The sequence below is a fragment of the Micrococcus sp. H39-S4 genome (assembly GCF_027158145.1).
GTDB lineage: Bacteria > Actinomycetota > Actinomycetes > Actinomycetales > Micrococcaceae > Micrococcus > Micrococcus luteus.
The window spans coordinates 116,705-173,466 of the sequence record NZ_JAPVLT010000005.1; the positions used below are offsets into that span (position 1 = coordinate 116,705).

General features: G+C 73.7%; 50 protein-coding genes and 1 pseudogene (1 of these 51 cut by a window edge). 35 read left to right on the plus strand and 16 right to left on the minus strand.

Annotated features, from left to right (window positions below):
• Positions 1–133 precede the first annotated feature (133 nt).
• Positions 134–896 (plus strand): annotated as a pseudogene (locus O3T09_RS06785) (transposase); the annotation flags it as partial.
• A gap of 369 nt (positions 897–1,265) precedes the next feature.
• Positions 1,266–2,416, plus strand: a protein-coding gene (locus tag O3T09_RS06790) for an IS3 family transposase (RefSeq protein ID WP_269295453.1) whose coding sequence is annotated in 2 segments (ribosomal slippage) — positions 1,266–1,536 and positions 1,536–2,416 — 1,152 coding nt in all. Because the reading frame shifts where the segments join, the coding sequence is not laid out codon by codon here.
• Positions 2,417–2,483: 67 nt separating this feature from the next.
• Here the strand turns inward: O3T09_RS06790 and O3T09_RS06795 are convergent.
• From O3T09_RS06795 to O3T09_RS06810, 4 genes are all read right to left on the minus strand, one after another.
• Entirely contained in the window at positions 2,484–3,107 is a 624-nt protein-coding gene (locus tag O3T09_RS06795; RefSeq protein WP_144819003.1) for a CueP family metal-binding protein, read from the minus strand.
• A 182-nt stretch (positions 3,108–3,289) separates the two neighbouring features.
• Complete coding sequence (locus O3T09_RS06800) at positions 3,290–3,625, minus strand: metal-sensitive transcriptional regulator (RefSeq protein ID WP_020621614.1); 336 nt, start codon at positions 3,623–3,625, stop codon at positions 3,290–3,292.
• Positions 3,626–3,636: 11 nt separating this feature from the next.
• The gene (locus O3T09_RS06805; protein ID WP_036382829.1) at positions 3,637–5,772 is read right to left on the minus strand and encodes a heavy metal translocating P-type ATPase; all 2,136 of its coding nucleotides are present in this window, start codon (positions 5,770–5,772) and stop codon (positions 3,637–3,639) included.
• A gap of 89 nt (positions 5,773–5,861) precedes the next feature.
• The gene (locus O3T09_RS06810; RefSeq protein ID WP_020627858.1) at positions 5,862–6,449 is read right to left on the minus strand and encodes a YdhK family protein; all 588 of its coding nucleotides are present in this window, start codon (positions 6,447–6,449) and stop codon (positions 5,862–5,864) included.
• 501 nt (positions 6,450–6,950) lie between these two features.
• Here O3T09_RS06810 and dxs point away from each other — a divergent pair.
• Genes dxs through O3T09_RS06830 form a run of 4 tightly spaced genes read left to right on the plus strand, consistent with a single transcriptional unit; the run spans position 6,951 to position 10,788 of the window.
• Entirely contained in the window at positions 6,951–8,966 is a 2,016-nt protein-coding gene (gene dxs, locus O3T09_RS06815; RefSeq protein ID WP_020627857.1) for a 1-deoxy-D-xylulose-5-phosphate synthase, read from the plus strand.
• Positions 8,963–9,481, plus strand: coding sequence for a hypothetical protein (locus O3T09_RS06820; RefSeq protein ID WP_036317662.1), 519 nt, complete (start codon positions 8,963–8,965; stop codon positions 9,479–9,481). Before dxs ends, O3T09_RS06820 begins: the two co-directional genes overlap by 4 nt.
• Positions 9,482–9,484: 3 nt before the next feature.
• On the plus strand, positions 9,485–10,459 hold the full coding sequence (locus O3T09_RS06825) for an aldo/keto reductase (RefSeq protein WP_036317666.1): 975 nt from the start codon (positions 9,485–9,487) through the stop codon (positions 10,457–10,459).
• Positions 10,459–10,788: a PLD nuclease N-terminal domain-containing protein gene (locus O3T09_RS06830; protein WP_020627854.1), complete on the plus strand. Its 330-nt coding sequence runs from the start codon at positions 10,459–10,461 to the stop codon at positions 10,786–10,788. The genes O3T09_RS06825 and O3T09_RS06830 overlap by 1 nt, the downstream gene beginning before the upstream one ends.
• A gap of 7 nt (positions 10,789–10,795) precedes the next feature.
• Here O3T09_RS06830 and O3T09_RS06835 read toward each other — a convergent pair whose 3' ends face one another.
• Positions 10,796–11,308 (minus strand): Rieske (2Fe-2S) protein, encoded by a 513-nt coding sequence (locus tag O3T09_RS06835; protein ID WP_020627853.1) that lies wholly within the window; start codon positions 11,306–11,308, stop codon positions 10,796–10,798.
• A 94-nt stretch (positions 11,309–11,402) separates the two neighbouring features.
• On the opposite strand from O3T09_RS06835, the gene O3T09_RS06840 reads away from it, so the two are divergent.
• Positions 11,403–12,059: a hypothetical protein gene (locus O3T09_RS06840; protein WP_036382836.1), complete on the plus strand. Its 657-nt coding sequence runs from the start codon at positions 11,403–11,405 to the stop codon at positions 12,057–12,059.
• Between the two features lie 41 nt (positions 12,060–12,100).
• Here the strand turns inward: O3T09_RS06840 and O3T09_RS06845 are convergent, their stop codons facing one another.
• The 4 genes from O3T09_RS06845 to msrB all read right to left on the minus strand — a co-directional run bounded on the left by O3T09_RS06845 (position 12,101) and on the right by msrB (position 16,876).
• Positions 12,101–14,272, minus strand: coding sequence for a 3-hydroxyacyl-CoA dehydrogenase NAD-binding domain-containing protein (locus O3T09_RS06845; protein ID WP_186299591.1), 2,172 nt, complete (start codon positions 14,270–14,272; stop codon positions 12,101–12,103).
• 76 nt (positions 14,273–14,348) lie between these two features.
• Positions 14,349–15,599 (minus strand): ribonuclease D, encoded by a 1,251-nt coding sequence (locus tag O3T09_RS06850; RefSeq protein ID WP_144819009.1) that lies wholly within the window; start codon positions 15,597–15,599, stop codon positions 14,349–14,351.
• A 71-nt stretch (positions 15,600–15,670) separates the two neighbouring features.
• Entirely contained in the window at positions 15,671–16,285 is a 615-nt protein-coding gene (locus tag O3T09_RS06855; protein ID WP_098471753.1) for a DUF3000 domain-containing protein, read from the minus strand.
• Between the two features lie 75 nt (positions 16,286–16,360).
• Entirely contained in the window at positions 16,361–16,876 is a 516-nt protein-coding gene (gene msrB, locus O3T09_RS06860; RefSeq protein WP_144819011.1) for a peptide-methionine (R)-S-oxide reductase MsrB, read from the minus strand.
• An 87-nt stretch (positions 16,877–16,963) separates the two neighbouring features.
• Here msrB and O3T09_RS06865 point away from each other — a divergent pair, with 87 nt between their 5' ends.
• Positions 16,964–18,364 carry an alpha/beta hydrolase family protein gene (locus tag O3T09_RS06865; RefSeq protein ID WP_144819013.1) on the plus strand — a complete coding sequence of 467 codons (1,401 nt, stop codon included), beginning with the start codon at positions 16,964–16,966 and terminating at the stop codon, positions 18,362–18,364.
• Between the two features lie 6 nt (positions 18,365–18,370).
• On the opposite strand, the gene O3T09_RS06870 is transcribed toward O3T09_RS06865, so the two are convergent.
• A complete protein-coding gene (locus O3T09_RS06870) occupies positions 18,371–20,464 on the minus strand; it encodes a M3 family metallopeptidase (RefSeq protein ID WP_049147643.1) in 2,094 nt (697 codons plus the stop codon).
• A gap of 99 nt (positions 20,465–20,563) precedes the next feature.
• Here O3T09_RS06870 and O3T09_RS06875 point away from each other — a divergent pair, with 99 nt between their 5' ends.
• The 8 genes from O3T09_RS06875 (at position 20,564) to O3T09_RS06910 (ending at position 29,579) form a co-directional block, all read left to right on the plus strand.
• Positions 20,564–21,325: a YebC/PmpR family DNA-binding transcriptional regulator gene (locus O3T09_RS06875; protein WP_049147641.1), complete on the plus strand. Its 762-nt coding sequence runs from the start codon at positions 20,564–20,566 to the stop codon at positions 21,323–21,325.
• Positions 21,326–21,372: 47 nt separating this feature from the next.
• Positions 21,373–22,008 carry a crossover junction endodeoxyribonuclease RuvC gene (ruvC, locus tag O3T09_RS06880; RefSeq protein WP_036317938.1) on the plus strand — a complete coding sequence of 212 codons (636 nt, stop codon included), beginning with the start codon at positions 21,373–21,375 and terminating at the stop codon, positions 22,006–22,008.
• A gap of 80 nt (positions 22,009–22,088) precedes the next feature.
• Positions 22,089–22,733 (plus strand): Holliday junction branch migration protein RuvA, encoded by a 645-nt coding sequence (gene ruvA, locus O3T09_RS06885; RefSeq protein WP_049147639.1) that lies wholly within the window; start codon positions 22,089–22,091, stop codon positions 22,731–22,733.
• Complete coding sequence (ruvB, locus tag O3T09_RS06890; protein WP_144819690.1) at positions 22,730–23,752, plus strand: Holliday junction branch migration DNA helicase RuvB; 1,023 nt, start codon at positions 22,730–22,732, stop codon at positions 23,750–23,752. The genes ruvA and ruvB overlap by 4 nt, the downstream gene beginning before the upstream one ends.
• 60 nt (positions 23,753–23,812) lie before the next feature.
• Positions 23,813–24,250, plus strand: a complete 438-nt coding sequence (gene yajC / locus O3T09_RS06895; RefSeq protein ID WP_049147635.1) for a preprotein translocase subunit YajC — start codon at positions 23,813–23,815, stop codon at positions 24,248–24,250.
• 70 nt (positions 24,251–24,320) lie between these two features.
• Complete coding sequence (secD, locus tag O3T09_RS06900) at positions 24,321–26,126, plus strand: protein translocase subunit SecD (protein ID WP_230297435.1); 1,806 nt, start codon at positions 24,321–24,323, stop codon at positions 26,124–26,126.
• Positions 26,123–27,163, plus strand: coding sequence for a protein translocase subunit SecF (gene secF / locus O3T09_RS06905; protein WP_036317952.1), 1,041 nt, complete (start codon positions 26,123–26,125; stop codon positions 27,161–27,163). Before secD ends, secF begins: the two co-directional genes overlap by 4 nt.
• Positions 27,164–27,299: 136 nt before the next feature.
• Positions 27,300–29,579: a RelA/SpoT family protein gene (locus O3T09_RS06910; RefSeq protein WP_136939972.1), complete on the plus strand. Its 2,280-nt coding sequence runs from the start codon at positions 27,300–27,302 to the stop codon at positions 29,577–29,579.
• A gap of 11 nt (positions 29,580–29,590) precedes the next feature.
• Here the strand turns inward: O3T09_RS06910 and O3T09_RS06915 are convergent, their stop codons facing one another.
• Complete coding sequence (locus O3T09_RS06915; RefSeq protein WP_036380977.1) at positions 29,591–30,208, minus strand: hypothetical protein; 618 nt, start codon at positions 30,206–30,208, stop codon at positions 29,591–29,593.
• Positions 30,209–30,293: 85 nt separating this feature from the next.
• Positions 30,294–31,832, minus strand: coding sequence for a DUF349 domain-containing protein (locus O3T09_RS06920; RefSeq protein ID WP_036380974.1), 1,539 nt, complete (start codon positions 31,830–31,832; stop codon positions 30,294–30,296).
• A 174-nt stretch (positions 31,833–32,006) separates the two neighbouring features.
• On the opposite strand from O3T09_RS06920, the gene hisS reads away from it, so the two are divergent.
• Positions 32,007–33,383, plus strand: coding sequence for a histidine--tRNA ligase (gene hisS, locus O3T09_RS06925; protein WP_036313678.1), 1,377 nt, complete (start codon positions 32,007–32,009; stop codon positions 33,381–33,383).
• 60 nt (positions 33,384–33,443) lie between these two features.
• Here the strand turns inward: hisS and O3T09_RS06930 are convergent, their stop codons facing one another.
• The gene (locus tag O3T09_RS06930; protein ID WP_136939974.1) at positions 33,444–34,745 is read right to left on the minus strand and encodes an APC family permease; all 1,302 of its coding nucleotides are present in this window, start codon (positions 34,743–34,745) and stop codon (positions 33,444–33,446) included.
• Positions 34,746–34,890: 145 nt separating this feature from the next.
• Here O3T09_RS06930 and aspS point away from each other — a divergent pair, with 145 nt between their 5' ends.
• Complete coding sequence (aspS, locus tag O3T09_RS06935; RefSeq protein WP_136939975.1) at positions 34,891–36,705, plus strand: aspartate--tRNA ligase; 1,815 nt, start codon at positions 34,891–34,893, stop codon at positions 36,703–36,705.
• Positions 36,706–36,728: 23 nt separating this feature from the next.
• On the opposite strand, the gene dtd is transcribed toward aspS, so the two are convergent.
• From dtd to O3T09_RS06950, 3 genes are all read right to left on the minus strand, one after another.
• Complete coding sequence (gene dtd, locus O3T09_RS06940) at positions 36,729–37,181, minus strand: D-aminoacyl-tRNA deacylase (protein ID WP_036313682.1); 453 nt, start codon at positions 37,179–37,181, stop codon at positions 36,729–36,731.
• A gap of 44 nt (positions 37,182–37,225) precedes the next feature.
• A complete protein-coding gene (locus O3T09_RS06945) occupies positions 37,226–38,965 on the minus strand; it encodes a choice-of-anchor I family protein (RefSeq protein ID WP_020621557.1) in 1,740 nt (579 codons plus the stop codon).
• Between the two features lie 139 nt (positions 38,966–39,104).
• Complete coding sequence (locus O3T09_RS06950; RefSeq protein ID WP_020621558.1) at positions 39,105–39,695, minus strand: DUF1697 domain-containing protein; 591 nt, start codon at positions 39,693–39,695, stop codon at positions 39,105–39,107.
• A gap of 52 nt (positions 39,696–39,747) precedes the next feature.
• Here O3T09_RS06950 and O3T09_RS06955 point away from each other — a divergent pair, with 52 nt between their 5' ends.
• From O3T09_RS06955 to O3T09_RS07035, 17 genes are all read left to right on the plus strand, one after another.
• Positions 39,748–41,145 carry a replication-associated recombination protein A gene (locus O3T09_RS06955; protein WP_020621559.1) on the plus strand — a complete coding sequence of 466 codons (1,398 nt, stop codon included), beginning with the start codon at positions 39,748–39,750 and terminating at the stop codon, positions 41,143–41,145.
• Between the two features lie 172 nt (positions 41,146–41,317).
• A complete protein-coding gene (locus O3T09_RS06960; protein ID WP_020621560.1) occupies positions 41,318–41,881 on the plus strand; it encodes a general stress protein in 564 nt (187 codons plus the stop codon).
• A 284-nt stretch (positions 41,882–42,165) separates the two neighbouring features.
• Positions 42,166–42,792: a 30S ribosomal protein S4 gene (gene rpsD, locus O3T09_RS06965; RefSeq protein WP_036313685.1), complete on the plus strand. Its 627-nt coding sequence runs from the start codon at positions 42,166–42,168 to the stop codon at positions 42,790–42,792.
• Positions 42,793–42,963: 171 nt separating this feature from the next.
• Positions 42,964–43,353, plus strand: coding sequence for a hypothetical protein (locus tag O3T09_RS06970; protein WP_020621562.1), 390 nt, complete (start codon positions 42,964–42,966; stop codon positions 43,351–43,353).
• On the plus strand, positions 43,350–46,061 hold the full coding sequence (gene alaS, locus O3T09_RS06975) for an alanine--tRNA ligase (RefSeq protein ID WP_036313688.1): 2,712 nt from the start codon (positions 43,350–43,352) through the stop codon (positions 46,059–46,061). The genes O3T09_RS06970 and alaS overlap by 4 nt, the downstream gene beginning before the upstream one ends.
• Positions 46,062–46,068: 7 nt before the next feature.
• Positions 46,069–46,590: a Holliday junction resolvase RuvX gene (ruvX, locus tag O3T09_RS06980; protein ID WP_051995205.1), complete on the plus strand. Its 522-nt coding sequence runs from the start codon at positions 46,069–46,071 to the stop codon at positions 46,588–46,590.
• A complete protein-coding gene (locus tag O3T09_RS06985; RefSeq protein ID WP_136939976.1) occupies positions 46,587–47,855 on the plus strand; it encodes an endolytic transglycosylase MltG in 1,269 nt (422 codons plus the stop codon). The genes ruvX and O3T09_RS06985 overlap by 4 nt, the downstream gene beginning before the upstream one ends.
• Positions 47,855–48,778: a shikimate dehydrogenase family protein gene (locus tag O3T09_RS06990; RefSeq protein ID WP_036313793.1), complete on the plus strand. Its 924-nt coding sequence runs from the start codon at positions 47,855–47,857 to the stop codon at positions 48,776–48,778. The genes O3T09_RS06985 and O3T09_RS06990 overlap by 1 nt, the downstream gene beginning before the upstream one ends.
• A 79-nt stretch (positions 48,779–48,857) precedes the next feature.
• Complete coding sequence (gene aroC, locus O3T09_RS06995) at positions 48,858–50,093, plus strand: chorismate synthase (protein WP_036313697.1); 1,236 nt, start codon at positions 48,858–48,860, stop codon at positions 50,091–50,093.
• An 89-nt stretch (positions 50,094–50,182) separates the two neighbouring features.
• Positions 50,183–50,794 carry a shikimate kinase gene (locus tag O3T09_RS07000; RefSeq protein WP_235187725.1) on the plus strand — a complete coding sequence of 204 codons (612 nt, stop codon included), beginning with the start codon at positions 50,183–50,185 and terminating at the stop codon, positions 50,792–50,794.
• On the plus strand, positions 50,791–51,960 hold the full coding sequence (aroB, locus tag O3T09_RS07005; protein ID WP_036313703.1) for a 3-dehydroquinate synthase: 1,170 nt from the start codon (positions 50,791–50,793) through the stop codon (positions 51,958–51,960). The genes O3T09_RS07000 and aroB overlap by 4 nt, the downstream gene beginning before the upstream one ends.
• 118 nt (positions 51,961–52,078) lie before the next feature.
• A complete protein-coding gene (gene efp, locus O3T09_RS07010) occupies positions 52,079–52,642 on the plus strand; it encodes an elongation factor P (RefSeq protein ID WP_002857030.1) in 564 nt (187 codons plus the stop codon).
• Complete coding sequence (gene nusB, locus O3T09_RS07015; protein ID WP_136939977.1) at positions 52,635–53,087, plus strand: transcription antitermination factor NusB; 453 nt, start codon at positions 52,635–52,637, stop codon at positions 53,085–53,087. Before efp ends, nusB begins: the two co-directional genes overlap by 8 nt.
• 169 nt (positions 53,088–53,256) lie before the next feature.
• Positions 53,257–53,865 (plus strand): bifunctional pyr operon transcriptional regulator/uracil phosphoribosyltransferase PyrR, encoded by a 609-nt coding sequence (gene pyrR / locus O3T09_RS07020; protein WP_087114165.1) that lies wholly within the window; start codon positions 53,257–53,259, stop codon positions 53,863–53,865.
• Between the two features lie 3 nt (positions 53,866–53,868).
• Positions 53,869–54,852, plus strand: a complete 984-nt coding sequence (locus O3T09_RS07025; RefSeq protein ID WP_036380943.1) for an aspartate carbamoyltransferase catalytic subunit — start codon at positions 53,869–53,871, stop codon at positions 54,850–54,852.
• Positions 54,849–56,228: a dihydroorotase gene (locus O3T09_RS07030; RefSeq protein WP_101966028.1), complete on the plus strand. Its 1,380-nt coding sequence runs from the start codon at positions 54,849–54,851 to the stop codon at positions 56,226–56,228. The genes O3T09_RS07025 and O3T09_RS07030 overlap by 4 nt, the downstream gene beginning before the upstream one ends.
• Positions 56,225–56,762, plus strand: partial view of a PH-like domain-containing protein gene (locus O3T09_RS07035; protein WP_036380937.1) — the 5' portion only. 89 nt of this gene lie beyond the right edge of the window; 538 of the gene's 627 nt are visible here — the first part of the coding sequence; the start codon lies at positions 56,225–56,227; its stop codon lies beyond the right edge, outside the window. The genes O3T09_RS07030 and O3T09_RS07035 overlap by 4 nt, the downstream gene beginning before the upstream one ends.

The following is a 56,762-nucleotide window of genomic DNA, read 5'->3' on the forward strand; positions in this document are numbered from 1 at the left end:
CGTGGGGGGGGGGGGGGGGGGGGCCGCCGTCGTCGTGGCCGCTGGGGCCGACCCCGGTGCACGACCGCTCTTCATCCCCCAGTTCAGAGTCCGGCTCACCCTCGGGCCAGACGGGCCTAGGGCGTGTCTGACAATGAATCCAGGGTCGGCTGGCGCCCTCGAAGACACGTCCCGGTTCCAGATGCTCCCCGCCTGCACGGGCCGGCAGGGGCGGCCGTTCGCCGATGACCGCACGAGGGTCGAAGCCATCATCCACCGGGACAGGTGCTTCGATCCCGTGGCGGGACCTGCCCGAGGTCTCCGGGCCCTGGCTGAGTAGTGTGGACCTGGCACGGCCGCATGGCCGAAGAGGGCACCTGGGACACGGTGCTGGCAACACGGACCACCTGCAGCGGATGCCGAAATCCTGATCGATTGGTCGGTCTCGGTCGACTCCACGATCGCCCGCGCCCATCAGCACGCGAGGAACACCACCCGGCTCAGAGGGGCTGGATCGAACGACAAGGAATCCGCGTGAAGAGCCCGCCGATCACGGCCTCGGGCGCTCACGGAGCGGGCTGAGCACGAAGACCCATCAGCTGGTCGACGGTGCTGGGCGAGAGGGCGTACTCATCGCGGGCGATCGGCACCCATCTGCGCGCCGGTGGCATCAAGGCCGTCCTCCCCAACCGGCTGACCAGCAGGGCCACCGCAGACGCCGCGGCTCGGCCGGCGGCCGACCCGTGGGCCTGGACTCGGAGGCTTACACGGGCCGGAACGTGATCGAGCGCCAGGACGCGCACCTGAAGCAATGGCCGGGCCTGGCGAGCAGGTACGACGAGTACGCGATCGTGTACTGGGCTGCCGTGGTCCTGAATGCTGTGCTCGCGTGGTCGACGGCATTGTCGGACACGCCCGAGTGGCGTGTTCGAACTGATCGACGATCCAGGTCAAGTGCTCGAGAAGCTCGGCGAGGCTCAGCACCGGCAGGTATGAGCGTGAGGACCTGGACAGAGAGGATCCCCCGAAATGCACATCGTGAAACAGAGTGAGCGATGTAGTGCTCTTCAGTTGGCACTGGTTGATATTGGTCGACGAGGCTTCAGCCCGGTCTGGTGATGCCCTGCGATGACTCTGAAGCCGGCTCTCGGGCGAATCCTCACATCGGGACGCCGAGACCCTGTGGGAGTCCAAGGATGGGACTGGGCTGACCCCGTTTCGTAGGTCCAGTCGTTATGAGAGTCGTCCTGTTGCCCGCGGTCGCGGGCAGGGAGACTGGTCAGATCATGACGAACAGCAGGAAGCGTCACACCCCCGAGCAGGTCGTCCGTAAGCTCGGGCAGGCCGACAGGATGCTCGCCGATGGTCAGGACGTCGCGGCGGTGTGCCGGGAGCTCGGGGTGTCCGAGCAGACGTACTACCGGTGGCGGAACCAGTACGGCGGCCTCAAGGCCGACGACGCAAAGCGCCTGAAGGAGCTGGAGAAGCAGAACGCGACCCTGAAGCGTCTGCTCGCGGAAGCGGAGCTGGAGAAGGCCGCGCTCAAGGAGCTGGCTGAGGGAAACTTCTAAGCCCGGACAGGCGCCGCGCCGCCGTCGATCACCTCAAGCGCAAGTTGCGGGTGAGCGAACGGATGGCGTGCCGTCTGGTCGGGCTGAGCCGCTCCGCGTACCGGCGACCGCTCAAGGGCGACACGGTCGCGGACCCGGATCGGGCGCTCAGGGAGTGGCTGCGCGCCTGGGCGAAGGACCATCCCCGCTACGGGTATCGGCGGGCGTATCACGACGCCCGCGCCGAGGGGCCGGTGGTGAACCACAAGAAGATCCAACGCCTGTGGCGTGACGAAGGGCTCCGGGTCCCGCAGCGGCGTCGACGCAAGCGCGTCGGGTCCTCGACCGTCGACGCGCCGACGGCGGACGCGCCGAACGTGGTGTGGGCGGTGGACTTCCAGTTCGACGCCGACGAGCACGGACGACCGATCAAGATCTGCTCGATCGTCGACGAACACACCCGGGAGTGCATCGGCGGGCTCGTGGAGCGCTCGATTACCGCCGACCGACTCACCGCCCACCTCGAGGACCTCGTCGCCGCCCGGGGCGCCCCGGCGGTGCTCAGGTCGGACAACGGGCCGGAGTTCATCAGCGAGACGATGGCCGACTGGGCCGGCACCCGCACCGGCCTGTCCTACATCCCTCCGGGCTCGCCGTGGCGCAACGGGTACGTCGAGTCGTTCAACAGCCGGATCCGCGACGAGTGCCTCAACATCAACAGCTTCTACTCGCTGCTGCACGCACAGGTCATCATCGGCGACTGGAAGGACGAGTACAACCACCACCGCCGGCACTCCTCGCTCGGCTACCTAACCCCAGCCGAGTACGCTCGGCAGTGCACCCATCAAATGGAAACCGACGACTCACAGAACGTCCGGACCGAATGAAGGGGGCGGCTCAGGACGTCTCGACGCCTGATCTGTCGGCGCTGCAGAGGAGCATGAGACCTGGGCCTTAAACCAGCTGAAGACCGGTCAAGCAGGTGGGGTCGTCGGGGCGGGTCGAGATGGCCTTTTTCGCGGTGCGGCCTTCAGCTGAGACAGTGAGAGTAGCGTCAATTCCACGCGGCAGCCAGACCCCGACGAATCCGTTGTCGTACGTCGTCAGCGTTTCATCGAGGAGGGTCTCCCCGGACGTCGCCTCGACCACGGTGACGTGGACGTCAGTATTGGCGAGTTCGCCGGTGCAGGTCGTGAGGCTGTGGAAGTAGCATTCGTGAGTCTGGCTGCGATACGGGGCGATAGAGACGTAGAACTCGTCTTCTGGCATCGGCACGGTGGTCTGATTGTTCTGATCGTCGGTCAGTACAAGCTGGTCGGGTTCAATCGACGCGATGAATTCAGACGAGCGATCTGTCACCTTCGTTGAGTCGAGGCGCGTGATGATCTCGCGAGCATTCAATCCGTCTAGATTGTGCTCGACCACCAGTGAGTGATCGGATCCTGCATCAGCGGACGGTCCCGCATCAGCACAGCCGCTGAGCAGGAGGACGGCGCTGGTCGCCAGACCGGTCAAGGCCGCGCAGATCCTCAGGCGGCTCCTGGAGGACTGGATCGGAGCAACAATGGCAAGTGGCATGCCCAACTCTTTTCTCAGGTGAACGTGTTCATGTCGTCAGGTTAGACAGAAGGCATCCCGAGTTCGCCGGTGCCAAGGGCGCGACGAGGTGCAAAGCACGCCTGCCCGGAGACATCAAGAGCCTTGTCCTGATCTGGGGTCCACCGGTCCGAAGCACCCTGTGTTGACGAAATCGGATGGTGTCAGGAGCGCACGAGGCGATTGATGGCGTCGGTGGCCTCCTGGATCTTGGTGATGGCCGCGTCTTCATCGCCTTTCTTGGCGGCGTCGAGCACGCAGTGCTTGAGGTGGTCATCGAGCAGACCGGTCGCCACTCCTTGCAGGGCGCGGGTGAGGGCCGAGACCTGGGTGAGGATGTCGATGCAGTACTTTTCGTCGTCGATCATCTTCGTGATGCCGCGGGCTTGGCCTTCGATGCGCTTCATGCGGTTGCGGTAACGGTCCTTGTCACTGATGTAGCCGTGCCGATGGGCTCCGGTGTCGGCACCGGTCTCATCGGCTGCAGTTTCAGTGGTCACGAGTGCGTCCTTCACTTCTGGTGCTCCAGGACGGAGCGGGTGCTGGCATCTGGGGCGAGGTCGATGCGACGCAGCAGCTGGGCGTTGAGCGCGACGACGACGGTGGAGATCGACATCAGGATCGCACCTACTGACATCGGCATGACGAAGCCGACGGGTGCGAGCACGCCAGCCGCGAGCGGCACAGAGAGCAAGTTGTACCCTGCAGCCCACCACAGGTTTTGCCTCATTTTACGGTATGCGGCACGGGAGAGCTGGATCACCGAGAGCACGCTACGCGGGTCGGAGCTGGCGAGGATGACACCTGCAGAGGCGATGGCGACGTCGGTGCCGGCCCCGATGGCGATGCCGACGTCGGCCTGGGCCAGGGCAGGGGCGTCGTTGACGCCGTCGCCGACCATGGCGACCTTCTTGCCCTCCTTCTGCAGCTGGTCGACCTTGGCGGATTTGTCCTCGGGGCGGACGCCGGCGAAGACCCGGTCGATGCCGAGCTCTCTTCCCACCTCGTTCGCCACGGCTTCCGCGTCGCCGGTGATCATGACGACCTCGACGCCGAGCTGATGGAGCGCATCGACGGCGTCGCGGGACTCTGGGCGAACCTCGTCGGCGAGCTTGAGACCGCCGATGACCTTGCCGTCGCGGAGGACGTGCAGGATGATCGCACCCTCTGCCCGCCATTCGTCGGCGACACCGATCTCGTCCTGGCCGGTCTCCTCGAGCAGACGGGGTCCGCCGACGCGGATCTCATGGTCGGCCACCGTCGCGGTGACGCCGACCGCCGGGGAGGAGGTGAACCCGCTGGCCGGTTCGACGGCGAGGCCCTTCTCCTTGGCGGCGGTGACGATGGACCGGGCGAGGGGGTGCTCACTGTCGGCCTCGGCGGAGGCGGCCAGGGCGAGAAGCTGTTCGGCATTCAGGCCGCCGGTCGGCTCCACGCCGGTGACGGTGGGCTCGCCCTTGGTCAGGGTGCCGGTCTTGTCGAAGAGCACCGCGTCGACCTGGCGCATGGACTCCAGGGCGAGGCGGTCCTTGATCAGGACGCCGCCGCGGGCGGCGCGCTCGGTGGCGATGGACACGACCAGAGGGATCGCCAGACCCAGCGCATGGGGGCAGGCGATGACGAGGACAGTGATGGTGCGAACGACCGCGTCGTCGGGGAGCCCGAAGAGCGTCCAGACGACGGCGGTGATCAGCGCAGCTCCGAGGGCGAACCAGAACAGCAGGGCCGCAGCCCGGTCGGCGATGCGCTGGGCACGGGAAGATGAGCCCTGCGCCTCGGCGACGAGCCTGTTGATGCCCGCCAGAGCCGTGTCGTCGCCGGTGGCGGTGATCTCTACGCGCAGGCCGGAGTCGGTGGCCACGGTGCCGGCGGTGACGTTCTCGCCCTCGCCGCGGGCGACGGGGTGTGATTCGCCGGTGATCATGGACTCGTCCATGTCGGCGCGGCCGTCGACGATGGTGCCGTCGGCGGGGACGCTGCCGCCAGGCCGGACGATGACGACGTCGCCGACGCGCAGCTCTGCCGGGTCGACCTTGACGACGTCGTCTCCCTCTATACGCTCAGCCTCGTCAGGGAGCAGCGCGGCGAGGGAGTCCAACGCCGAGGTGGTCTGGGCCAGTGAGCGCATCTCGATCCAGTGGCCCAGCAGCATGATGACGATCAGCAGCGCCAACTCCCACCAGAACTCGAGCTCGGGGTGGACGAGACCGACAGTGGCGGCCCAGGAGGCGAGGAACGCTACGGTGATGCCGAGCGCGATGAGCAGCATCATCCCCGGCTGGCGGCTTTTCAGCTCGCTGACAGCACCGGTGAGGAACGGGGTGCCGCCCCAGGCGTACATGACGGAGCCGAGGACTGCGGCGACCCAGCCCGCCCAGCTGGGGACCGAGTAGCCCAGGAGCATGGCGAACATGGGGGAGAACGCGACCACCGGGATGGCGATGATCAGATTGATCCAGAACAGCCGCCGGAACTGGCCGACGTGGTCGCCGTGGCCCGCGTGACCACCGCCGTGATGACCGTGCCCGGCGTGGTCACCGTGTTCCATGGTGTGGTCTTCGTTCTCGGCGCGCGAGTCGTCACGGTGGCCGGACTCGGTGGTCGCGACGCCGGCGTGGTCATGGTGATGCGTGGTCGGGTCCGTCATGCTCTTCGCTTCCCCTCGTCATTCCCCGATCTTTCCTTCGATCGGGTCGTATTTCGCCGCGGACCTTCAGCGCGCCCGCGGCGATCGGCTCAGGAGGCCGGCTTGAGCTCGCTCTCGACGACCCACTTGTGGTTGGTCATCGTCATGCCGTCGGACTCGTAATCGACCATGTAGACGGTCTCCTCGGTGGAGGAGGCGATGGTCGCCTTCGCGCCCTTCATGCCTTCCATGTGTTCGGCCTCGAGAGTGACCTCGGTGCCGTCGGCCAGACGTTCATCTCCGGCGTCCTTGATCTCCTGCTGGACGACCCACTTGTGATCCTTGACCGGCTCCCCGCCTGCGGACGGCGTGAAGTCCACCGCATAGGTGTACGTGTCGTACGCGCCGGCGATCATCGCGTTCGCACCGTCCATGCCCTCCATGTGGTCGGCGGTGAGCGTGACCTCGGTGCCGACCGGGTATGTGGGCGACGCAGCCGTCTCGATGCCCTCGGGGGCGGGGCCGCCGTCCATCGGATGCTCCATCCCGCCGCTGTCAGAGCTGCTGCCGTGGCCCTCGTGCTGGCTGGTCGTCGAGGGGGTCCCTTGGTCCTGGTCGCCGCCGGTGCTGCAGCCGGTGAACACGAGCGCTCCTCCGAGCACTCCTGCGGCGACGGTGGTCTTGAGGTGCTTGCGCATGAAGTCTCCTGTTCGTTCTGGTCCAGTCAACGCTATACCCCTCCCGGGTATCAAGTCGATGTCGATCGGCGGGCGTGGAATCGCCCGGCCAAGATCCAGTCGACCCGGGGTGGCAGCGCTGAGGCTGCGATGGAGAACATCGGCTCGGCGGCCCTGGTCGCAGATGGAATCGAGGCCCGAACGGACGGGCTCACCTCGCTCGCCGTCGTGACGGGATCGGCTGCGTCGTCTCGTGAACATCACCGTGGTGAGAAGACGATCCCAGTACCGCCGATCACCCAAGAGAAATTGGTCTTGTACGGTTGCATCGTCGGGCGTCCCATCGAGACAGGGATCCTGAGAGCCGACGGAAGCTGTGCAACTATCGCCAGGCAGAGCGAAGCATGTCTCAGTACGTGCTCCGTCAGATCGCCGCGAAGGCCTGATCCACGGGGCCCGCCCGCGCGGGCCGCCGCCCGCGTCCCGCCCGGGCGCGGACCCGCGGAGTAGGCTGGTCGCACCATGGAACATCTGCCCCCCACGAGCCCCGGCGCCCCGCTGCTGCCGCAGATCGCCCGCCCGGCGGACCTGTCGGCCCTCACGGAGGACCAGTTGACCGCGCTGGCGGCGGAGATCCGCGCCTACCTGATCGCCCACGTCTCCAAGACGGGTGGCCATCTCGGACCGAACCTGGGCGTCGTCGAGCTGACGCTGGCCGTGCACCGCGTGTTCGAGTCGCCGAAGGATGCGGTCATCTTCGACACGGGCCACCAGTCGTACGTGCACAAGCTGCTCACGGGGCGCCAGGACTTCACGACGCTCCGCCAGGAGGGGGGCCTGTCCGGCTACGGCGACCGCACCGAGTCCGAGCACGACGTGGTGGAGTCCTCGCATGCCTCCAGCTCGCTCTCCTGGGCGGACGGCATCGCGCGGGCCTGGGCGCAGACCGGGCAGGGGGACCGCACCGTGGTGGCCGTGATCGGCGACGGCGCGCTCACGGGGGGCATGGCCTGGGAGGCGGTCAACAACATCGCCGCCGGCCGGGATCGGCGCGTGGTGATCGTGGTCAACGACAACGGCCGCTCGTACGCGCCCACGGTGGGCGGCGTCGCCGAGCACCTGGGCGGACTGCGCCGCGGGGTGCTGGACAAGGTGCGCACCCACCACCGCTACGAGCAGACCCTCGACTACCTCAAGCGCCGCCTCCAGGAGGCCGGCCTCGCGGGTGAGCTGGTGTACCGGCCGCTGCACGCGGCGAAGAAGGGCCTCAAGGACCTCTGGGCGCCGCAGGGCCTGTTCGAGGACCTGGGCATGAAGTACATCGGTCCGGTGGACGGTCACGACCTCACCGCCATGGAGGAGGCCCTCGAGGACGCGCGGGCGTACGGCGGGCCCGTGATCGTCCACGCGATGACCGAGAAGGGGCACGGCTACGCGCCGGCGGTCGCGCACGAGGCGGACCAGTTCCACGCGATCGGCGTGATCGACCCCTCCACGGGCGAGCCCATCACCTCGTCGACGGCCCAGTCCTGGACCTCCGTGTTCGGCGAGGAGATGGTCGCGATCGCGGACGAGCGGCCGGACGTCGTGGCCATCACCGCCGCCATGCAGAACCCCGTGGGCCTGGCCCCGATGGCGCTGGCCCACCCGGACCGGGTGTTCGACGTCGGCATCGCCGAGCAGCACGCGGTCACGTCGGCCGCCGGCATGGCCTTCGGCGGCCTGCACCCCGTGGTGGCCGTCTACGCGACCTTCCTCAACCGCGCCTACGACCAGGTGCTCATGGACGTGGGCCTGCACCGTGCGGGCGTGACGTTCGTGCTGGACCGCGCGGGCGTCACCGGGCCGGACGGCCCGAGCCACCACGGCATGTGGGACCTGGCCCTGCTGCAGTCGGTCCCGGGGCTGCGGATCTCCGCGCCCCGCGACGCGGACACGCTCCGGGAGGAGCTGCGCGAGGCCGTCGCCGTCGAGGACGCGCCCACCGTGGTGCGGTTCGCGAAGGGCTCGGTCGGCGAGCCGGTGCGCGCCCTGGAGCGGCTGTCGGACGGCACGGACGTGCTCGCCCGGCGCGGCGAGGCCGGCGGACGCGACGGCGCCGAGCGGGACGTGCTGATCGTGGCGGTGGGCGCGATGGCCGAGCTCGGCCTCGACGTCGCCGAACGGCTCGAGCGGCACGGCATCAGCGCCACGGTGATCGACCCGCGGTGGGTCCTGCCCGTGGCCCGGTCCGTGATCGACACGGCCGCCCGCCACCGGATCGTCGTGTGCCTCGAGGACGGGGTGCGGGCCGGCGGCGTCGGCTCGCGGATCCGGCAGGAGATGCGCGCGGCCGGCGTGGACACCGCCCTGAACGAGGTCGGCCTGCCGGTCGAGTTCCTCGCCCACGGCAGCCGCGAGCAGGTGCTGGCCCGCGTGGGCCTCACCGCGCAGCGCATCACCCAGGACACCGTCGCCCAGGTCCTCGGCGCCAAGGTCCCGTACGCCCGGCCCGTCCCCGAGGACGCGGCCGCCCCCCACCACCAGGAGCAGGCATGAGCATCGTCCGGCTGTACCGTGAGACCGTCGGCGACGACGGCACCCGGCTCTTCGAGTACCGCGAGGCATGGGCCGACGCGGAGGCCGGGGAGTTCGTGGTCCACCACGGCCGGGTCGGCCAGCCCGGCACCGTCGGGGAGCAGCCCCTGGCCGACCAGGTCGAGGGTGATCAGCTGCTGGCCGCGTTCGTGGCGCAGGGCGCGGAGGAGGGCTTCGCCGAGGCGGACCCCGCGACCTTCGCCGTGCTGCCGGTGGCCTACCGGCTCCGCGGCCGGGAGGCCACGGTGATCGAGCGGCGCACCGTGGAACGGCTGCGCGTCGAGGTGACCCACCAGCTGGCCTGGCGCGGTCTTGGCGAGGTCGAGGACGTCGTCGAGGAGGCCGGTGCCCTCGTGCTGCGCGTCCGGACCCCCCACGCCCGCAAGGCCGCCGCCGAGATCCCGGCGGCCGCCAAGCGCGCCGACGGCGTGCAGCCGAACAAGGTGGACGTCCGCACCGCAGAGCAGGAGGGCTGACCCGTGCGCCACACCCGTCTCGGCCGCTCCGGGCTGACCGTCTCCGTCGTCGGCCTGGGCTGCAACAACCTCGGCCGCCCCGGCACCGCCACGCTGGAGCAGGCCGGCACCGACGCCGTCGTCCACGCCGCGCTCGACGCCGGCATCACCTTCTTCGACGTCGCCGACGTCTACGGCGCCGAGCCCGGCCTGTCCGAGGAGCGGCTCGGCCGCGCCCTGGGCGCCCGCCGCGACGAGGTGGTGATCGGCACCAAGTTCGGCATGGACATGGGCGGTGTCGCCGGCGACGACGGCGGCGCGCGGGGCTCCCGCCGGTACATCGTGCGCGCCGTCGAGGACTCCCTGCGCCGCCTCGGCACCGACTGGATCGACCTCTACCAGTTCCACACCCCGGACCCGGCCACGCCCATCGAGGAGACCCTCCGCGCGCTCGACGACCTCGTGCGCGCCGGCAAGGTCCGCTACGTGGGCCACTCGAACCGGGCCGGGTGGCAGATCGCCCAGGCCGAGTACGTGGCCCGCGAGCTGGGCGTGGAGCGCTTCGTGTCCGCGCAGAACCACTACAACCTGCTGGACCGCCGGGCCGAGCTCGAGGTGGTCCCGGCGGCGGCCGAGTTCGGGCTCGGCGTCCTGCCGTACTTCCCGCTGGCCAACGGGCTGCTCACGGGCAAGTACTCGCAGGGCGACGCCCCCGAGGGCTCGCGCCTGTCCCACGTGCGCCAGCACATGGTGGCCGACGCCGACCTGGAGCAGCTGGCCGCGTTCGGCCGGTTCGCCCGGGAGCGGGGGATCACCGAGGTCCAGGCCGCGATCGGGTGGCTGGCGGCGCAGGGGCCGGTGTCCTCCGTGATCGCCGGCGCCACCCGTGCCGCGCAGGTCGTGGAGAACGCGGCGGCGGCCGACTGGCTCGCCACCGCGGAGGACCTGGCCGAGCTGGACGCCCTGTTCCCGGGCCCGGAGAAGGTCGCGCTCTTCTGATGGCCGGCGCGCTGACCGGCGCGGCCGCCGCGACCCCGCTCGTGCCGACGCCGGGGGAGGCCGCCCTGGGCTGGACCGTGTCCGTCGTGGCCGGTGCGCTGTGGGTGGCCGGCTTCGTCTCGCTGGGCCGCAGCCCCCTGGACGCCCGGGCGCGCCTGCCGTGGGTCGGCCTCATGCTGCTGCTGCCGGTGCTGGGGGCGCTCATCTGGTTCTGGTGGCGGCACCGCTACTACCCGGCGCGGCGGCGCGAGCAGCCGGCGTGGGACCCCAACGACCGCTCCGCCGTCGTGGTGCCCCCGCGCCGGCGCTACGGCGCGCCGGAGGAATGAGCCGGGCTCAGAGCTTGACGACGATGCGGTCGTCGACGACGGCCGCGTCGTAGTCCATGAGGGCCTTGCGGGCCGGGCCGCCGAACGGCTTCCCCGAGGTGACGTCGAAGTGCGAGCCGTGGCAGGGGCAGGCGTAGGCCGGGCCCTCCTGCCGGTCCACGACCTGGAGCAGGCAGCCCTGATGCGTGCACACGTTGGTGAAGGCGGTCACCGTGGTCTCGTCCACGCGATGCATCATCAGCGTCCGACCCTGCACCTGCACCTCCCGGGAGGCGCCCACGGGCAGCTCGGCGGCGGGCAGCGCGTCGACGGCGTCGGAGCCGGTGTAGTGGTCCTGCGCGGTGTCCTTCTCACGCAGCCGGTCCGTGCAGCCGGCCAGCGCGAGTGTGCCGGCACCCGCGGCGGCGACGGCGGCGCCGCGGCCCAGGACGGTGCGGCGGGAGGTGTCCGGGCGGGCGTGGTCGTCGCAGCAGCCGGACCGGGAGGAGTTCGGGGTGAGGGGGGAGTCCTGCGTGGTCATCGACCCATTATCGCCCGTGGCGAGGGCGGATGCGACCGGGCCCGACGGGTGCGAGGATCGGGGGGACGGACCCCCGAGCCCCAGGAGCACCGCCGTGACCCACCCCGCCCCGCGCCCCACCGGCGCCGCCCGTTTCGACCTCACTCCCTTCGAGCGGTGGGAGGCCGTGACCCTCGACGACGTGCACGTCGGCTTCCTGCACCGGGTGCTGGAGGACGGCGTGCTGACCACCCGCATGGGCTTCGCCCCCACGCCCGCCCAGCGCGCCGCCCGCGGTGGACTGCCCGAGCGCTACCTCGCCCAGACGCAGGTCGGCTTCACGCCCGACGGGGACGGCTGGGCATGGACGACCCACGAGGACTCCGCCGGAGCCCAGCGGGTGCGCATCGACCGTGAGCGGGCCGGCATCGACGCCGCGGTGCTGCCCTCGTACGCGGAGTACCTCCTCCTCGCGCGGGTGGCCGCCGAGGGCCCGCTCGCCGTGGACCGGCTCGAGGAGGCCTCGCCCCTGCAGGGCGGGCTGCGCGTGCCCCGCGCCGAGCTGCGCCCGGCGGACGCGGGCGGGTCGGACGTGCGGGTGGCCGTCGTCGCGGACGGCGTGGAGCTGGGGGCGCACCTCGTGCGCGAGGGCGCCGTGGTCGCCTCCGACTGGGGCGGGGGCACCGCCTCGACCCCCGTGGCCGACCAGGCCGCGGCGACCGCCGGGCTCGACGCGCACGTGGTGACGTTCGCCGGGCTGCCGATCGCCTGAGCCGTGGGCCGGGCCGTCGCGGACGGCCCGGCCGGGGCCGGTCAGGCCTGCGCGGCCGGGTGGAAGCGCCGCCCGTTCACCCGCTCGGCGGCCCCGCAGTCGTCCAGGTACGGCGTGATGCCGCCCAGGTGCAGGGGCCAGTTGGCGCCGAGGATCATGCACAGGTCCACGTCCTCGGGGGCCGCGACGACGCGCTCGTCCAGGAGCAGGCCGATCTCCTCGGCCAGCGCGTCCTCGACCCGGCGCAGCAGCTCCTCGGAGGTCTGCGGGGTCGAGCCCTGCTCCAGCAGGGCCGCGGTCGCCTCCGGGATCTGCTCGCCGGTCGCGCCGGCGGCCTCCTCGTCGCGCCGGTCGGGGCGGACGTCCTTGGCCCAGATCGCGGTCTTGCCGGCGTCGATCAGGCGCTGCAGGTTCGCCGAGACCGGGAAGCGCTCCGCGCCGAAGGACGCGGAGAGGGACTCGGACACGTGCTGGGCCACGGGGATGCCGACCATGGCCAGGAGGGTGAACGGCGTCATCGGCAGGGCCAGCGGGTCCAGCGCGTGGTCGGCCTCGTGCGCGTCGGTGCCCTCGTCGAAGGAGTTCTGCACCTCGCCCATCATGCGCAGCAGGACGCGGTTGACCACGAACGCGGTGGCGTCGTGGACGAGCACGCCGGTCTTGCGGAGCCGGCGGGTCAGTTCGAACGCGGTGGCCACGACCTCGTCCGTCGTCGCCTCGGTCCGCACGATCTCCACGAGCGGCATGACCGCCACCGGGTTGAAGAAGTGGAAGCCCACGAGGCGCTCGGGATGCTCGAGGACCTCGGCCATGGCGGCCACGGACAGGCTCGAGGTGTTGGTCATCAGGATGGCGTCCTCACGCACGATGCCCTCGAGCTCGCGGAAGACGGTGCGCTTGACCTCGAGCTCCTCGAAGACGGCCTCGATGACGACGTCGGCGTCCGCATACACGGCTTTGTCCGTGTCCGCGGTGATCAACCCGGCCAGGGCCTGGCCGTCCTCGGCGGAGAGCCGTCCACGGGAGACCATCTTCTCGACCTGCGCGCGCACGCCCGCCAGGCCGCGCTCGACGCGCTCGGCGTCGATGTCCGTCATGACGACGGGCACCCGCAGGTGCCGGGCGAAGACGAGGGCGAGCTGGCCGGCCATCAGGCCTGCACCGACGATGCCGACCTTGCGGACCTCGCGGGCGAGCTCGCGGCCCGGGTCGCCGGCGGGGCGCTTGGCGCGGCCCTGGACGAGGTCGAGGAACGCGTACACGGTGCGGCGGAACTCGGGGGAGTGCAGCAGGGTCCCGAGGGCGTCCGCCTCGGCCTGGGCGGACTCGGCGCGGGTGCGCGTGCGGGCGCCGGTGAACAGGTCCTCCAGGTGGCGGCGTGCCGGCAGGTGGCGTCCGGGGCGAGCGTCCTGCAGCCGCTCCAGCGCCGCCAGGGCACGGTCCCAGGCGGCGTCGGACACGTCGCGGTCGCGGTGGGCGGCCAGTTCGGCCGCCACGGACTCGTCCCCGGCGACCAGGGCGGCGGCGAGCTCGAGGCCCGCGTCGAGGAGGTCCCCCTCCACGATCCGGTCCATCAGGCCGAGCCCGTGCGCCGCGCGGGCGTCGAGCATGCGGTTGTCGTCGAGGGGGTTCTTCAGCACGACGTCGACGGCGGCCTCCGGGCCGATCAGATGGGGCACGCGCCACACGCCGGACCAGCCGGGGATCAGGCCGAGCCGGACCTCGGGCAGGCCGAAGCCCTTCGCATCGGCGGCCACCACGCGGTGTCCGGCGGCCAGGGCCAGCTCGAGGCCGCCGCCGAGGGCGAGGCCGTTCACGAGCGCGACCGTGGGGATCTCGAGGGCCGCGAGCCGGTCGTAGACGGCGTGGCCGAGCAGGGCCAGGTCGCGGCCGACGTCGTCGGTGAGGCCCGCGATCAGGGACAGGTCCGCCCCGGCCGCGAAGGTCCCCTCCACACCGGTCACGGCCAGGGCCTGGATCTCGCCCGCGGCGGCCCGGGCGGCCTGCTCGTCGAGCACCCGGCCGAGGCCGAGGAGCGTGGCCGGGCCCAGGGTCGCGGGCCGGCGGGGTCCCTGCCCGTTGTCCAGCGTGAGCAGCGCGAGCGTGCCCGCACCCTCGGGCAGGGCGTGGTCGGTCACGGTGACGGTGGTGACGACCTCATCCGGGGCCAGGGCGGGCAGGTGGTCGAAGGAAGCAAGAGAAACGGATGTCATGCGGGTCACACTACCGGCGAGTAGCCTCCGCGTCGACGCGACGCGACGGACCGATCCGGCCGGCCGCGTCGGGGGCTCAGGCGCCGGCGGGATCGGGGTCGAGGAGCGCGACCGTGACGATCGCGCCGACGTTCTCCACCTGCCACGGGCGCGCGCCCCGCTCCGTCAGGAACGCGTCGACGGTCTCGGGGGTGATCGGGGCGGGCGGGGTCCAGCAGATCCGCCGAAGGGTGTCCGGGGTGAGGAGGTTCTCGGTGGGCATCCCCAGCTGCTCGGCCCGTCGGGCGACGCGGGCCTTGGCCGTGCGCAGGCGGCGGTCCGCCACCGGGTCCCGGTCCTTCCAGGCCCGGGGTGGGGGCGGGCCGTCCCCGGTGCGGATCTGCGCCGCGGGGGCGTCGCCCCGCTCGGCGTCCTCGACGCCGGCCCGGATCGCGGCGATCCAGCGCGGGGCCTCGCGGCTCGCGGCGCGGCCGTGGAAGCCGGAGGTCTGGCGCAGGGCGGGGACGGTGCGCGGCTGGGCGGCCGCGGCGGCGACGATCGACCGGTCCGGGATGAGCCGGCCGGGGGCGACGTCGCGGTGGCGGGCGAGGTCCTCGCGGGCCTCCCACAGGCGCTTGAGGACCGCGCGCTGCACGGGGCGGCGCAGCGTCTGGGAGCCCGAGGTGCCGCGCCAGGGGTCCTTCTTCGGCGTGGGCGGCGGGGCCGTGCGCACGTGCTCGAACTCCTGCTCGGCCCACGCGAGCTTGCCGTCGGCCTCGAGGCGCGCGATCAGGGCCTCGCGCAGCGGGACGAGCAGCTCGACGTCGAGCGCCGCGTAGGTGAGCATCGCCTCGGGCAGCGGACGCACCGACCAGTCGGCGGCCGAATGCTCCTTGGCGAGGGTGACCCCCAGCAGCTCCTCCAGGACCGCGGCCAGGCCGACGCGCGGCAGGCCGGACACCCGGGCCGCGAGCTCGGTGTCGAACAGCCGATCGGGGCGCAGCCCCTGCTCGGCCAGGCAGGGCAGGTCCTGGCTGGCCGCGTGCAGGATCCACTCGACGCCCGCGAGGGCCTCCTGCAGCGGGGCCAGCCCGTCGAGGGCTTCGGGATCGACGAGCCAGATGCCGGCGCCCTCGCGCTTGAGCTGGACGAGCATAGCCCGCTGGCCGTACCGGATCCCGGAGGCGCGCTCCGCGTCGATGGCGACGGGCCCGGTCCCCGCGGCGAGCGCCGCGGCGCAGGCCTCCAGGCCCGCGCGGGTGTCGGTGAGCCGGGGGACTCCACCGGCCGGTGTGGCGATCAGCCGCGGGGGCGCGTCCGGGGCGGCCGTCTCGGGGGCGTCGGTCATGCTGCTCCTGTTCGGGGAGGTCGGGGCGGGGACGGGCCGGGGCCACGTGCGTCTCAGGCGCGGGCGCGCGGTCAGGGGCCGGCCGTGGAGACGTCCGCGGCGTGCTCCGGCGGCAGGCCGGCGAACGCGCAGATCATGTCCGACCACGCCTCGAGATGCGAGCCGAGGTCCCGCGGGGCTGGGGTCCACGAGGCGCGCAGCTCGATGTCGGTGGTGTCCGGGGCCGCACTGAGCGTCCCGAAGCCCTCCGCGATGCTGCGCGTCGCGGTGCCGCCGGCGTGGGAGTGCTCGGCGTGGCGGCGCTCGAGCGCCTCCACGAGCCACGTCCACGCGACGGCGCCGGCCAGCTGGTCCAGTGCGACGTCCGGTTCCAGGCTCGCACGGATCCAGGTCACCGCCCGGAAGCCTCCCGGCCACCGGGCGTCCGGGGCCGGGTCGTGCAGGAGGACGAACCGCCCCGTGGCCAGCACGCCGCCGGTCGCCCCCGGCCCGCCGCACACGTCGGCGGCGAGGGCGACGGCGAAGGGCGCCTGCCCCTCGGGCGCCGGGATCTCCCGCAGCCGCACCTCGGTCCGCGGCCGCGCATCGCGCAGGTCCGCCAGGGCACGCCGGAACACCCCCGGCGGCACGGGCGCCTCGACCGCCCCGGGGGCGGCGGAGAGGCGACGGGGCCCGATCACGCTCATGCCCGTCAGCCTAGGCCGCGGGGCCCACCGGTCCGCGGGGGCGCGCCGTGGAGGCCACGGCGCTCCCGCACCGGCTCAGCGCGCCCCGTCCGGGGCCGCCGCGTCGTCGGCGGGGGCCAGGCGCAGCGAGATCGAGTTGATGCAGTAGCGCAGGTCCGTGGGGGTGTCGTAGCCCTCGCCCGCGAAGACGTGACCCATGTGGGAGCCGCACGCCGCGCACCGCACCTCGATCCGCTCCATGCCCAGGGTGGTGTCCTTCAGGTACTCCACCCGGTCCTCCGCGAGCGGCGCGAAGAACGAGGGCCAGCCGCAGTGCGCGTCGAACTTCTCGTCCGAGCGGAACAGCTCGGACCCGCACGCCCGGCACGCGTACACGCCCTTCACGTGCGAGTCCCAGTACTCGCCCGTGAAGGGCCGCTCCGTGCCGGCCCGGCGCAGCACCTGGAACTCCTCGGGCGTGAGCCGTCGGGCCCACTCCTCGTCCGTCAGGCGGGCGCCGCCCGGGGCGGCCAGGGTCTGCTCGGGAGCCGGGGCGTCCCGCGCGGGGTCGGGGGTGGGGCCGTCATGGGGGGTGTGGGGAGTCTCGGTCATGCCCGGTGCAACGGTCCGGAGCGCCGTCGTGTTCCCGACCGGCGCCGCATTGGCGGGCGCGCCCGCCCGTGGAGGACAATGGCGCGCATGGCCGCACGACCCCGCCGTCCCCGTCCCCGCCCCGCCGACCTGCCGCCCGCCCTGGCCGCCGCCGTCACCGTGGCAGCCCGGCGGGCCGGGAGTCGCGAGTCCCGCGTCCGCCGAGCGGGCCGCCTGGTCCGCCGCGGAGTCACCGGATCGGTGCGCGGCGGCGTGGCCGTGGCCTCCCCGGTGGCCCGCTGGGCCCCGCCCGTGCTCAGCGTCGCCGCGGCCTCCGCCTTCGTGCTGGCCGGGGCGAGCTCGGCGCTCGCAGGCGTGTTCGCCCGCACCGTGGTGACCCCCGTGCGCCGCCACGCCGAGTCCACGCCGATCCTCGCCGTCGTCGACACGCCCGCCGGGCAGGACGTGATCCTGCAGGCCGACGAGTACACCACCGTGCCCGGCCAGTACTCCCTCACGTTCGACGACGGCGCCGGATGCGCCCGCATCGGGGAGATCACCTCCTTCGACCCCCGGGACGGCACGGTGCAGCGCGCGGTCGAGGAGGTCTTCTCCGGCGATCTGACGACGGCGACCCGGGGCCGGTTCACCGGCTTTGTCTACCCGACCCCCGCCGACGCCGGGCTCGACGCCGAGGACGTGCAGGTGCCGGTGCCCGGCGGCCACGCCCGCGCATGGCGCATCGAGCCGGACCCCAGCGAGGACGGCGAACCCCGTCCCGCGGAGGGGCTGTGGGCGGTGATGGTCCACGGCCGCGGCGCGCGCCGCAACGAGGGCATCCGCGCCGTGCCGACCGCCCGCCGCCTGGGCATGACGTCGCTGCTGATCTCCTACCGCAACGACGGCGACGCCCCGGACGCCGCCGACGCCCGCTACGGGCTCGGCACCACCGAATGGGAGGACGTCGAGGCGGCCATCCGCTACGCCCTCGACCACGGCGCCCGGGACGTCGTCCTCTTCGGCTGGTCCATGGGCGGGGCCGTGGTGCTGCAGACCGTGGACCGCTCCCCGCTGGCCCCGCACGTGCGCGGCGTGGTCCTGACGGGCCCCGTCATCGACTGGGTGGACGTGCTGCGCCACCAGGCCCGGCTCAACCGGATCCCCGAAGCCGTGGGCCTGCTCGGCCAGTGGCTGCTGGCCAACCGGGCCGGCCGGTTCATCACGGGCCTGGCCGCCCCCGTGGACCTCAAGGCCCTGGACTGGGTGACCCGCGCCGACCACGTGCGTGTGCCCACGCTGATCCTGCACTCCGAGGACGACGAGTACGTGCCCGTCGGCCCCTCGCAGGACCTGGCCGAGCGCAACCCGGACCTCGTGCGGTTCGTCCGCTTCCACCAGGCCCGCCACACCCGCGAGCAGAACGTGGACCCGCGCAAGTGGGACACCACCGTGCGCGGCTGGCTGCGCGCCGTGCTCAGCGCCCCCCGCCCCGGCGGCCGGGGGCGCTGACCGCGCTCAGGCCGCGGCGTCCGCCAGCCCCCGACGGCGCAGCAGCGGCTCGAGCTCGGCGTCCCGGCCACGGAACGCGCGGTAGGACTCCAGCAGGTCACGCGTATCGCCCCGCGAGAGCAGCTCGTCCGCGAACCGGCGGCCGTTCTCCCGCGTCATCCCGCCGTGCTCGCGGAACCACTCCACGGCGTCCGCGTCCAGCACCTCGGCCCACACGTAGGAGTAGTACCCGGCCGCGTAGCCGCCGCCGAAGATGTGCTTGAAGTAGCCGGTGCCGTAGCGCGGAGGCACCAGGTCCGGGTCGATGCCCGCCTCGGTCAGCACCCGGCGCTCGAACGCGGCCGGGTCGGCCGTGGCGGCGTCCACCGTCTCCTCCGTCAGCGAGTGCCAGGCCCAGTCCACGAGCGCCGCGCCCAAATACTCGACCGTGCGGTGCCCCTCGCCCCACAGGTCCGCCGCCTCGAGCCGCTCCAGCGTCCCCGCCGGCAGCGGCTCGCCCGACTCCACGTGCCGCGCGTACGCGGCCAGCAGGGACGGCTCGCGCAGCCACACCTCGTTAACCTGCGACGGGAACTCGACGACGTCGCGCGGCACGTTCGTCCCGGTGAGCGAGGCGTACTCGCCCCGGGCCAGCAGCCCGTGCAGGGCGTGGCCGAACTCGTGGAACAGCGTCGTGGCCTCATCCAGCGTCAGCAGGGCCGGACGCCCCGCCGCCGGGGCCGGCACATTCATCGTGGTGAACACCACCGGGCGCTCGCCCAGGGCGTCCGCCATGTCCCGCACCGTGTGCATCCAGGCACCGCCCGACTTGGTCGGCCGCGCGAACAGGTCCGCGACGAACAGACCCACCCCGGCACCGTCCTCACCCGTCACCTCGAACACCCGGATCCCGGGGCGGTACAGGTGCCGCGCCAGCTCCGGGCGCTCGGCGAACGTGAGCCCGTACAGCGCCGTCGCCGCCGCGAACACGCCCTCGGTCAGCACCCGGTCCAGCTCGAAGTACGGGCGCAGGGCGTCCGCGTCCACCGCGAACTCCTCCCGCGCGTACGCCGCGGACAGCGCCGGCCAGTCCCATGGGGCCACCTCGGCGTCCGTCCGGCCCGCGTGCGCCGCCGCCGTCGCCGCGTCCGCCCGCGCGTTGGCCATCGCCCGCGGCGCCATCGCGGCCAGCAGCTCCTCCACGGCCGCCGTCGACGGCGCCGCCCGGTCCTTCAGCGCCTGCTCGGCCCAGCTCTGCGCCCCCAGCAGCCGCGCCTTGCGCAGCCGCAGCCGCACCATCGCCATCGCCGTCGTCAGCGTCTCGTGCTCCCCGGCCCCGCCCCGGCCCGTCGACGCCTCGAACACCTCGCGCCGCATCCCCTCGTCCTGCAGGGACGCCAGCCACGGCTGCGACGTGAACAGGGACAGCGTCAGCAGCCACGGGCCCGCCGCCGCGTCCCCGTCCCCGTGCCCCGCCTCGGCGGCCGCCCCCGCCGCCGCGGCCAGGTCGTCCTCGCTCAGACCGGCCAGGCGCTCGCGGTCCGTGACGAGCACGGCGCGGGCCGCGGTGTCCGCGACGAGGCGGCGCGTGTAGGCGGCCGAGAGGGACGCCAGCTCCGTGTTGATCCCGCGCAGCTCCTCGCGCGCGGCGTCGTCCAGGTCCGCCCCCGCCAGGGAGAGGCGCAGGCGCAGCGCCTCCAGCAGGCGGGCGTCCTCGCCCGTGAGGCCGCCGTCGTCGATCGCCGCGACGCGCGCCGCCAGCCGCGGGTCCAGCAGGATCGCGTCCTCGTGGGCCGCGAGCTCGGGGGAGAGCTCCTCTGCCAGGGCCTGCCGCGCGTCCGTGCCGTCCGAGCCGACGAGCGTGAAGAACATGGCGGCGGAGCGGCGCAGCAGCTGGCCGGACAGCTCGAGCGCGCGGACGGTGTTCTCGAAGGTCGGCGCCGTGGCCGCCCCGAGGATCTGGTCGACCTCGGCGCGCTGGGCCGCCATCCCCGCGCGCACGGCCTCGGCCAGCTGCGCGTCGGAGACGGCGGAGAAGTCGGGCAGCCCGTAGGGCAGGTCGGAGGGGGTCGCCAGCGGGTGGTCGGCGGGCAGGACGGAGGGCGCGGAGGTGTGGGTCATGGGCGCGAGTGTAGTCAGCCGTGATCCGCGCCACCCCACCGGGCGTCGCTAGACTGGGCGGTCGAGCCAGCAGACGAGATCCAGACCTGAGGAGGCGTGATGGCAGGACATTCCAAATGGGCGACCACCAAGCACAAGAAGGCCGTCATCGACGCGCGGCGCGCCAAGGCGTTCGCGAAGTACATCAAGAACATCGAGGTCGCGGCACGTGCCGGCGGACCCGACGTCGCCGGCAACCCCGCCCTCGACCTGGCCGTGTCCAAGGCCAAGAAGGCCTCGGTGCCCAACGACAACATCGACCGCGCCGTCAAGCGCGGCGCCGGCCTGACCGGCGAGGTCATCGACTACGCCGAGATCATGTACGAGGTCCGCGGCCCCCAGGGCTCGGCGCTGCTGGTCGAGTGCCTGACCGACAACAAGAACCGCGCCGCCGCGGACGTGCGCGCGGCCGTCACCCGCAACGGCGGCACCATGGCGGACTCCGGCTCCGTCTCCTTCCTCTTCGAGCGCAAGGGCCTCGTGCGCCTGCCCACCGAGGGCAACACCGAGGACGGCCTGCTCGAGGCCGTGCTCGAGGGCGGCGCGGACGCCGAGGAGGTCGTCGTCTCCGGCGACTCCTTCGAGATCCTCTCGGACCCCTCCGACCTGCAGTCCGTGGCCAAGGCCCTCGACGAGGCGGGCGTGGAGTACGAGTCCGACGAGCTCGAGTTCGTCCCCACCATGAAGGTGGACCTGGACGCGTCGGGCGCCCGCACCTTCCTCAAGCTGGCCGATGCGCTCGAGGACCTCGACGACGTCCAGAACGTCTTCTCGAACGTGGACATCGCCCCCGAGGTCCTCGCCGAGCTCGACGAGGACTGATCGCGCTGAGCGCGCGCCGGCCCGCCGACGTCGTCCGGATCCTCGGGGTGGACCCGGGGCTCACCCGCTGCGGGATCGCCGTGGTGGACGTGGACGCGCGACGGCGGGCCGCGCTCGTCCACGTCGAGGTCACGGGCACCCCGCCCACCGCCCCCCTGGACCAGCGCCTCCTGCGCATCGACGAGGCCGTCTCCGCGGTCCTCGCCGCGCACCGGCCCGATCGCGCCGCCGTCGAGCGCATGTTCGCGAACACGAACACGCCGACCGTGCTGGGCACGGCCCAGGCCGCGGGCGTGGCGATCGCCGCGGCCGCGCGCGCCGGCGTCCCCGTGGGCCTGCACACCCCCTCCGAGGTCAAGGCCGCCGTCACCGGACACGGCGATGCGGGCAAGGAGCAGGTCACCACGATGGTCACCCGGATCCTCCGCCTCGACGCCCCGCCGCGCCCGGCCGACGCGGCCGACGCCCTCGCCTTGGCCATCGCCCACGGCTGGCGCGGCACCGCCCTCGGCGCGGCCGCCGGCCAGACCGGCCTCGACACCGCAGACCTCGCCTCCCGGGCGGGGCGCTCGCAGTTCGCCGCCAAGGCGCCCGCGCGCGCCCGCCCGCGGGGCCAGCTCACCGCCGCGCAGCGGGCCTGGCTCGACGCCGAGCGCTCGGCGGGCGGCGGGCGTCGCCGGTAAGCCGCTGCCGGGCCGGCGTTCGATGATATGTTCGAATCCGCGCCGACCGGCGTCCGTCCGTCCCGACAGGAGGGCCCCTCATGATCGCCTCGCTCAGCGGCACCGTCGAGCACGTGGCCCTCGACCGGGCGGTCATCGCCGTCGGCGGCCTGGGTGTGCAGTTCTCCGCCACCCCGCAGACGCTGTCCACCCTGCACGAGGGCCGGCCGGGGGCGGTGCAGACCCACCTCGTGGTCAAGGAGGACGCCCTGACCCTCTACGGCTTCGCGGACCGCGACGAGCGCGAGGTGTTCGAGGTGCTCATCACGGCCAACGGCGTGGGTCCCCGCCTCGCCCTGGCGATCCTCTCCGTCCACCACCCCGAGACCGTGCGCCGGGCGGTCACCGAGGAGGACGAGAAGACCCTCACCCGCGTGCCCGGCATCGGGCCGAAGATGGCGCGCAAGATCATCGTCGAGCTCTCCGGCCGCCTCGCGCCCACCGGGGAGCCGGTGCCCGAGGCGGAGGCCGAGGCGAGCGCCGAGCCGACCGTCGAGGCGCTCTGGCACGCCGACGTCGTGCAGGCGATGGCCGGCCTGGGCTGGTCCGAGAAGGAGGCGCTCAAGGCCGTCGAGGCCACCGTGGCGGCCCGCCCGGAGCTGGACGAGGGCCGCGACGTCGCCGCGCTGCTGCGCGCCACCCTGCGCGACGTCGGCATGGCCGGCGCGGTGCGAGGCGGGCGATGAGCGCGGAGTCCTCACCGCTGTCCGCGGCGGCCGTCGACCCGGAGGAGCGCCGGCTCGAGGCCGCGCTGCGCCCCAAGCACCTGGACGAGTTCGTGGGCCAGATGCGGGTGCGCGAGCAGCTGGACCTCATGCTCGCCTCCGCCCGGCTGCGGGACCGCGCCGCGGACCACGTCCTGCTCTCCGGCCCGCCCGGGCTCGGCAAGACCACGCTGGCGATGATCGTGGCCGCGGAGATGAACGCCCCCCTGCGGCTGTCCTCCGGCCCCGCGATCCAGCATGCGGGCGACCTCGCGGCCATCCTGTCCTCGCTCACCGAGGGTGAGGTGCTCTTCCTCGACGAGATCCACCGGATGTCCCGCCCGGCCGAGGAGATGCTCTACATGGCCATGGAGGACTTCCGCGTGGACATCGTGGTGGGCAAGGGCGCCGGCGCCACCTCGATCCCGCTCGAGCTGCCGCCCTTCACGCTCGTGGGCGCCACCACGCGGGCCGGCCTCCTGCCGGGGCCGCTGCGCGACCGCTTCGGCTTCACGGGCCACCTGGACTTCTACACCGAGGAGGAGCTCGAGCGCGTCCTGCGCCGCTCCGCCCTGCTGCTGGACATGCGGCTGGCCACGGAGGGGTACCGGCAGATCGCCCGGCGCTCGCGCGGCACCCCGCGCATCGCCAACCGGCTGCTGCGCCGGGTGCGGGACTGGGCGCTCGTGAAGGGGCTGGCCGAGGTCGGCCCGCACGACGCCGCCGCCGCCCTGGACATGTACGACGTCGACGGGCGGGGCCTGGACCGGCTCGACCGGTCCGTGCTCACCGCCCTGTGCACCACGTTCGGCGGCGGGCCCGTGGGGCTCAGCACGCTGGCCACCGCCGTGGGGGAGGAGGCCGAGACCGTGGAGACCGTGGCCGAGCCCTTCCTCATCCGCGAGGGCATGGTGGCGCGCACCCCCCGTGGCCGCGTCGCGCTGCCGGGGGCCTGGGAGCACCTGGGCCTCGCCGCTCCAGAGGCCACGCCGGGGCCGTGACGCCCAGGGCGGGCCCCTACACTGGACAGGCCCGCCCACCCCGAGCATCAGGAGTCCCCCATGCCCGTCGCCACCGCCGCGACCCTGCCCGTGATCGCCCAGCAGGCCCAGGGAGGCGGTGGCAGCTTGCTCATGCTCTTCGCCTTCGCCCTGCTCGCGGTGATGCTCTTCCTCTCCTTCCGCAAGGGCAAGAAGATGCAGCAGCAGCAGGCGCAGATGCGCAGCACCCTCGCCCCGGGCGTCGAGGTCATGACCGGCGCCGGCATCTTCGGCACCGTCGTGGCCGTGGACGCCGAGGCCCAGCGGGTGACGCTGGAGACCGCCCCGGGCACGCGCATGGACGTGCACCTGCAGGGCATCACCACCGTCGTGGAGCCCGAGACGGCCGCCGCGGCCGCCGCGCCCACCACGGACCCGTCGCGTCGGGATGACGCCCCCGGCACCGAGTACCGCGCCGACGACGCCGACCCGCGTCCGCGCCGCGACGACCTGGCCTGAGGCCCACCCACCCCTGCACACGCGGCCCCGCCTGGCGGGGCCGCTCGGATGTGACGGAAGCACCTGAGCAATGGCGAAGAGAACACCCTCCGGCTCCGCCGGGCGCACCCTGACCTGGCTGGCCGCCCTCCTCGTGGTCCTGGCCGCGATCCTCGGCGGGGGCGTGGCCTCCGGCGCGGCCTCCTGGGCTCCCAAGCTCGCCCTCGACCTCGAGGGCGGCACGCAGATGGTGCTGGCCCCCGAGACCTCGACGGGCGAGTCCGTCACCCCCGAGCAGCTGGACCAGGCCGTGGAGATCATCCGCCAGCGTGTGGACGGCTCCGGCGTGGCCGAGGCGGAGGTCGCCACGCAGGGCTCCCAGAACGTGGTCGTCTCCCTGCCCGGGGTCCCGGACGAGGAGACCCGCCGGCTGATCCAGGCGTCCGCGGACATGCAGTTCCGCCCCGTGCTGCAGTCCGGCTCGGGGGAGGCCACGCCCGAGGACCAGCGCCTGCCCGAAGACCAGCTGCCGAAGCCCGACGGCGAGCCGGCCGACGCCTACGACCCGAACTGGGTCACCCCGGCCCTGCTGGCCGAGTTCCAGGCCACGGACTGCACCGCCCCGCGGGACCCGGCCGCGCCCCCGCCGCCGTCCGACCGGGCGATCGTCGCCTGCCAGCCCTCCGAGGAGCTCGCCGACGGCGCCGTCACGTCCGCCCAGAAGTACATCCTGGGCCCCGTGGTCATCCCGGGCACCCAGATCAAGGGCGCGTCCAACGGCATGGCCCAGGCCCAGAGCGGCGTCTCCACCAACCAGTGGGTCGTCAACATCGAGTTCGACGAGGAGGGCACCAAGGCCTTCACGGAGGTCACCCAGAAGCTCACCCCGTACCCCGAGGGCGACCCGCGCAAGCAGTTCGCGATCCTGCTGGACGGGGACGTGATCTCCGCGCCGCAGTCCAACGTGGTCATCACCAACGGCAGCGCGCAGATCAGCGGCCCCACCCTGAACGAGCAGACGACGGCGCAGTTGGCCGAGCAGCTCAACTACGGCTCCCTGCCGATCTCCTTCTCGATCGAGTCCGAGCAGCAGATCTCCGCCACGCTCGGCCGGGACCAGCTCTTCTGGGGCCTGATCGCCGGCCTGATCGGCCTCGGCCTCGTGGCCGTGTACCAGTTCTTCCAGTATCGGGCCCTGGGCCTGCTGACCTTCGCCTCGATCATCGTGGCGGGCGTGCTGACGTGGCTGACCATCGCGATCCTGGGCTGGACGGACAACTACCGCCTGTCCCTCGCGGGCATCGCCGGGCTCATCGTGGCGATCGGTCTGACGGCGGACTCGTTCATCGTCTACTTCGAACGCATCAAGGACGAGCTGCGCGCGGGCCACACCGTGCCCGTCGCCGTGCACGAGGGCTGGAAGCGCGCCCGGCGGACGATCACCGCGTCCAAGGCCGTGAACCTGCTGGCCGCCGTCGTGCTGTACTTCGTGGCCGTCGGCAACGTGCGCGGCTTCGCGTTCACCCTCGGCCTCACCGCGATCGCCGACCTGATCGTGGTGTTCATGTTCACCCACCCGCTCATGGTGCTGTTGGCCCAGACCCGCTTCGTGGGCGAGGGACACCCGATGTCCGGACTGGACCCGTCGCTGTTGGGCGGGCCGTCCCTGTACCAGGGCGCCGGGCGCTTCCGCGAGCCCGCCACTGCCCCCCGCACCGGGCTCCCGGCGGAGGCCTCCGACGAGCCGGCCGCCGACGCCCCGCGCCCGCTCGCCGCGACGGGCGCCCCCCGCGCGGGCTCGTCCGCCCGGGGCGGCCGCCGCTCGCGCACCGCGCCGCCCATGACGATCGCCGAGCGACGCCGCGCCGAGCGCCGCCGCCAGGAGGAGGACCAGTGAACCGCTTCGCCGACTGGGGCAACGCCCTCTACTCGGGCCGCATCTCCTACCCGTTCATCCAGCGCTGGCGGCGGTGGTTCGCCCTCGCCGCCCTGCTGCTCGTCCTCGCCGGCGGCCTGACCGCCCTCCGCGGTGGCTTCAACCTCGGCATCGAGTTCCGGGGCGGCTCCGAGTTCACCGTCTCGCAGACGGCCTCCACCGACGTGGCCGCGGGCGAGCGCGCCGTGACCGACGTGCTGGCCGACGGCCACGCCACCGTCACGAACGTCGCCCCGGGCACCGTGCGCGTCCAGACCGAGCAGCTCGACGACGCCCAGACCCGAGCCGTGGCCGCGAACCTGCAGGAGGCCTACGGCGTCGGCCAGGACCAGGTGACCTCGACCTTCGTGGGGCCGACCTGGGGCGCCGCGGTGTCGCAGCAGGCCCTGATCGGCCTGGTGATCTTCGTGGTGCTCGTGACCCTGTTCATGGCCGTGTACTTCCGCACCTGGAAGATGTCCCTGGCCGCCGTGCTCGGCATGCTCTACGTGGTCGCGCTGACCGCCGGCATCTACGGCGCCACCGGCTTCGAGATCACGCCGTCGGCCATCATCGGCTTCCTCACGATCCTGTCGTACGCGCTCTACGACACCGTGGTGGTCTTCGACAAGATCCGCGAGAACACGATCGGGGCCGAGGAGGACCCGGAGCGCTCCTTCGTCGAGAACGTGAACCTCGCGGTGAACCAGACGCTCGTCCGGTCCATCACGACCTCCGTCGTCGGCATCCTGCCGGTCGGCTCGATCCTGTTCATCGGCGCGGGGCTGCTCGGTGCCGGCACGCTGCGGGACATCGCGCTCGCGCTGTTCGTGGGCATCATCGTGGGCACCCTGTCCACCCTGTTCCTCCAGGCGCCGCTGTACGCCCTGCTGCGCCGCAACGACCCGGACGTGCGCGACCACGACGCCCGGGCCGCGGCCCGCGCCGCCCGGGAGCGTGCCTCAGAGGCGGTCACCGATCCCGACGTCGCCCCCTGGGACGACGGCGCGCGACTCTGACGGAGCCGCTGCGGCCCCGGTGCACCTGCCACCGGGCCCGGCGGTCTTTCTGGGGCGGGGCGGGACGGGCGCGGGTAGACTCGCCGATCATCCCGGCCGGAGCGGTCGGGGCCGCACGAGTCAGGAGGCGTGGCCCATGAGCGAGCAGGACCCCACTCCCGTCCCGGTCCGGCCCCGCGGCCGGATCGCACGCCTGACCGGCCGGCACGCCACCGAGTACTCGCCCCTGCTCGAGCCGCTGATGCGCACGGTGCGGCAGCGAGCCACCAAGACCGAGCTGGCCGACATCGTCCGCGCCTTCGAGGTCGCCCGCGCGGCACACGAGGGGCAGATGCGGCGCTCCGGGGACCCGTACATCACCCACCCCGTCGCGGTCGCCACGATCCTCGCCGAGATCGGCGTGACCGGCCCGACCCTCCTGGCGGCCCTGCTGCACGACACCGTCGAGGACACGGACTACTCCCTGGAGCGCCTGCGCGCCGACTTCGGCTCCGACGTCGCCCTCCTCGTGGACGGCGTGACCAAGCTGGACAAGGTGACCTACGGCGCCGCGGCGCAGGCCGAGACCGTGCGCAAGATGGTCATCGCGATGGCCCAGGACGTGAACGTCCTGCTCATCAAGCTCGCCGACCGGCTGCACAACGCGCGGACGTGGCGGTACGTCTCCCCGGAGTCCAGCGCCCGCAAGGCCCAGGAGACCTTGGACATCTACGCCCCGCTGGCCCACCGGCTCGGCATGAACACCGTCAAGTGGGAGCTCGAGGACCTCTCCTTCGCCGCCCTCAAGCCCAAGATGTACGCGGAGATCGTGCGCCTCGTGGGGGAGCGCAACCCGGAGCGGGAGAAGCACATCGCGGCGCTGCGCACCGTGATCGAGGAGCACCTGCGCGAGCACCGGATCCGGGCGACCGTCACCGGACGGCCGAAGCACTACTACTCGATCTACCAGAAGATGGTGACGCGCGGGAAGGACTTCGACGACATCCACGACCTCACGGGCATCCGGGTGCTCGTGGACTCCGTGCGTGACTGCTACGCCGTGCTCGGCGTCATCCACGCGCGCTGGAACCCGGTCCCGGGCCGGTTCAAGGACTACATCGCGGTCCCGAAGCTCAACATGTACCGCTCCCTGCACACCACGGTGATGGTGCCGGGCGGCAAGCCGGTGGAGATCCAGATCCGCACGCAGGAGATGCACCGCCAGGCCGAGTACGGCGTCGCCGCGCACTGGCGGTACAAGGCCCAGGTCGCCGGCCAGGCGCCGGTGCAGGCCACGCCGGCCTGGCTGCGCTCGGTGATGGACTGGCAGGCGGACACCCGGGACCCGGACGAGTTCCTCGCCTCGCTGCGCACCCAGATCGGGGCGGACGAGGTGTACGTCTTCACGCCGAAGGGGGAGATCCGCACCCTGCCGGCCGGCTCCACGCCCGTGGACTTCGCCTACGCCATCCACACCGACGTCGGCCACCGCACCATCGGCGCCCGGGTCAACGACAAGCTCGTCCCGCTGTCCACGCCGCTCAGCCACGGCGACACCGTGGAGGTCTTCACCTCGCGCGCCGAGGACGCGGGGCCGAGCCGGGATTGGCTGGGCTTCGTGGTCTCGCCGCGGGCCCGGTCCAAGATCCGTCACCACTTCGCCACGCAGCGCCGCGACGAGCAGGCCGACCGGGGACGCGAGTCGCTGACCCGTCAGCTGCGCAAGGCCGGCATGGCCGTGCAGCAGGTGCTCGGCGGCGAGGAGCTGGTGCAGGTGGCCACGGATCTCGGCTACGCGGACCTCGACGGGCTGTTCGTGGCCCTCGGCGACGGCCACGTGTCCGCCCAGTCCGTGCAGGAACGCGTCGCGGAGCGCCTCGCTCCGCCGACGCCGACGCAGGCCGAGCCGGAGGGCGAGCTGACCGTCGGCGAGGTGGACCTGCAGGAGCTGGTCCCGGCCCAGTCGCGGCGCGCCCCCGCGCGGGCCACCAACGACGCCGGCGTGCTCGTGGACGGCGACGGCGGCGTCATGGCCAAGCTGGCACGGTGCTGCAACCCGGTGCCGCCGGACGCCATCGACGGGTTCGTCACCCGCGGCTCCGGGGTCTCCGTGCACCGGGTCGACTGTCCCAACCTGGCGACCCTGCTCGCGCAGGAGCCGGAGCGCCGCACCCCGGTCAGCTGGGCGCCGTCGCGGGACACCGTCTACCTGGTGGAGATCCAGATCGAGGCGCTGGACCGCAAGTCGCTGCTCTCCGACGTCACCCGGGTCCTCTCCGAGAACCACGTGAACATCCTCTCGGCCTCCGTGAACACCACCCGCGACCGCGTGGCGATGAGCCGGTTCGTCTTCGAGATGGGCGACCCCCGGTTCCTCGGCCACGTGATCGACGCGGTGCGCCGCATCGACGGCGTCTTCGACGTGCACCGCACCTGAGCCTCCCGGCCTCAGTCGGGGACGTCCAGCGCCGCCAGCAGCGCGCCCAGCCGGCGCCGGGCCGCCACGACGCCGGCACGGCGGGTCCGGCGGGCCAGCCGCTCCCGCAGCCCGGCGGCGCCGTGGGCGCCGATCACGGCGGCCGCGCGCCGCGCCGCATCCGGGTCGGCGCTGAGCAGCAGGTCTTCGACTGTCCGGGCGGGCGTCGTGACCCGCACGGGGCCGAAGCGGAGCACGTCGTGCTCGGCGGGGGCGACGCCCGTGGCATCGGCCGCGACGTCCGACTGCGTGAGCGTCCAGGGCAGCAGGCCCCCGCCGGCGGGGCGCCGGTGGAAGTGCGGCACGGCCGCGTGCAGCCGCCCGGGCGCCGCGCCGCCGGCCAGGATCCAGGCCGCCGACGGGCCGATCGCGGTCCAGCCGGCGGCCAGGAGCGGGCCGCCGAGGGTCCACAGGGCAGCGGCCCGGACCGCGGGATCGTCCGCGGCGTCCGGCCGCGCCCACACCCCGGGCAGCAGCGGCCGCACGGCGCCCCGCGCGCCGAGCGCCTGCAGCTCCGGCTCCGTGAAGGGGTCGCCCGCCAGCACGAGTGCCCCGGTCGGGGCGGTCTCCTCGATCGTCACGGTCGTCATGCCCGGATCCTGCCAGAGACGGGGACGCCCCCGCGGCCGCCTGTGGACAGGCGGGCCGCGGGGGCGTGCTCGAGACGGGTGGGGCTCAGCGGAGCTCGGAGGCCGAGGCCTCGAGGGCCTGCTTCCACTGCAGGCGCGCGTCGAGCGCCTCCTGGGCCTTCTTGACGGCGCGCTGGTCGCCCCGGGCCTGGGCCCGGGCGAGATCCGCCTCGAGCCCCGCGATGGTCTCCTCGAGCTGCGTGAGGGCGGAGTTCGTGCGGGCCTTGGTCTCCGGGTCGGTGCGGCGCCAGTGCTCGTTCTCCGCCTGCTTGAGGGCGTCCTCGAGCTTGCGGAAGCCCTCCTCCATCCGGCGGACGTCCCCGCGGGGCACGCGGCCGGCATCCTCCCACCGCCCGCGCAGCTCGTTGAGCGCGCGCCGTCCGGCCTTGACGTCCGTGAAGGGGAGCAGCTTCTGGCCGTCGGCGAGGATCTGCTCCTTCACCTTCAGGTTGGCCCCGTACTCGCGGTCGATCTCCTGGTTCGCGGCCTTGCGGGCGGCGAAGAAGACGTCCTGGGCGGCGCGGAAGCGGGCCCAGAGGGCGTCGTCCTCCTTGCGGGAGGCCCGGGGGGCGCGCTTCCACTCGTCCATCAGGTCGCGGTACTTGCCGGCGGTCACGCCCCAGTCGGTGGACGTGGACAGCTCCTCGGCGCGGGCGATGAGGCGCTCCTTGACCTGCTTGGCCTCGGCCGAGGCGGCGTCCAGCCGGGAGAAGTGGGCGCGGCGGGTCTTGTCGAACGTGGTGCGGGCGCCGCGGAAGCGCTTCCACAGGTCGTCCTCGACCGACTTGGCCAGACGCGGACCGGCCTTCTGGGCGGCCTTCCACTGCTCGAACAGCTCCGTCATGCGCTTGGACGCGGTCTTCCAGGGCATCCGCTCGGCCGGGGTCTGGGCGAAGGTCTCGGCCTCGGCGACGATGGCCTCGCGGGTGGCCAGCTGCTCGGCCTGGGCGGCCTGCCGGGCCTCCTGTTCCGCGGCGCGGTAGTCGCCCAGGAGGGTCTCCAGGGCCGCCAGGCGGGTGCGGAGGGCGTCCATGTCGCCGACCATGTGGCGCTCGTTCACCGCGGTCGTCATCTGACCCAGCGCGCGGCCCAGCTCACCCGAGGGGGCGCCGGCGGCGATGCGCTGCTCGAACAGGGCCATCTGGGCGCGCACGTCGTCGTACTTGCGCACGAAGTACGCCAGCGCGTCCTCGGTGCTCGCGTCCGGCACCTGGCCGACCGCGTGCTCCTCCTGCCCGTCCAGCAGCGTGACGTGGCCGTCCTCGCTCACCCGGGCGAACCTGGCGGCCTCCTCCACCGGGGTGGGCGGCACGGTCGGGGCCACGACGGGGGCCGGGGCGACGGACGCGGCGGCGGGCGTCGCGGGGCGCACGGCGGCCGGGCTGGCCTTCTTCATCGCGGCCGGGGAGGGCACGGCGGGCGTCTCGGCGGGCTGGGAGGAATCACCGTGCGCCGGGGCGTCGGGGACGATCTCGGGGACGGGCCGGGCCTCGGCGGGCACGGTCGTATCGGCGGCCTCGGCCGACGCGGGGGTGGACTCGGTGGCGGGGGACTGCTGGTCGTCGGGCTGCATGTGATTGGTCACCGCTGGAACTCTCCCTGACTGCGCCGGCACGCAGTCGTCGAGGGATGCGGCCGGTCGGGATGGACACGAACAGGGCCAGCGTACCGGGCCGGACAGCGCCCGCGCCTAGAATGGGCCGGTGCGCCGGCGGGGGACCGTCGCGCGTCCCCGCCGTCGTCGTCTCGAAGGATCGCCATGTCCCGCAAGGCCTCCCTGTCCGGTTTCCACGAGTGGCTGCCCGCCGAGCGGCTCGTGGAGCAGCACGTGCTCGACACGCTGCGGCGGACCTTCGAGCTGCACGGGTTCGCCGGCATCGAGACCCGTGCCGTGGAGACCCTGGGCCAGCTGCTGCGCAAGGGCGAGGTGGACAAGGAGGTCTACGCGGTCTCGCGCCTGGCCGAGGACGAGGAGGTCGCCGCGGGCCTGCGCGATCCCAAGGACCCGGCCGACCCCAAGCGCCTGGCCCTGCACTTCGACCTCACCGTGCCGTTCGCCCGCTACGTCGTGGAGAACGCCGGCCACCTCGCCTTCCCCTTCCGTCGCTACCAGATGCAGAAGGTCTGGCGCGGGGAGCGCCCTCAGGAGGGCCGCGCCCGCGAGTTCACCCAGGCGGACATCGACGTCGTCGGCGACGGCGCCCTCTCGCCCCGGTACGACGCCGACGTCGCACTGGTGATGGCCGAGGCGCTCGGCGCCCTGCCGATCGGCGACTTCCTCATCCGCGTGAACAACCGCAAGCTCGCCGAGGGCTTCTACCGGGGCATCGGCCTGGAGGACACCGCCGGCGTGCTGCGCAGCATCGACAAGCTGGAGAAGGTCGGCCCGGAGGAGGTCGCGCGGCTGCTCCAGGAGGAGGTCGGCGCGAGCCCCGAGCAGGCTGCGCAGGCGCTGGCCCTGGCGGACATCCGCACGTCGGACACCTCGTTCGTCGAGCGGGTCCGCGCCCTGGGGGTGACCCACGAGCTGCTCGAGGAGGGGCTGACCGAGCTGGCCGACGTCGTCGCCACCCTGCACCGCCGCGCCCCCGGGCGCGCCGTGGCGGACCTGTCCATCGCGCGCGGCCTGGACTACTACACGGGCACCGTCTACGAGACCGTCCTGGTGGGCCACGAGCAGCTCGGCTCGATCTGCTCGGGCGGCCGCTACGACGCGCTCGCGTCCAAGGGGAACCGCGTGTTCCCCGGTGTCGGACTGTCCATCGGCGTGACGCGGCTGGTGATGCGCATGCTGTCCCAGCAGATGGCCGTGGCCTCCCGCTCCGTGCCGACCGCGGTGTACGTGGCGCTGACGGCGGACGAGGACTGGTCCGAGGCCCAGGACGTCGCGGCCCTGCTGCGGGAGCGCGGCATCCCCGCGGAGGTCGCGGTGTCCGCGGAGAAGTTCGGCAAGCAGATCAAGTATGCGGACCGCCGCGGCATCCCGTTCGTCTGGTTCATGGGTCGGGACGACGCCGGCGCGCGGGTCCACGAGGTGAAGGACATCCGCTCCGGCGAGCAGCACGCCGCGGACCCGGCCGACTGGACCCCGCCGGCCGAGGACCTGCTGCCGCAGGTCGCCCGCGCGCAGGACTGAGCGGACGCGGCCGCTATGCCGGCCCCGGTGTGCGGCGGCGGTGGGTGTCTGCGCGTCGGGTCACCGGCCCCGGCGCCCGGCCCGCACGAACGCGCGCCCGCCCACCCCGATCAGGAACACGCCCGCCATCGCGGCCACGGACATCGGCGGCAGGCTGAGGGCGAGCAGCAGGCACAGGGCCAGGCCCAGGACGTTGACGGCGCGGGGCACGCGCAGCGGGCGCAGCGGGCGCGGCCGGGCCGGGCGGCGGCCGTCGTCGTCCCCGCGCAGGGTCAGGGCGGACAGGTTCGCCACCGCGTAGTAGACGAGCACGCCGAACGAGCTGAAGCCCACCACGGTGAGGATGTCCGTGGTGAGCAGGAGCAGGATCACGGCCGCGGCCAACGTCAGCTGAGCCGTCCACGGCGTGCCGGTCCCCGCATGGACCCGTGCCAGGGGGCGGGGCAGGTCGGACTCGCGGGCCATGGCCAGGGCGGTGCGGGAGATGCCCGTCAGCAGGTTGAGCATGGCCCCGGCCGCGGCGAGGGCGGCGCCGGCCACCGCCACCCAGCCCCAGCCGGAGCCCAGGGCGGTCTCGAGCAGGTCGCGCACGGGCGCCGGGGACCGGGCCAGCCCGGAGGTCCCGAGGCCCGAGATCAGCGCCGTGGCGAGCAGCAAGTACAGCGCCACGGTCACGGCGAGGGCGATCAGGATGGCGCGCGGGATCGTGCGTGCGGGGTCGATGACCTCCTCACCCATGGTGGCCACGCGCGCGTAGCCGGCGAACGCGAAGAACAGGACGCCCGCGCCCATGAGCACGCCCTGCACGGGGGAGTCGACGCCGAGCGCCGCGGCCGAGCCCCCGGGGGCCTCGCGCGCCAGGCCTGCGCCGATGGCCAACACGAGCACGGCGAGCACGGGCACGAGGATCGCCAACGTCGCCTGCGCGGTCCGCGTCACGCCCGCCATCGCCACCCCGGTGAGCACGACGACGGCGGCCACGCCCGTCCACCGGGCCGCGGCGGCGTCGTCGGGGAAGAGGTACAGGCCGAGGGTGGCCGCCATCGCGGCCACCGACGCGGTCTTGCCCGTGACGAAGCCCCAGCCGGCGACGAAGCCGGCCCACGGGTGCAGCTGCCGCCGGCCGTAGACGTAGGCGCCGCCGGACTCGGGGTGGACGGTGGCCAGCTGCGCCGTGGACAGGGCGTTGCACAGGGCCGCGACGGCCGCGACCGCCAGGGCCCCGTACAGCAGGCCGGGGTGGCCGCCGGTGAGCGCGGCCGCCAGGCCGATCGCGGTGAACACGCCCGCGCCGATCATCGAGCCGAGGCCGATCGCGACGGCGTGGAGCAGGGTCAGGCGGCGCTGCAGGGCGGCGGTCATGACGGGGTCCTCCTGGGCTGGGGCAGTGTGGACGGGGCACTAGACTGACGGGAACGGCGCGCGCCCGCCCCGCAGGCGTATCACACGGCGTCGACCATCACATGAACCCCGCACATCGTCCGGCGACCGGACGGAGAGGATCCTCGTGCTGCGCACCCACTCCCTCGGCGAGCTCAACGCCTCGCTCATCGGCCAGACCGTCACCGTCACCGGCTGGGTGGCGCGGCGGCGAGACCACGGCGGCGTGGCCTTCGTGGACCTGCGCGACGCCTCGGGCTTCGCCCAGGTCGTGGTGCGGGACGAGGCGGACTTCGACCCGCTGCGCAACGAGTGGGTCCTGCAGGTCACCGGCACGGTCGAGCGCCGCCCCGAGGGCAATGAGAACCCGAACCTGCCCTCCGGTGAGATCGAGCTGATCGCGGAGACCGTGACGGTGCTCAACACCGCCGCCGCGCTGCCGTTCCAGGTGGACGAGCACGTGGAGGTCGGCGAGGAGGCCCGGCTGCGCCACCGCTACCTGGACCTGCGCCGCCCGCAGCCCTCGCGCATCATGCGCCTGCGCTCCGAGGTCAACCGGACGGCGCGCGAGCTGCTGCACGGCGAGGGCTTCGTGGAGGTCGAGACCCCGACACTCACGCGCTCGACGCCGGAGGGCGCCCGCGACTTCCTCGTCCCGGCCCGCCTGGCTCCCGGCTCCTGGTACGCCCTGCCGCAGTCACCGCAGCTGTTCAAGCAGCTGCTGCAGGTGGGCGGGATCGAGAAGTACTACCAGATCGCCCGCTGCTACCGCGACGAGGACTTCCGCGCGGACCGCCAGCCCGAGTTCACCCAGCTGGACATCGAGGCCTCCTTCGTGGAGCAGGACGACGTGATCGCCCTCGGCGAGAAGATCGTCAAGGCCCTGTGGGCCCTCGTCGGTGTGGACGTCCCGACGCCGATCCGCCGCATGACCTACGCCGAGGCGATGGAGAAGTACGGCTCGGACAAGCCGGACCTGCGCTTCGGCCTCGAGCTGACGGACCTGACCGAATACTTCAAGGACACCCCGTTCCGCGTGTTCCAGAACGAGTACGTGGGCGCCGTCGTGATGCCGGGCGGCGCCTCCCAGGCCCGCCGCACCCTCGACGCGTGGCAGGAGTGGGCCAAGCAGCGCGGCGCCAAGGGCCTGGCCTACGTGCTCATCCAGGAGGACGGCGAACTGACCGGCCCGGTGTCCAAGAACATCTCCGAGGAGGAGAAGGCCGGGCTGGCCGCCGCCGTGGGCGCGAACCCGGGCGACTGCGTGTTCTTCGCCGCCGGGAAGCCGAAGGAGTCCCGCGCGCTGCTGGGTGCGGCCCGCGTGGAGATCGGCCGTCGCTGCGGGCTGTTCACCGATGCCGGTGACGGCGTGGCCGCGAAGGACGCCGACTGGGCGTTCGTGTGGGTCGTGGACGCGCCGATGTTCGAGCCGGCGGCCGACGCCGTGGCCTCGGGCGACGTCGCCGTGGGTGCGGGCGCCTGGACCGCCGTGCACCACGCGTTCACCTCGCCCAAGCCGGAGTTCGCGGACACCTTCGACACCGACCCGGGCGCGGCCCTGGCGTATGCGTACGACATCGTGTGCAACGGCAACGAGATCGGCGGCGGTTCCATCCGCATCCACCGTCGGGACGTGCAGGAGCGCGTGTTCGAGGTCATGGGCTTGTCCCCGGAGGAGGCGAACGAGAAGTTCGGCTTCCTGCTCGAGGGCTTCAAGTACGGCGCCCCGCCGCACGGCGGCATCGCGTTCGGCTGGGACCGCGTGGTCGCCCTGCTGGCCGGCACCGACTCGATCCGCGAGGTCATCGCGTTCCCGAAGACCGGCGGCGGCTTCGACCCGCTGACGGCCGCACCGGCGCCCATCACCGCCCAGCAGCGCAAGGAGGCCGGCGTCGACGCGCAGCCGGAGCCGAAGCAGGCCGAGGCCGAGCCGGAGGCCTGATCCGGGTCCGCGGCGGGCCCGCCTCAGCCGCGCCGCGGACCGGCCAGCTCGTCCGAGTCCACGATCAGCGTGAACGGCCCGGAGTTGGTGAGGGAGACGTCCATCTTCGCGCCGAACACCCCGCGCTCCACGCGCACGCCGGCGGCCTCGAGCTCGGCCGTGAACCGCTCGTAGAGCGGCTCGGCCTGGTTGCCCTTCGCCGCGCGCGTCCAGGACGGCCGCCGGCCCTTCCGCACGTCGCCGTACAGCGTGAACTGGCTGACGACGAGCGCCGGGGCACCGGCGTCGGTGAGGGACCGCTCGCCGTCGAGCATGCGGAGCCCGGCCACCTTGCGGGCCACCTGGACGGCCTCGGCCTCCGTGTCCGTGACTGACACTCCGAGCAGGATCACCAGCCCCTCGCCCTCGAAGGAGCCGACCACCTCGCCATCCACGACGACGGAAGCGGAACGGGCGCGTTGCAGAACGGCTCTCATGCAGCCATTCTGCAACGCGCCCGGAACCGGTCCGCGTCAGCGGATCACTGACGACGGGTCGGATCCACCTCGTACACGGTGGTCGAGCCGGAGACCTCGTTGGCGACGATCAGCAGGGCGGTGCCGGAGGGGGACTCGTCGGCCGGCACGAAGGTCAGGCCCTCGGCGCCCATGTCACCCAGGCCGGCCGCGGCGTCGTCGCCCGCGGCATCCCAGTCACGGTCGTTGACGTAGTCCACGTAGGTGGCGTTCCGCGGGTCGGTGATGTCGAAGACCATCACGCCGCCGATGCGCTCGAGGCCCACGAACGCGTAGGTGCGGCCCTGGATCGTGCCCACCACCACGGACTCGGGCTCGGGGCCCTTGTCATCCGAACGGGAGTCCCCGGACGGGGTCTCGTCGTTGTTCGCGTTGAACGCGTGCTCCGGCAGCTCGCCGGCGGCCACGAGCCGGGCGATCTGCTCTTCGATCATGCCGGCGGAGTCGAACAGGCGGGTGCCGTCCGCGGTGTAGATGGAGAAGGACCGGCCGCCCAGTGTGGTCAGGGAGGAGTGGCACTCGCGCTCAGAGTCGTAGCCGAGGTCGGTGAGCACCTTCAGGCGGCCCAGGGCATCCTTCTTCTGCAGGGCCTTGGCCCCCGGGAACTCGGCGGCGCACAGGTCCAGGTCGCTGACGCGCTCGGAGTCGTTGAAGTCGCCCCACTCCCGCCCGTCACCCTCGTTGGCGGTGACGACCAGGTTCTGACCGCGCCAGCGGTACGTGTCGATGCCGTCGGGCATGGGCAGGCCGTCGACCGGCCAGTGGCCCAGCTCGATGCCGCCGTCCTTGTCCGAGGCGTCCAGCATGCCCTCGGTGGACCAGTCGGTGGGCGTCAGCGCCCAGAGGTCCTCCAGCGTGGCGGACTTCAGGTCCACGACGGCGACGGCGTTGGCCTCCTGCACGGACACGTAGGCGGTGCGTCCGGGCGGGTCGATGGTGACGTACTCCGGCTCGAGGTTGCGGGCCACCCGACCGGCGGGCTCGTGACCGGCGGGCACGGCCACATCGGGGCCGGAGACGCGCACGCCGGCGGGCAGGGCGGTGCCGGCGTCGTAGGCGCGGAAGTCCACGGTGCGCACCGCGTCTTGGGTCAGGCGGGAGAACTGCTGGGCGTTCTTCGGCACGGAGACCACGGAGATCGTGCCCTCCGGGTCGACGGAGAAGTCGTCGGCCGGTTCGCCCTCGTTGGCGACCACCACGTACGCCCCGTTCGGGGAGAAGGCCAGCGAGTCCGGCAGGGCGCCCACCCGCACGCCGCCGAGGTAGCGCAGGGTGGTGGTGTCGAAGAACACGACCCAGCCGTGGTCGGTCTTCTCGGCGGCCTCCACGGCGACGGCCATCACGCCGCCGGAGACGGCCACGGAGTTCACCGTGGCGCCCTTGTCCGTGACGGAGCCGTCCGCGGTGCGCAGGCCCTCGGCGGAGAGGGTCCGCTCGGCCACGGGGGCGGCGTCGGCGCCCAGGCGCATGACGTCGACGGCGCCGCGCTGCGCGTTCACCACGAACAGGCGGCCGGAGACCGCGTCGAAGGCCGGGATCTCGGCGGCGGACTCGCCGAACACGCCGGTCTCGTGGGTGCCGGCGCGGGTGAGCTCGATGCTCTTGCCGGACGGGTTGGCGGCGATGGCGGCGCGCTGGGCCGTGGCCGAGTGCGGGGCGGGCGCGCTGAGGGAGGCCGGGGCGAGGAAGGCCGTGGACAGGGCCGCGGCGGTGACGGCCGTGGCGAGGCGTGCGAGGCGAGGCATGGATGCTCCAGTCAGGGCAGGGAGGCGGAGGACGGGGTCACCCCATCGCACGGATGTGAACGGACCGTGACGTCCCGGCCAGCGCGCGGTGTCCCGCGGGTGTCGACGCCCCGGACGCCCCGCGTGCCGTCCGCCGAGGTCAGTCCTCGCTCGGCAGCCCCGCGAGCACCCGCACCGTCGTGAGGTTCCGGGCCGTGCCGCGCACCCCGAGCGCCCGGTCGAGGCGAGCCGGGGTGAGCGGGGAGTCGGCGACCCCCGCGGCGCAGCGCATCCACAGCAGCCGTCCCTCCAGGGCCGTGCGATCCGGCCCCGCGGGTCGGCCATCCCCGTGGTCGAGCGCGGCCAGGGCGGCGGCCGCCTCGGGTGCGGGGTCGTCCTCGAGCACGGTGAGCTGGGTGCGTTTCGGCTCGCCGCCGGCCCAGGGGAGCGCGTCGTGCAGCTCCAGGGCGCGCCGGAGCGTGCCCACGTCCACGAGGACCACGGGGACGTCGAGGCCGCCCTCCTCACGCGCCCGCCGCGCGAACCCCTGCCGCACGCCCTCGGCGGCCGCGTCGGAGGACGCCCGGAACAGGACGTTGCCGCTGGCCAGGTGGGTCGTGACCGCCTCCCCGCCGGCGGCCCGGGCCCAGCGGATCAGCGTGTCCTTCCCGACACGGTTGCTCCGGCCCACGTTGATCCCGCGCAGCAGCAGGACATGGGTGTGGTCGGCGCGCGGGGCGGCGGGGCTCATGCGGCCAGGATGCCACCCACGCGCCCGCGGGCCGAGGACTACCCTGGACCCGATGGACGACCTCTTCAGCGCCGCGCACACCGGGGCCGACGACGACGGCCCGGCCGGCACCGTGGCCGCCCCGCACCCCGGCGCACCGCTGGCCGTGCGCATGCGCCCGCGCACGCTGGATGACGTGCTGGGCCAGCGGCACCTCATGCGGCCGGGCTCCCCGCTGCGCAAGCTCGCCGAGCCCGATCCGGACTCCGCCGCGGGACCGAGCTCGGTCATCCTCTACGGGCCTCCGGGCATCGGCAAGACGACGCTGGCCCACGTGATCGCCCGCGCCCCCGGGCGCACGTTCACGGAGCTGTCCGCGATCACGGCCGGTGTGAAGGACGTGCGGCAGGTGATGGAGCAGGCCCAGCGCGAACGGGACCTCTACGGGCGCACCACCGTCCTGTTCCTCGATGAGATCCACCGCTTCTCCAAGGCGCAGCAGGACGCGCTGCTGCCGGGCGTCGAGAACCGCTGGGTCGTGCTGGTGGCCGCGACCACGGAGAACCCGTCCTTCTCCGTGATCGCACCCCTGCTCTCCCGGTCGCTGCTGCTCACGCTGCGTCCCCTCACGGACGACGACATCGTCGGGCTGCTGGACCGTGCCGTGACCCAGGAGCGCGGGCTCAACGGCGCCGTGGTGCTCCAGGACGACGCGCGGGACTACCTGGTGCGGATGGCCGGCGGCGACGCGAGGCGGGCGCTCACGGTGCTGGAGGCCGCGGCCGGCGTCGCCCTGGACAAGGCGCGCGAGGCCGGCCGGGCGGGGGAGGGCGCCGTCGCGGTCACGGAGGAGGACGCCGCGCAGGCGATGGACCACCACGTCCAGCGCTACGACAAGGACGGCGACCAGCACTACGACGTGATCAGTGCCTTCATCAAGTCCATCCGCGGCTCGGACGTGGACGCGTCGATGCACTACCTCGCCCGGATGCTGGAGGCGGGGGAGGACCCCCGGTTCATCGCCCGGCGGCTGATCATCTCCGCGTCCGAGGACGTGGGCATGGCCGACCCGACCGCGCTGCAGACCGCCGTGGCCGCCGCCCAGGCCGTGCAGCTGATCGGCATGCCGGAGGGACGCATCATCCTGGCGCAGGCCGTGACGCATCTGGCCACCGCGCCGAAGTCCAACGCGAGCTACACCGCCGTGAACGAGGCGATCGCGGACGTGCGGGCCGGCCACACGGGCGCGGTGCCGGCGCACCTGCGGGACGCGCACTACCCCGGCGCGGCGGCCCTCGGCCACGGCCAGGGCTACGTCTACAGCCACGACGAGCCGCACGCCGTCGCCCGTCAGCAGTACGCGCCGGACCCCCTGGTCGGGAGGGACTATTACCGGCCCAAGCCCATCGGACACGAGAAGCGGCTCACCGAGCAGGTGGCCGCGCTGCGCCGGATCATCCGCGGCGACTGAGCGCGCGCCGGGCCCGAGGGCGGAGGCCTCGGGCGGCCGCGCGGAATAAAGACGCCCGGATCACCGGTTGTCCAGGGATGAGCGGGGCGGTCGACGTCGGCCCGCCGACTCCTCGCCCGCTCGCGCCCCCATGCACCACCGACGCACAGAAGGAACAGAAGGAGCCGCCCCCATGACCCAGTCCACTCCGCAGCAGTCCACCCCCCAGCACACCGCCGCGCAGCAGCCGGCCCCGTACGGCCGCCCCGGCGCCGGCGGCCCCGCCCTCCCGCAGGCCGACTACCGCATCCTGCGCTCCGTCCCGGCCTACGCCGAGGCCCAGGCCCTCGTGGACCAGCTCTCCGACGCCGGGTTCCCCGTGGAGCGCGTGCGCATCGTGGGCACCGGGCTGCGCTCCGTGGAGCAGGTCCTGGGCCGGATGACCACCGGCAAGGCCGCCGTCCGCGGCGGGCTGCAGGGCCTGTGGTTCGGCCTCCTGCTCGGCCTGCTCTTCTCGATCTTCGCCCCCGGCTTCGGGTTCCTCTGGATCCTGCTGATCTCCCTGGGCCTGGGCGCCCTGTGGGGGGCGGTCTTCGGGGCGATCGGCCACGCGGCCACCGGCGGCAGGCGCGACTTCACGTCCCTGCAGACCATGGAGGCCGAGTCGTACGACGTGCTGGTCGAGGCCTCCCACCTGGACCAGGCCGGTCAGCTCCTCGGCGCGGACCCCGGCACCGCGGCCACGCCGCGCGCCTGAGCCCCGGCCCGCCCCGTCGTCGTCGCTCTGGTAAGGTGGACCGGTCTGGCAGGCGCTGCGCCCCGGACGCATCCCCCTCGCTCGGATCCCCGCGGACGCCCGCGTGCCCGGGCGAGGGACGCGCAGCGCATCAGTGGATGACGGGCGGCGGCACGCCCCTCAGCTCTCCTCAGGATCGCGGGGAGGCCAGGTTCGAGGCCCCTTGACCCGTGCGCCCCGGCGCCCGGACGAGACCTCGAGACAAACCCGAACCGTGCCGCACGTCAAGGAAAGGCAGGTCCACCATGAGTGGCAACCTTCGCACCCGCCGCACCGTGCGGCACTCCCGCGCCCTGGGCATCGCGCTGACCCCCAAGGCCGAGAAGTACATGGAGCGTCGTCCGTACGGCCCCGGCCAGCACGGCCGTGCCCGCCGCAAGCAGGACTCGGACTACGCGGTGCGCCTCAAGGAGAAGCAGCGTCTGCGCGCCCAGTACAACATCCGCGAGGCCCAGATGCGCCGCTACTTCGAGGAGGCCAAGCGCACCGCCGGCCTGACCGGTGAGAACCTGGTCGAGCTCCTCGAGCAGCGCCTCGACGCCCTCGTGCTGCGTGCCGGCTTCGCCCGCACCATCCAGCAGGCCCGTCAGCTCGTCGTGCACCGCCACATCATGGTGGACGGCAAGCGCGTGGACGTCCCCTCGTTCCGCGTGAAGGAGGGCCAGATGATCCACGTGCACGAGCGCTCGGAGAAGATGGTCCCCTTCCAGCTGGCCGCCGCCGGCGCCCACCAGCAGGTCCTGCCCGCCACCCCGGGCTACCTGACCGTGGAGATCGACAAGCTGCGCGCCACCCTCACCCGTCGCCCGAAGCGCTCCGAGGTCCCCGTGACCTGCGAGGAGCAGCTCGTGGTCGAGTACTACGCGCGCTGATCCGCCGCGGCCGGGTCCGTCCCGGACGACGGCGCCCCGCGCGTCCCGCAGGCCCGGTCACCTCTCGGAGGTGACCGGGCCTGCGGCGTCCCCCGGGCCCGCCGCCGGGGATCGGCGCCGCGCCCGGTAAGGTGGGGCCGGAATCCCTGCCGTCCGAAGGAGGCCCCCGCCATGCTCCGCTCGCTGCTGCTCGTCGGCGCCGGCGCCGCATCCGGCTGGTTCGCACACCGCGCCCTCGGCGACCGTGCCCACCCGGCCACCGACGCGACCGACGCGCCGACGTCTGACCCTGGCTCCGCGGGGGGGCGCGCGGGGTTCTCCGCCCGCCTGGACCCGGAGCGTCTGGCCCGCCAGGCCGGTGAGGCCGCCGCCGACGCCGCGGCGGCCGCCCTGCAGGACGGTGCCCGGCGCCTGGCCGAGCGCGTCCGCGCCGAGGCCCCCTGGGCCGCGCCCTACCTGCCCCACACGGGGCCGATCATCTCCGGGGAGACCGTGGAGCCGCCGTCGCACGGCGCCGCCCGCCCCCAGACCACCACCACGCAGAAGGACACCCCCGCATGAAGTCCCAGGAGATCGCCCGCCGCTGGACCGCCTTCTTTGAGTCCAGGGGGCACCGCGTGGTGCCGTCGGCGTCGCTCGTCTCGCCGGATCCGTCGCTGCTGTTCACGGTGGCCGGCATGGTCCCGTTCATCCCGTACTTCCTGGGGGAGCAGACCCCGCCGAGCCCGCGCGTCGTCTCGGTGCAGAAGTGCATCCGCACCGCGGACATCGAGGAGGTCGGCAAGACCGTCCGCCACGGCACCTTCTTCCAGATGTGCGGCAACTTCTCCTTCGGCGACTACTTCAAGGAGACGGCCATCCCGATGGCCTGGGAGCTGCTGACGTCCTCGGTCGAGGACGGCGGCTTCGGCCTGGACCCCGAGCGCCTCTGGGTCACCGTGTACCGCGAGGACGACGAGGCCGAGCGCATCTGGCGCGAGGACGTGGGCGTCCGTCCCGAGCGCATCCAGCGCATGGGCAAGGACGACAACTACTGGAACACCGGCCAGCCCGGCCCGGGCGGCCCCTGCTCGGAGATCTTCTACGACCGCGGCCCCGCGTACGGCGTCGACGGCGGCCCGGCCGCGGACGACACCCGCTACATCGAGATCTGGAACCTCGTGTTCATGCAGTACCGCCTCTCCGCGGTGCGCTCGAAGGACGACTTCGACATCGCCGGCGAGCTCGAGCACAAGAACATCGACACCGGTCTCGGCCTCGAGCGGCTCGCCATGATCCTCCAGGGTGTGGAGAACATGTACGAGACGGACCAGGTCCGCCCCGTGCTCGACCGCGCCGCGCAGCTGGCCGGCCGCTCCTACACCTCCACCGAGGACCCGGCCGACCCGCACTACGACGACGACGTCCGCCTGCGCATGGTGGCCGACCACGTGCGCTCGGCCCTGATGCTGATCAGCGACGGCGTGCGTCCCGGCAACGAGGGCCGCGGCTACGTGCTGCGCCGCCTCATCCGCCGCGTCGTCCGCGCCCTGCGCCTGATGGGCGTCACCGAGCCCGTGTTCCCCGAGCTGCTGCCGGTCTCCCGGGACGCGATGAAGGGCACCTACCCGGTGGTCGCGGACGAGTTCGAGCGCATCTCCCGGATCGCCTACGCCGAGGAGAAGGCGTTCCTGCGGACCATCGCCGCGGGCACGGCCCGCCTCGACGCCGCGGTGGGCCAGGCCCGCTCGGCGGGCGGCGGCATCGCGGGCCCGGACGCGTTCGAGCTGCACGACACCTACGGCTTCCCGATCGAGCTGACGCTCGAGATCGCGGAGGAGGCCGGCGTCGCCGTGGACGAGGCCGGGTTCCGCGCCCTCATGGCCGAGCAGCGCGACCGCGCCCGCGCGGACGCCAAGGCCAAGAAGTCCGGTCACACGGACACGGCCGTGTACCAGCGCCTGCGCGCCGAGGGCCAGACCCACTTCACCGGCTACACCGAGCACACCACCGAGTCCGTGGTGCGCGGCCTGCTGCAGAACGGCGAGGAGGTCGCGTCCGCGGGCGCCGGCACGGAGCTCGAGCTCGTCCTGGACGCCACGCCGTTCTACGCGGAGTCCGGCGGCCAGGCCGCGGACACCGGCCTGATCACCGGCGACGGCTTCCGCCTCGAGGTGCTCGACGTGCAGGCCCCCGTGAAGGGGCTGTCCGTGCACCGGGTCAAGGTCCTCGACGGGGAGGTCGCCGCCGGCGCGCAGGCCCTCGGCGCGATCGACCTGCAGCGCCGCCTCGACGGCGAGAAGGCCCACTCCGGCACCCACCTGGTGCACGCCGCGCTGCACCAGGTCCTCGGCCCCGAGGCCACGCAGTCCGGCTCCTTCAACAAGGAGGGCTACCTGCGCTTCGACTTCCGCTGGGCCGAGGCGCTCTCGGCCGGGGCCCGCTCCGAGGTCGAGGACGTGGTGAACATCGCCATCCGCGACGACCACGCCGTGCTCACCCAGGAGATGAGCCTCGAGGAGGCGCGCGCACTTGGTGCGATGAGCCTGTTCGGCGAGAAGTACGGCGACCGGGTGCGCGTCGTGGAGATCGACGGTGCCTGGTCCCGCGAGCTGTGCGGCGGCACCCACGTGGGCCGCACCGCGCAGATCGGCTCGCTGACCCTGCTCGGCGAGCAGTCCGTGGGCTCGGGCAACCGCCGCGTCGAGGCGCTCGTCGGCCTGGACTCGTTCCGCCACCTCGCCGCGGAGCGCACCCTCGTCTCCGAGCTCTCGGAGATGTTCAAGGCCCCGGCCGAGGAGCTCAAGGACCGCATCGGCGCCACCCTGGACCGGCTCAAGGCGGCCGAGAAGCAGGTCGCGGAGCTGCGGGCCCAGGCGCTGCAGGCCCAGGCCGGCCAGCTCGCCGGGCAGGCCCAGGACGTCACGACGTCCGCCGGGACGTCGGTGCGGGTGCTGGCGCACCACGTCGGCGACGTGGCCGGGGACCAGCTGCGTTCCCTCGTGCTGGACCTGCGCGCCCGGATCGAGTCGGCCGGCGGCAACGCGGCGGGCACGCCTGTGCTCGTGGCCCTCACGGCCGAGGCCAAGGGCCGGCCCCTCGTGGTCGTGGCGACCAACGAGGCCGCCCGCGCGGCCGGCCTCAAGGCGGGCGCCATGGTCAAGACCGCCACCGGCGTGCTCGGCGGCGGGGGCGGAGGCAAGGACGACGTCGCCCAGGGCGGCGGCCAGGACGTCACGCGCGTCGAGGACGCGCTCGAGGCCGTCGTCGCCGCGGTGCGCGCGGCCTGAGGCGGACGTGAGCGCAGGTCAGGACGGGGCCGCCGTGGCGAGCGACGCCGTGCGCCGGGGGCGCACCCTCGGCGTCGACGTCGGCCGTGCCCGCGTGGGCGTCGCGTCGGCCGACCCCGACGGCCTGATCGCCACCCCCGTGGCCACCCTGCGGCGGGATGCGCGTCGACGTCGTGACGTGGACGAGCTCGTCGCCCACGCACGCGAGCTCGACGTCGTCGCCGTGTACGTCGGTCTGCCGGTGAATCTGCGGGGCGAGCACACGCCGTCCACGCAGGACGCCCTCGACTACGCGGACGCCGTCGCCGCCGCCCTGGTCGAGGCGGGCCAGCCTGTGCCGGTCCGGCTCGTCGACGAGCGGCTCAGCACGGTCTCCGCGCAGGCCGGACTGCGGGCCGCGGGCCGGTCCGTCAAGGACAGCCGCGGCGTGATCGACCAGGCGGCCGCCGTCGCGATCCTGCAGGCCGCCGTGGACGAGCAGCGCCGCACCGGACGCTGGGCCGGCCAGGACCGGGAGCGGATCCGGTGACCGGCGACCGCCAGCACGCTCGGCGTGAGGACCAGTGGGACGATCTGCTCGGCGACGAGGCCGACGTCCACGACGACCTCGACGTGTTCGGCTTCGCCCACGGCGAGGCGGACGAGGCCGATCTCGGCGCCCCGTCCCAGCCGGTCGACGCGGCCGGCCCACGCCGGCCTCGCAGGTTCCTGCGTCGCCGGGGCTCCGGGTCTCACCCGGCCCCGCGGGTCGACCGCGGCGCCGACCGGCGGCGGACCGCGCTGGTGCTGGGCACGGTGCTCGTGGCGTTCGCCGTCGTGGTCGGGCTGATCGTGCGCGGCTTCCTGAGCGGCCCCGACCACACGGCCGTCGAGGGTGACGAGGTGACGTTCTCGGTGGGGCCGGGCGAGGACCTGGGCTCCGTGGCGGCCCGCCTGGACCGGGCCGGCATCGTGGCCTCCGCCCGTGCGTTCGAGCGCGCTGCCCGGGACACGGACAGCGGTCTCGTGCGGTCGGGGGACTTCGTGCTGCGCGAGCGGATGCCCGCGGCCGAGGCCCTCGCGGTGCTCCAGGGCGCCACGGACGGGGCCGTGCACTACGTGCTCGTGGAGCGCGGCCGGCGGCTCACCGAGGTGCTGGACGCCGTCGCCGAGGCCACGGGGCTGCCCCGCGAGGAGCTCGAGGCCGCCGCCCAGGACCCGACCCGCTACGGCGTCCCCGGGGAGGCGGGCACGCTCGAGGGCTGGCTCGACGCGGGGGAGTACCGCCTCCCCGTCGACGCCACCGCCGAGCAGGTGCTCGACGCCCTGATCCGGCCCACCCTCGCCGAGCTCGACGCCCTCGACATCCGCGACCCGGCCGACCAGCAGCGCGTGCTCACGATCGCCTCCATCCTCGAGGCGGAGGCCCTGCCCCAGGACTACCGGCAGGTCGCCGGCGCCATCGAGAACCGCCTCGCCCCGGACAACACCGAGACGCACGGCCTCCTGCAGATCGACGCCACCGTCACGTACGGCCTCGGCGTGCGCAGCCTCAGCTTCACCTCGGGCCAGCGCCAGGACGCCTCGAACCCCTACAACACGTACGTGCACCCGGGCCTGCCACCGGGTCCGATCGGCATGCCCTCCGACGCGGCCGTCGAGGCCGCCCTCGACCCGGCCGAGACGGACGCCTACTACTGGGTGACCACGGACATCGGCACCGGCCACACCGAGTTCTCCCGCACCTATGAGGAGCACCAGCAGCACGTGCGCACCCTGCAGCGCTACTGCGCCTCCAATCCGGGGGTGTGCTGATGCGCCCCGTGCTGCGCGCGGCGGTCCTGGGCCGGCCGATCGCCCACTCGCTCTCCCCGGTGCTGCACACGGCCGCCTACCGGGTCCTGGGCCTCGACGTCGACTACGGCCGCCGTGACCTGGGCGAGGACGAGGTGCTCGCCTTCGCGGCCGAGCACCTCGGCGCCCCGGGCGCGGCCGACGGCGGCGCGGCCGCGGCCCGCGGGCAGGACTGGCTCGGCTGCTCCGTCACCATGCCGCTGAAGCGGGCGGTCGTCGCCGCCGCCGGGCACGTCAGCGACCGTGTCCGGCTCCTGGGCAGCGCGAACACCCTCGTGCGCGACCACCCCTCCGCGCCCGGGGTCGTCCACGCCGAGAACACGGACGTGGACGGCATCCTCGGCGCCCTCGCCGCGGCCGGCCTCGACCGTGCCGCCCGGGGCGGGACCCTCGGCGTCCTCGGGAACGGGGGGACCGCGACGGCGGCCGTCCTCGCCGCCGCCACGCTCGGCGCGGACGCGGTGCTCTTCGGCGTCCGCGACGCCGCCCGCGCCGCCGAGGTGACGGCCCTGGCCGACGCGCTCGGGCTGCGCTGGGCGACCCTGACCCAGGCGGATCTGCTCCGGCGGGCGCCGGGGCTGCGTGCCGTCGTCGCCACCCTGCCGCCGCGCGCCGCGGACGCCCTGGCCGCACACGTGCCGGCCGACGCCGCCCTGCCGCCCCTGCTGGACGCGGCCTACGACCCGTGGCCTTCCGTGCTGGCGTCCGCCTGGTCCCGGGAGGTCGGTCCGGTGGCGTCCGGGCTGTCCATGCTGCTGCACCAGGGCATCCAGCAGGTCCGGCTGTTCACGGCCCGGCCCCGCGCCGCGGCCGGGATGCCCGAGCCGGACTGGGCGGCGGTGACGCGCGCCGCGGCGGACGCCCTGGGGCCGGCCGCCGGCTGAGTGCCGGACGCCGCACCCGGCGCGTCCCGTCCGGTCACACGTGGCGGCGCGGTGCCCCGTGCGTGAGAGACTGCACGCCATGGTGCGCTGGTTGACAGCGGGGGAGTCTCACGGCCCCGCGCTCACAGGAATCGTTGAGGGACTGCCGGCCGGGATCCCGGTCACGACGCAGGACGTGCAGGACGCGCTCGCGCGCCGCCGCCTGGGGTACGGGCGCGGCGCGCGCATGAAGTTCGAGCAGGACGCGGTGACGATCCTCGGCGGCGTCCGCCACGGCCGCACCCTCGGCTCGCCCGTGGCGATCCAGGTGGGCAACACGGAATGGCCCAAGTGGGAGAAGGTGATGGCCGCCGATCCCGTCCCCGCGGAGGAGCTCGACGGTCTGGCCCGCAACGCGGCGCTCACCCGCCCACGGCCCGGCCACGCCGACCTGACCGGCATGCAGAAGTACGGCTTCGACGAGGCCCGCCCCCTCCTCGAGCGCGCCTCGGCCCGTGAGACCGCCGCCCGTGTGGCCCTGGGCACCGTCGCCCGCGCCTTCCTCGGCGAGCTCGGCGTGCGGATCGTCTCCCACACCGTGGCCTTCGGGGAGGCCGCCCTGCCGGAGGGCCACCCGTTCCCCGTCCCCGAGGACGAGGCCCGCCTCGACGCCGACCCGGTCCGCTGCCTCGACCCGCAGACCTCCGCGGCGATGGTCGCCGAGGTCGACGACGCCCACCGCGCCGGGGAGACCCTCGGCGGCGTCGTGGAGGTGCTGGCGTACGGCGTGCCGATCGGCCTGGGCTCCCACGTGCACTGGGACCGCCGCCTCGACGCGCGGCTGGCGGGGGCGCTCATGGGCATCCAGGCGATCAAGGGCGTGCAGGTCGGCGACGGGTTCGCCACGGCCGCCCGACGCGGCTCCGCCGCCCACGACGGGATCGCCCGCGGCGCGGACGGCCGCCCCCGGCGCACGAGCGACCGGGCCGGCGGCATCGAGGCCGGCATGTCGACGGGCGAGCTGCTGCGCGTGAGCGCCGCGATGAAGCCGATCGCCACGGTGCCGCGCGCACTGCCCACGGTCGACGTCGCCACGGGCGCGGAGACCACGGCCCACCATCAGCGCTCCGACGTGGCGGCCGTGCCCGCCGCGGGCATCGTCGCCGAGGCCATGGTCGCCCTCGTCCTGGCCGACGCGATGCTCGAGAAGTTCGGCGGCGACTCCGTGGCCGAGACGCGCCGCAACCTCGAGGCGTTCCAGGCCGCGGTCCCCGCCTTGCCGGAGCCGGGCGCCGACGTCGTGGCGGACGGCCCGATGGGCGACCCCCTGCCGTGACCGACACCCCCGGGACCGCGCCGGCCCCGGGACCGGACCCGAGCACGCGTCCCGTCCCCGGGCCCGTCACTGTGTGCCCGTGGGAGGGCATGACCGGTGCCCTCGAGGCGCGCCTGACGGCCGCGGCCACGGTGGCCGCCGCGGCCGACGAGGACCCGGCCGCGCGCCCGGCCCGCCGGGTCGTCCTCGTCGGCCCGATGGGGGCCGGGAAGACGACGGTCGGCCGGGCCCTGGCCGCCGTGACCGGGCTGCCCTTCGTGGACTCCGACGAGCTGTTCATCCAGGTGCACGGCCCGATCCCGGAGTTCTTCGCCGAGCACGGCGAGGCCGCGTTCCGGGCGGAGGAGGCGCGCGTCATCGGCCATGTGCTCGGCCGACCCGCCCCGTGCGTCCTCTCGTGCGGCGGCGGCGCCGTCCTGCATCCGGGCACCCGCCGCGCGCTGGCCGGGCCGGACTCCGACGTCGTCTACCTCGCGGTCGGAGAGGAGGAGGCGCTGCGCCGCGTGGGCGGCGGCGCGGGCCGCCCCGTCCTGGCCGGAGACCCCGCCGGGACCTGGCGGCGCATCCTCGCCGAACGCGAGGGGCTGTACCGCGAGGTCGCCGACCTCGTGCTCGACACCACAGGCCTGACGGCCGCCGAGGCGGCCTGGCGTATCGTGGGGGACGCCCACCGCCCCCGAAGGAGTGAGTCACACCCATGACCGACCGTGAGCCGGACATCACCGAGCAGGAGACCCCGGGGGCGGCGCCCGCGGCCGCTCCGGCCGCACCCGAGGACGTGACGGTCATCCCCGTGGCCGGCGGCCACGAGGCGGCCGTGCACGGCGGCTACGACGTGGTGGTGGGCCGGGGCCTGCTCGCGCGCCTGCCGGACATGCTCGGCCCGACCGTCCGACGCGTGCTGGTCATCCATCCGCGCGCCCTCCGGGCCACCGGCGACGTCGTCAAGAACGACCTCGAGGCCGTGGGCCTGACCGCACTGACCGCCGAGATCCCGGACGCCGAGGAGGGCAAGCACCTGCAGGTGGCCGGGTTCTGCTGGCAGGTGCTCGGCCAGAACGACTTCACCCGGTCGGACGCGATCGTCTCCGTGGGCGGCGGCGCCGTGTCCGACCTGGCCGGCTTCGTGGCGGCCACGTGGCTGCGCGGCATCCGCGTCGTGCACATGCCCACCACCCTGCTGGGCATGGTGGACGCGGCGGTGGGCGGCAAGACCGGCATCAACACCGCCGAGGGCAAGAACCTGGTGGGGGCGTTCCACAATCCGGCCGGCGTGCTGGCCGACCTGGACACGCTGCTCACCCTGCCGGCCAACGAGCTGATCTCCGGCCTGGCCGAGGTCGTGAAGTGCGGCTTCATCGCCGACCCCGCGATCCTCGACCTCATCGAGGAGGACCCGGCCCAGGCCCAGAACCCGCACTCCGCGCGGCTGCGCGAGCTGATCGAGCGCTCGATCCGGGTGAAGGCGGACGTCGTCTCCCGCGACCCCCGCGAGTCGGGGGCCCGCGAGGCGCTGAACTACGGCCACACGATGGGCCACGCGATCGAGCTCGCCGAGCGCTACCAGTGGCGCCACGGCGCCGCGGTGTCCGTGGGGCTGGTCTTCGCTGCCGAGCTGGCCCGCTCCCTCGGCCGGCTCGACGACGCCACCGCGGACCGGCACTGGTCGGTGCTGACGGCCCTGGGCCTGCCCGTCTCCTACCGCGGGGACCGGTGGCAGACCCTGCTCGAGGGCATCCGCCGGGACAAGAAGAACCGCGGCGACCAGCTGCGCTTCGTCCTGCTGGACGGGCTCGCGCAGCCCACCACCGTGGACATCCCGGACGCGTCCCTGCTCTTCGCGGCGTACCAGGAGATCGCGGAGTGAGCCGCCGCTGACCCCGGCCCCGCGCGGGGCCTCCCGTAGACTGGCCCGCGCACATCCAAGACCCCACCCACTCCAGGCGGACCCGTGACGGTCCGCGAGACCGATCGGGAGCACACACGTGGCAACGAGCAACGACATCAAGAACGGCGCCGTCCTGAAGCTGGAGGGCCAGCTCTGGAACGTCACCGAGTTCCAGCACGTCAAGCCGGGCAAGGGCGGCGCGTTCGTCCGCACCAAGATGAAGAACATCACCACGGGCAAGGTCGTGGACAAGACCTTCAACGCCGGCGCCAAGGTCGAGTTCGCCACCGTCGACCGCTCCGACTACCAGTACCTCTACCAGGACGGCGCGGACTACGTGTTCATGGACGTCAAGGACTACGACCAGATCACCGTGCCCGGGGCCGTGGTCGGCGACGCCGCGAAGTACATGCTCGAGAACACCCAGGTCGTCATCGCCCTGCACGAGGGCACGCCGCTGTACCTCGAGATGCCGGCGTCCGTGGTCCTGGAGATCACCTACACCGAGCCGGGCCTGCAGGGGGACCGCTCGTCCGCCGGCACCAAGCCCGCCACCGTGGAGACCGGCGCCGAGATCCAGGTGCCGCTCTTCGTGGAGCAGGGCACCCGCGTCAAGGTCGACACCCGCACCGGCGACTACCTCGGCCGCGTCAATGACTGAGCGGGCCTCCGCCGGCTCCGCTGCCAAGCGGGGGACCACGGCGCGCAGCCGCTCCCGGCAGCGTGCGGTGGAGATCCTGTTCGAGGCCGAGCAGCGCGGCTCCACCGCGCTGGAGGGCATCCGCACCCGACGCGAGAGCACCGACCTGCAGGTGAACGCCTACACCCAGCGGCTCGTGGAAGGCGTCATCGCGGACCAGGAGCGGCTCGACGAGGCCCTGAGCTCCTACTCCCGCGGCTGGTCCCTGGACCGCATGCCCGCCGTCGACCGGGCGATCCTGCGCGTGGGGGCCTGGGAGCTGCTGTTCCAGGACGACGTGCCGGACGCCGTCGCCATCTCCGAGGCCGTCGCCCTGGCCGCCCAGCTGTCCACGGACGACTCGCCCGAGTTCGTCAACGGTCTGCTCGGCCGCCTGCAGCAGGTCAAGTCGACACTGCTCGCCTGAGCCGCCGAGAGCTCCGTCACGAGGCCCGTCCCGCACCGCGTCATCCGCGCCGTGGGGCGGGCCTCGCTGGTAGAGTCGGCGACGTCCCGCGCGGGGGCCCACCGGCGCCCGGGGACGAACCACGCATCCTTTAAGAGCCGTCCTGTGAGGCGGGGAAGGAGGCGCCGGCATGGGAACTGATCCCGCCGCACCTCGTGCTGCCCGGACCGTGCTGTCCGCGTCCGAGATCGACCGGGCGCTGACCCGGATCGCCCACGAGATCCTCGAGTCCAACAAGGGTGCCGAGGGTCTCGTCCTGATGGGGATCCCGCGCCGCGGGGCGCCCCTGGCCCGGCGGCTCGGCGCCCTGCTGGCCCGCATCGAGCCGGCCTTCGACCCCACCGCCGCCGTCGGCGAGGTGGACGTGACGCTCTACCGCGACGACCTCCGCCGCGGCACGGCCCGCACCCCGATGCCCACCCGCCTGCCCGAGGTCCCCCTCGACGGCGCCGTCGTCGTGCTCGTGGACGACGTCCTCTTCTCCGGCCGCACCGTCCGGGCCGCCCTCGACGCGATCGCCGACCTGGGCCGCCCCGCCGCCGTGCGCCTGGCCGTCCTCGTGGACCGCGGGCACCGCGAGCTGCCCGTCCGGGCCGACTTCGTGGGCAAGAACCTGCCGACCTCCACCGCCGAGCGCGTTCAGGTCCGGCTCATGGAGGTCGACGGCCCCGAGGGCACCGGCGAGGTCACCGAGGACGCCGTGAGCATCGTCGACCGCGTCGCGACCCGGGAGGGCTGAGCCGTGCGCCACCTGCTGTCCACCGCCGACCTCTCCCGCGCCGACGCCCTCGCCGTCCTCGACACCGCCGAGGAGATGGCCGCCGTCAACCAGCGCGAGGTCAAGAAGCTGCCCGCCCTGCGCGGCCGCACCGTGGTGAACCTCTTCCTCGAGGACTCCACCCGCACCCGCATCTCCTTCGAGGCCGCCGCCAAGCGGCTCTCCGCGGACGTGATCAACTTCTCCGCGAAGGGATCGTCCGTCTCCAAGGGGGAGTCGCTCAAGGACACCGTCCAGACGCTCGAGGCCATCGGCGCGGACGCCATCGTGATGCGCCACTGGTCCTCGGGCGCGGCCCGCCAGCTGGCCGACTCCGGCTGGGTGCGCTCCGCCGTCGTGAACGCCGGCGACGGCACCCACGAGCACCCCACCCAGGCCCTCCTGGACGCCTTCACCCTGCGCCGGCGCCTCGCCGCGGCGACGGGAGAGGACCTGGTCGGCCAGGACCTGACCGGCATGCGCGTGGTGATCGTGGGGGACATCCTGCACTCGCGCGTGGCCCGGTCCAACGTGTGGCTGCTCAGCACGCTGGGCGCCCAGGTCACCCTGGCCGCCCCGCCCACCCTGCTGCCCGTCGGCGTGGCCGCGTGGCCGTGCCAGGTCACCTACTCGCTGGACGAGGCCCTCGACGCCGGCCCCGACGCCGTCATGATGCTCCGCGTCCAGGCCGAGCGGATGGGCGGCGCCTTCTTCCCGTCCGCGGGGGAGTACACCCGGACCTGGGGGCTGACCGACGACCGCTTCGCCCGCCTCACCGCCGGCCGCGGCGCCCTGCTCGACGAGCCCGTGGTCATGCACCCCGGCCCGATGAACCGCGGCCTGGAGATCAGCCCGGCGGCGGCGGACTCGCCCCGCAACACCGCCCTCGAGCAGGTCGCCAACGGCGTGTCCGTCCGCATGGCGGTCCTGCACCTCGTCCTCAACCACGACCAGGAGGTCCGCCCGTGAGCGCCCCCAGCCCCGCCCCCCTGCTGCTGCGCAGCGCGCGCCTGACCACGGGCGAGACCGCCGACGTGCTCGTCGCCGAGGGCCGGATCGCCGCCCTCGGCCCGGACGCCGCGACCCACGCCGCCGGCCTCGACCCGGCCCCCGAGGAGGTCGACTGCGCCGGCCTGGTGCTGCTGCCCGGGCTCGTCGACCTGCACACCCATCTGCGCCAGCCCGGCAAGGAGGACGCGGAGACGGTCGAGACCGGCACCCGCGCCGCCGCGATGGGCGGCTTCACCTCGGTCCACGCGATGGCCAACTCGACGCCGACGGCCGACACCGCCGGCGTGGTGGAGCAGGTGTGGCGGCTGGGCCGGGACGCGGGCTGGTGCGATGTGCACCCCGTGGGCGCGGTGACCGTGGGCCTGGCCGGCGAGGCCCTGGCCGACCTCGGCGCGATGGCCGACTCGCAGGCCCGCGTGCGGATGTTCTCCGACGACGGCATGTGCGTCCACGACGCCGTGCTGATGCGCCGGGCGCTCGAGTACGTGAAGTCCTTCGGCGGCTTCGTGGCCCAGCACGCGCAGGAGCCGAACCTCACCGCCGGCGCCCAGATGAACGAGTCCGAGCTCTCCGGCGTCCTCGGCCTGGCCGGCTGGCCCGCCGTGGCGGAGGAGGCCGTCATCGCCCGTGACGTGCTGCTGGCCCAGCACGTGGACTCCCGCCTGCACGTGTGCCACGTCTCCACGGCCGGCTCCGTCGAGCTGATCCGCTGGGCCAAGGCCCAGGGCGTGGCCGTGACCGCCGAGGTCACCCCGCACCACCTGCTGCTCACGGAGGAGCTCGTCCGATCCTACGACCCCGTGTTCAAGGTCAACCCGCCGCTGCGCCGCGAGTCCGACGTCCTGGCCCTGCGCGCCGGCCTGGCCGACGGCACCATCGACACCGTGGGCACCGACCACGCCCCGCACACCGCCGAGACCAAGCAGTGCGAGTGGACGGTCGCGGCGATGGGCATGACGGGCCTCGAGACCGCCCTGTCCGTGGTGCAGCAGGCGATGGTGGACACCGGCCTGATGGACTGGGCGGGCGTCGCCCGCGTGATGTCCACGGCGCCGGCCCGGATCGCCGGCCTGACCGACCAGGGCCAGGCCGACGAGCGCGGCGTCCCGCGCGTCGGCGCCGTGGCCAACCTCGTGCTCGTGGACCCGCGGGCCCGCCGCACCGTGGACCCCGAGCAGCACCTGACGAAGTCCCGCAACAGCCCGTACCGGGGCATGGAGCTGCCGGGCGCGGTGCGCCACACGGTCTATCGCGGCGCCCGCGTCGTCGCCGACGGCGCCCCCGCCCGGCCGTACCGCCACCCGGCCCTGACGGAGACGGGGGAGCGCGCGTGAGCATCACCCCCCTGGCCGCCGCCCTGGCGGCCCGACCCGTCCCCCCGCGGACCCCGACGAAGGACTACGCGGACGTGTGGCTGCCGGTGACCCTGGGCACCCTGGCCGTCGTCCTCGTGCTGCTCGGCCTGCTGGCCCTCGGGTGGCGGGCCCGCCGCCGGGCGCAGGCCGGGATCCCGGCCCCGGCCCCCGTGCCGACGGCCCTCTACGACGCCGAGCCGACGCTGTCCGCGGAGGGCATGCACGTGGGCACGGTGCGCGGCGAGGACCGACTGGACCGCGTGGCGGTGCACGGCCTGGGCCTGCGCTCGCGCGCCGTCCTCGAGGTCCACGACGCCGGCGCCCACCGCGGCCTGCTCGTGCTCCGCCCCGGGGCCGCCAACCTGTTCATCCCCGCGGACGACCTCGTCGAGGCCGGCCTGTCCGCGGGGATCGCCGGCAAGTTCGTCGAGCCGGGCGGGCTCGTCGCCTGGGGCTGGCGCCTCGGCGACGTCGAACTCACCTCCGCCTTCCGCCCCGACCGCCCCGAGGACC

Bases quoted from the DNA above. Each gene is read 5' to 3' on its own strand.
- O3T09_RS06795 (WP_144819003.1), bottom strand. From the start codon at position 3,107: ATGCCACTTGCCATTGTTGCTCCGATCCAGTCCTCCAGGAGCCGCCTG.
- O3T09_RS06805 (WP_036382829.1), bottom strand. From the start codon at position 5,772: ATGACGGACCCGACCACGCATCACCATGACCACGCCGGCGTCGCGACC.
- O3T09_RS06810 (WP_020627858.1), bottom strand. From the start codon at position 6,449: ATGCGCAAGCACCTCAAGACCACCGTCGCCGCAGGAGTGCTCGGAGGA.
- dxs (WP_020627857.1), top strand. From the start codon at position 6,951: ATGGAACATCTGCCCCCCACGAGCCCCGGCGCCCCGCTGCTGCCGCAG.
- O3T09_RS06820 (WP_036317662.1), top strand. From the start codon at position 8,963: ATGAGCATCGTCCGGCTGTACCGTGAGACCGTCGGCGACGACGGCACC.
- O3T09_RS06830 (WP_020627854.1), top strand. From the start codon at position 10,459: ATGGCCGGCGCGCTGACCGGCGCGGCCGCCGCGACCCCGCTCGTGCCG.
- O3T09_RS06835 (WP_020627853.1), bottom strand. From the start codon at position 11,308: ATGACCACGCAGGACTCCCCCCTCACCCCGAACTCCTCCCGGTCCGGC.
- O3T09_RS06845 (WP_186299591.1), bottom strand. From the start codon at position 14,272: ATGACATCCGTTTCTCTTGCTTCCTTCGACCACCTGCCCGCCCTGGCC.
- O3T09_RS06850 (WP_144819009.1), bottom strand. From the start codon at position 15,599: ATGACCGACGCCCCCGAGACGGCCGCCCCGGACGCGCCCCCGCGGCTG.
- O3T09_RS06855 (WP_098471753.1), bottom strand. From the start codon at position 16,285: ATGAGCGTGATCGGGCCCCGTCGCCTCTCCGCCGCCCCCGGGGCGGTC.
- msrB (WP_144819011.1), bottom strand. From the start codon at position 16,876: ATGACCGAGACTCCCCACACCCCCCATGACGGCCCCACCCCCGACCCC.
- O3T09_RS06865 (WP_144819013.1), top strand. From the start codon at position 16,964: ATGGCCGCACGACCCCGCCGTCCCCGTCCCCGCCCCGCCGACCTGCCG.
- O3T09_RS06870 (WP_049147643.1), bottom strand. From the start codon at position 20,464: ATGACCCACACCTCCGCGCCCTCCGTCCTGCCCGCCGACCACCCGCTG.
- O3T09_RS06875 (WP_049147641.1), top strand. From the start codon at position 20,564: ATGGCAGGACATTCCAAATGGGCGACCACCAAGCACAAGAAGGCCGTC.
- ruvA (WP_049147639.1), top strand. From the start codon at position 22,089: ATGATCGCCTCGCTCAGCGGCACCGTCGAGCACGTGGCCCTCGACCGG.
- ruvB (WP_144819690.1), top strand. From the start codon at position 22,730: ATGAGCGCGGAGTCCTCACCGCTGTCCGCGGCGGCCGTCGACCCGGAG.
- yajC (WP_049147635.1), top strand. From the start codon at position 23,813: ATGCCCGTCGCCACCGCCGCGACCCTGCCCGTGATCGCCCAGCAGGCC.
- secD (WP_230297435.1), top strand. From the start codon at position 24,321: ATGGCGAAGAGAACACCCTCCGGCTCCGCCGGGCGCACCCTGACCTGG.
- O3T09_RS06910 (WP_136939972.1), top strand. From the start codon at position 27,300: ATGAGCGAGCAGGACCCCACTCCCGTCCCGGTCCGGCCCCGCGGCCGG.
- O3T09_RS06915 (WP_036380977.1), bottom strand. From the start codon at position 30,208: ATGACGACCGTGACGATCGAGGAGACCGCCCCGACCGGGGCACTCGTG.
- hisS (WP_036313678.1), top strand. From the start codon at position 32,007: ATGTCCCGCAAGGCCTCCCTGTCCGGTTTCCACGAGTGGCTGCCCGCC.
- O3T09_RS06930 (WP_136939974.1), bottom strand. From the start codon at position 34,745: ATGACCGCCGCCCTGCAGCGCCGCCTGACCCTGCTCCACGCCGTCGCG.
- dtd (WP_036313682.1), bottom strand. From the start codon at position 37,181: ATGAGAGCCGTTCTGCAACGCGCCCGTTCCGCTTCCGTCGTCGTGGAT.
- O3T09_RS06945 (WP_020621557.1), bottom strand. From the start codon at position 38,965: ATGCCTCGCCTCGCACGCCTCGCCACGGCCGTCACCGCCGCGGCCCTG.
- O3T09_RS06950 (WP_020621558.1), bottom strand. From the start codon at position 39,695: ATGAGCCCCGCCGCCCCGCGCGCCGACCACACCCATGTCCTGCTGCTG.
- O3T09_RS06955 (WP_020621559.1), top strand. From the start codon at position 39,748: ATGGACGACCTCTTCAGCGCCGCGCACACCGGGGCCGACGACGACGGC.
- O3T09_RS06960 (WP_020621560.1), top strand. From the start codon at position 41,318: ATGACCCAGTCCACTCCGCAGCAGTCCACCCCCCAGCACACCGCCGCG.
- rpsD (WP_036313685.1), top strand. From the start codon at position 42,166: ATGAGTGGCAACCTTCGCACCCGCCGCACCGTGCGGCACTCCCGCGCC.
- O3T09_RS06970 (WP_020621562.1), top strand. From the start codon at position 42,964: ATGCTCCGCTCGCTGCTGCTCGTCGGCGCCGGCGCCGCATCCGGCTGG.
- alaS (WP_036313688.1), top strand. From the start codon at position 43,350: ATGAAGTCCCAGGAGATCGCCCGCCGCTGGACCGCCTTCTTTGAGTCC.
- O3T09_RS06990 (WP_036313793.1), top strand. From the start codon at position 47,855: ATGCGCCCCGTGCTGCGCGCGGCGGTCCTGGGCCGGCCGATCGCCCAC.
- aroC (WP_036313697.1), top strand. From the start codon at position 48,858: ATGGTGCGCTGGTTGACAGCGGGGGAGTCTCACGGCCCCGCGCTCACA.
- O3T09_RS07000 (WP_235187725.1), top strand. From the start codon at position 50,183: ATGACCGGTGCCCTCGAGGCGCGCCTGACGGCCGCGGCCACGGTGGCC.
- aroB (WP_036313703.1), top strand. From the start codon at position 50,791: ATGACCGACCGTGAGCCGGACATCACCGAGCAGGAGACCCCGGGGGCG.
- nusB (WP_136939977.1), top strand. From the start codon at position 52,635: ATGACTGAGCGGGCCTCCGCCGGCTCCGCTGCCAAGCGGGGGACCACG.
- pyrR (WP_087114165.1), top strand. From the start codon at position 53,257: ATGGGAACTGATCCCGCCGCACCTCGTGCTGCCCGGACCGTGCTGTCC.